Source organism: Nocardia grenadensis NBRC 108939 (genome assembly GCF_001613445.1).
GTDB lineage: Bacteria > Actinomycetota > Actinomycetes > Mycobacteriales > Mycobacteriaceae > Nocardia > Nocardia grenadensis.
Genome location: NZ_BDCJ01000003.1, coordinates 576,716 through 619,644, shown reverse-complemented (window position 1 = coordinate 619,644; position 42,929 = coordinate 576,716). Strand labels below are relative to the sequence as shown.

General features: G+C 67.1%; 36 protein-coding genes and 1 pseudogene (1 of these 37 cut by a window edge). 23 read left to right on the top strand and 14 right to left on the bottom strand.

The features are described 5' to 3' along the window. A partial coding sequence (locus NGR01S_RS04980; protein WP_157107119.1) for an SDR family NAD(P)-dependent oxidoreductase occupies positions 1 to 523 on the bottom strand: 523 nt, incomplete at its 3' end. Between the two features lie 333 nt (positions 524 to 856). Between NGR01S_RS04980 and NGR01S_RS04975 the strand changes: the two genes are divergently transcribed. The 3 genes from NGR01S_RS04975 (at position 857) to NGR01S_RS04965 (ending at position 3,859) form a co-directional block, all read left to right on the top strand. Then, positions 857 to 2,026: an NAD(P)/FAD-dependent oxidoreductase gene (locus NGR01S_RS04975; RefSeq protein WP_084480373.1), complete on the top strand. Its 1,170-nt coding sequence runs from the start codon at positions 857 to 859 to the stop codon at positions 2,024 to 2,026. A 41-nt stretch (positions 2,027 to 2,067) separates the two neighbouring features. Beyond that, the gene (locus tag NGR01S_RS04970) at positions 2,068 to 2,979 is read left to right on the top strand and encodes an RNA polymerase sigma-70 factor (protein WP_063034915.1); all 912 of its coding nucleotides are present in this window, start codon (positions 2,068 to 2,070) and stop codon (positions 2,977 to 2,979) included. Positions 2,980 to 3,064: 85 nt separating this feature from the next. Then, positions 3,065 to 3,859: an SDR family NAD(P)-dependent oxidoreductase gene (locus NGR01S_RS04965; protein WP_063035007.1), complete on the top strand. Its 795-nt coding sequence runs from the start codon at positions 3,065 to 3,067 to the stop codon at positions 3,857 to 3,859. 40 nt (positions 3,860 to 3,899) lie between these two features. Here the strand turns inward: NGR01S_RS04965 and NGR01S_RS04960 are convergent, their stop codons facing one another. The 6 genes from NGR01S_RS04960 to NGR01S_RS29980 all read right to left on the bottom strand — a co-directional run bounded on the left by NGR01S_RS04960 (position 3,900) and on the right by NGR01S_RS29980 (position 11,425). Continuing rightward, complete coding sequence (locus NGR01S_RS04960; protein WP_063034914.1) at positions 3,900 to 6,005, bottom strand: neutral/alkaline non-lysosomal ceramidase N-terminal domain-containing protein; 2,106 nt, start codon at positions 6,003 to 6,005, stop codon at positions 3,900 to 3,902. Positions 6,006 to 6,182: 177 nt separating this feature from the next. After that, positions 6,183 to 7,472 carry a DNA polymerase IV gene (gene dinB, locus NGR01S_RS04955; protein WP_084480372.1) on the bottom strand — a complete coding sequence of 430 codons (1,290 nt, stop codon included), beginning with the start codon at positions 7,470 to 7,472 and terminating at the stop codon, positions 6,183 to 6,185. Positions 7,473 to 7,571: 99 nt separating this feature from the next. Continuing rightward, positions 7,572 to 8,135: a TetR/AcrR family transcriptional regulator gene (locus NGR01S_RS31450; protein ID WP_063034913.1), complete on the bottom strand. Its 564-nt coding sequence runs from the start codon at positions 8,133 to 8,135 to the stop codon at positions 7,572 to 7,574. Continuing rightward, positions 8,132 to 10,120 (bottom strand): MFS transporter, encoded by a 1,989-nt coding sequence (locus NGR01S_RS04945; protein WP_169811865.1) that lies wholly within the window; start codon positions 10,118 to 10,120, stop codon positions 8,132 to 8,134. Before NGR01S_RS04945 ends, NGR01S_RS31450 begins: the two co-directional genes overlap by 4 nt. 194 nt (positions 10,121 to 10,314) lie before the next feature. Beyond that, the gene (locus tag NGR01S_RS04940) at positions 10,315 to 10,863 is read right to left on the bottom strand and encodes an Rv1733c family protein (protein ID WP_063034911.1); all 549 of its coding nucleotides are present in this window, start codon (positions 10,861 to 10,863) and stop codon (positions 10,315 to 10,317) included. A gap of 79 nt (positions 10,864 to 10,942) precedes the next feature. Next, the gene (locus NGR01S_RS29980; protein WP_084480369.1) at positions 10,943 to 11,425 is read right to left on the bottom strand and encodes a winged helix-turn-helix transcriptional regulator; all 483 of its coding nucleotides are present in this window, start codon (positions 11,423 to 11,425) and stop codon (positions 10,943 to 10,945) included. An 83-nt stretch (positions 11,426 to 11,508) separates the two neighbouring features. On the opposite strand from NGR01S_RS29980, the gene NGR01S_RS04930 reads away from it, so the two are divergent. From NGR01S_RS04930 to NGR01S_RS04875, 12 genes are all read left to right on the top strand, one after another. Beyond that, complete coding sequence (locus NGR01S_RS04930) at positions 11,509 to 12,291, top strand: sigma 54 modulation/S30EA ribosomal C-terminal domain-containing protein (RefSeq protein WP_245664431.1); 783 nt, start codon at positions 11,509 to 11,511, stop codon at positions 12,289 to 12,291. Positions 12,292 to 12,706: 415 nt separating this feature from the next. After that, positions 12,707 to 13,171 carry a MarR family winged helix-turn-helix transcriptional regulator gene (locus NGR01S_RS04925; protein ID WP_169811864.1) on the top strand — a complete coding sequence of 155 codons (465 nt, stop codon included), beginning with the start codon at positions 12,707 to 12,709 and terminating at the stop codon, positions 13,169 to 13,171. 148 nt (positions 13,172 to 13,319) lie between these two features. After that, positions 13,320 to 14,165: an ABC transporter permease gene (locus tag NGR01S_RS04920; RefSeq protein ID WP_218020717.1), complete on the top strand. Its 846-nt coding sequence runs from the start codon at positions 13,320 to 13,322 to the stop codon at positions 14,163 to 14,165. Next, complete coding sequence (locus NGR01S_RS04915; RefSeq protein WP_063034908.1) at positions 14,162 to 14,890, top strand: ABC transporter ATP-binding protein; 729 nt, start codon at positions 14,162 to 14,164, stop codon at positions 14,888 to 14,890. Before NGR01S_RS04920 ends, NGR01S_RS04915 begins: the two co-directional genes overlap by 4 nt. 28 nt (positions 14,891 to 14,918) lie before the next feature. Beyond that, a complete protein-coding gene (locus NGR01S_RS04910; protein ID WP_063034907.1) occupies positions 14,919 to 15,989 on the top strand; it encodes an ABC transporter substrate-binding protein in 1,071 nt (356 codons plus the stop codon). Beyond that, complete coding sequence (locus NGR01S_RS31900) at positions 15,986 to 17,563, top strand: MFS transporter (protein ID WP_218020716.1); 1,578 nt, start codon at positions 15,986 to 15,988, stop codon at positions 17,561 to 17,563. Before NGR01S_RS04910 ends, NGR01S_RS31900 begins: the two co-directional genes overlap by 4 nt. 1,000 nt (positions 17,564 to 18,563) lie before the next feature. Next, a complete protein-coding gene (locus NGR01S_RS04900) occupies positions 18,564 to 19,616 on the top strand; it encodes an alpha/beta hydrolase (RefSeq protein WP_174551657.1) in 1,053 nt (350 codons plus the stop codon). A gap of 1,013 nt (positions 19,617 to 20,629) precedes the next feature. Continuing rightward, the gene (locus NGR01S_RS04895) at positions 20,630 to 21,865 is read left to right on the top strand and encodes an ABC transporter substrate-binding protein (protein WP_063034905.1); all 1,236 of its coding nucleotides are present in this window, start codon (positions 20,630 to 20,632) and stop codon (positions 21,863 to 21,865) included. Continuing rightward, the gene (locus NGR01S_RS04890; RefSeq protein WP_063034904.1) at positions 21,862 to 22,662 is read left to right on the top strand and encodes an ABC transporter ATP-binding protein; all 801 of its coding nucleotides are present in this window, start codon (positions 21,862 to 21,864) and stop codon (positions 22,660 to 22,662) included. The genes NGR01S_RS04895 and NGR01S_RS04890 overlap by 4 nt, the downstream gene beginning before the upstream one ends. After that, complete coding sequence (locus tag NGR01S_RS04885) at positions 22,659 to 23,366, top strand: ABC transporter ATP-binding protein (RefSeq protein ID WP_063034903.1); 708 nt, start codon at positions 22,659 to 22,661, stop codon at positions 23,364 to 23,366. The genes NGR01S_RS04890 and NGR01S_RS04885 overlap by 4 nt, the downstream gene beginning before the upstream one ends. A 17-nt stretch (positions 23,367 to 23,383) precedes the next feature. Beyond that, positions 23,384 to 24,268: a branched-chain amino acid ABC transporter permease gene (locus tag NGR01S_RS04880; RefSeq protein ID WP_063035003.1), complete on the top strand. Its 885-nt coding sequence runs from the start codon at positions 23,384 to 23,386 to the stop codon at positions 24,266 to 24,268. Further along, positions 24,265 to 25,371, top strand: coding sequence for a branched-chain amino acid ABC transporter permease (locus NGR01S_RS04875; protein ID WP_084480366.1), 1,107 nt, complete (start codon positions 24,265 to 24,267; stop codon positions 25,369 to 25,371). Before NGR01S_RS04880 ends, NGR01S_RS04875 begins: the two co-directional genes overlap by 4 nt. Positions 25,372 to 25,510: 139 nt before the next feature. On the opposite strand, the gene NGR01S_RS04870 is transcribed toward NGR01S_RS04875, so the two are convergent. After that, a complete protein-coding gene (locus NGR01S_RS04870; RefSeq protein ID WP_084480365.1) occupies positions 25,511 to 26,893 on the bottom strand; it encodes a lipase family protein in 1,383 nt (460 codons plus the stop codon). Positions 26,894 to 27,605: 712 nt separating this feature from the next. On the opposite strand from NGR01S_RS04870, the gene uppS reads away from it, so the two are divergent. The 4 genes from uppS to NGR01S_RS04855 all read left to right on the top strand — a co-directional run bounded on the left by uppS (position 27,606) and on the right by NGR01S_RS04855 (position 30,691). Continuing rightward, positions 27,606 to 28,550, top strand: coding sequence for a polyprenyl diphosphate synthase (uppS, locus tag NGR01S_RS29970; RefSeq protein WP_307718759.1), 945 nt, complete (start codon positions 27,606 to 27,608; stop codon positions 28,548 to 28,550). 428 nt (positions 28,551 to 28,978) lie between these two features. Next, positions 28,979 to 29,722 carry a hypothetical protein gene (locus NGR01S_RS04860; protein WP_157107118.1) on the top strand — a complete coding sequence of 248 codons (744 nt, stop codon included), beginning with the start codon at positions 28,979 to 28,981 and terminating at the stop codon, positions 29,720 to 29,722. Positions 29,723 to 29,752: 30 nt separating this feature from the next. Further along, positions 29,753 to 29,923 (top strand): IS3 family transposase, encoded by a 171-nt coding sequence (locus NGR01S_RS30790; RefSeq protein WP_157107117.1) that lies wholly within the window; start codon positions 29,753 to 29,755, stop codon positions 29,921 to 29,923. A 21-nt stretch (positions 29,924 to 29,944) separates the two neighbouring features. Then, the gene (locus NGR01S_RS04855; protein ID WP_307718761.1) at positions 29,945 to 30,691 is read left to right on the top strand and encodes a terpene synthase family protein; all 747 of its coding nucleotides are present in this window, start codon (positions 29,945 to 29,947) and stop codon (positions 30,689 to 30,691) included. A gap of 196 nt (positions 30,692 to 30,887) precedes the next feature. On the opposite strand, the gene NGR01S_RS04850 is transcribed toward NGR01S_RS04855, so the two are convergent. The 5 genes from NGR01S_RS04850 to NGR01S_RS04830 form a co-directional block, all read right to left on the bottom strand. Beyond that, the gene (locus NGR01S_RS04850) at positions 30,888 to 31,988 is read right to left on the bottom strand and encodes a terpene synthase family protein (protein ID WP_063034899.1); all 1,101 of its coding nucleotides are present in this window, start codon (positions 31,986 to 31,988) and stop codon (positions 30,888 to 30,890) included. Positions 31,989 to 32,061: 73 nt separating this feature from the next. Continuing rightward, the gene (locus NGR01S_RS04845; protein ID WP_063034898.1) at positions 32,062 to 32,823 is read right to left on the bottom strand and encodes a squalene/phytoene synthase family protein; all 762 of its coding nucleotides are present in this window, start codon (positions 32,821 to 32,823) and stop codon (positions 32,062 to 32,064) included. A 354-nt stretch (positions 32,824 to 33,177) separates the two neighbouring features. Beyond that, entirely contained in the window at positions 33,178 to 34,158 is a 981-nt protein-coding gene (gene mvk / locus NGR01S_RS04840) for a mevalonate kinase (protein WP_063034897.1), read from the bottom strand. A gap of 164 nt (positions 34,159 to 34,322) precedes the next feature. Next, the gene (locus NGR01S_RS04835) at positions 34,323 to 35,522 is read right to left on the bottom strand and encodes a helix-turn-helix domain-containing protein (RefSeq protein ID WP_157107115.1); all 1,200 of its coding nucleotides are present in this window, start codon (positions 35,520 to 35,522) and stop codon (positions 34,323 to 34,325) included. Between the two features lie 491 nt (positions 35,523 to 36,013). Then, positions 36,014 to 37,189, bottom strand: coding sequence for a hypothetical protein (locus tag NGR01S_RS04830; protein WP_169811863.1), 1,176 nt, complete (start codon positions 37,187 to 37,189; stop codon positions 36,014 to 36,016). Between the two features lie 540 nt (positions 37,190 to 37,729). Between NGR01S_RS04830 and ribA the strand changes: the two are divergent. Continuing rightward, positions 37,730 to 38,401 (top strand): annotated as a pseudogene (gene ribA, locus NGR01S_RS29965) (GTP cyclohydrolase II RibA). On the opposite strand, the gene NGR01S_RS04815 reads toward ribA, so the two are convergent. Then, entirely contained in the window at positions 38,341 to 39,360 is a 1,020-nt protein-coding gene (locus tag NGR01S_RS04815; protein WP_245664430.1) for a polyprenyl synthetase family protein, read from the bottom strand. The pseudogene ribA and the gene NGR01S_RS04815 sit on opposite strands and share 61 nt — an antisense overlap. Positions 39,361 to 39,894: 534 nt before the next feature. On the opposite strand from NGR01S_RS04815, the gene mvaD reads away from it, so the two are divergent. The 3 genes in view from mvaD to NGR01S_RS04800 are tightly spaced (at most 39 nt apart) and all read left to right on the top strand, a layout consistent with a single transcriptional unit that may run on beyond the window. Beyond that, the gene (mvaD, locus tag NGR01S_RS04810) at positions 39,895 to 40,938 is read left to right on the top strand and encodes a diphosphomevalonate decarboxylase (protein WP_063035001.1); all 1,044 of its coding nucleotides are present in this window, start codon (positions 39,895 to 39,897) and stop codon (positions 40,936 to 40,938) included. Between the two features lie 39 nt (positions 40,939 to 40,977). After that, positions 40,978 to 42,138: a type 2 isopentenyl-diphosphate Delta-isomerase gene (gene fni / locus NGR01S_RS04805; RefSeq protein ID WP_084480362.1), complete on the top strand. Its 1,161-nt coding sequence runs from the start codon at positions 40,978 to 40,980 to the stop codon at positions 42,136 to 42,138. An 8-nt stretch (positions 42,139 to 42,146) separates the two neighbouring features. Further along, a protein-coding gene (locus tag NGR01S_RS04800) for a hydroxymethylglutaryl-coenzyme A reductase family protein (RefSeq protein ID WP_063034891.1) crosses the window boundary here: on the top strand, positions 42,147 to 42,929 show its 5' portion. 258 nt of this gene lie beyond the right edge of the window; the window shows 783 of its 1,041 coding nt (coding positions 1-783); it begins with the start codon at positions 42,147 to 42,149; its stop codon lies off the right edge, out of view.

The following is a 42,929-nucleotide window of genomic DNA, read 5'->3' as shown; positions in this document are numbered from 1 at the left end:
CCTTGGAGGTGTTGTAGACCGCCATCGAGGGCGCGGTCGCGAAACCCGCGGCCGAGGCCACATTGATGATGCCGCCGCGGCTGGTGGACCGCAGCCGGGGTGCGAAGATCTCGCATCCGTGCACCACGCCCCACAGGTTGATACCGAGCGCCCACTCCCAGTCGGCGAACCCGATCTCGCCGACCGGTTTCCCGCCGATTCCGACGCCGGCGTTATTGACCACCAGCGAGACCCCGCCGTCGAATACGGAGTCGGCGAAACGGGCGAGGATCTCCATGTCCTCACGGTGGGCGACATCGCAGCGGAAGGCGTGGGCGGCGCCGGGGTGATCGCGTTCGATGAGGGCCACCGTTTCCGCGGCACGGCTCTCGTCGATATCGGCGCAGACGATCTGCCCGCCCCGGGCGGCCAGTTCGCGGGCCAGGGCGCGGCCGATTCCGCTCCCGGCCCCGGTGACCACCGCGCGGGCGCCGTGGGTGCGGCCCGAGGTGCCGAACGGCAGGAGATCACGCAAGGCTGTCATCTCGGCTCACTTTCCGTGGGGTGCCGGCCTCGAGTGCCGCGCAGAGGAAATCGGCGGCCCGGCCCAGGGGCGGCGTCGGCCTCGGGGGTCAGGCGCGGTAGTGCCTGTGCGGCCGGCCGTGAACGCGGGGAGGGCGTCCGCGGGACGTCCGAGCGCGAGGTCCTCATCGACCTAGTCATGTGTTCAGAATCATTCAGTAATGTGCCATTTGTCAATGGCGGATTATTGGCGGATCGATCGGTGGTGTGACCGGTGACATATCCACGACTGTCACGTTTCGGACCGCTGCCCTGTCCCATGACAGACACCGAGACGAGACCCAGGGAGAACGCCATGAACGCCACCCACCACCAGGACATCGTGATCATCGGCGCCGGCTACACCGGCATGTTGGCCGCACTGCGTACCGCCCGGCGTACCCGTCGGATGCCGGTCCGCATCACCGTGGTGAACCCGTCGGCCCGGTTCACCGAACGTCTGCGCCTGCATCAGATCGCCACCGGGCAGCAGTTGGCCGAGTACTCCATCCCCGATCTGCTCGCCGGTTCGGATATCGAGTTCCGCCGGGCCGCCGCGACAGCACTCGACCCCACGAAGCGCATGGTGGCGCTCGACGACGACACCGCCCTGGGCTACGACATCCTGATCTACGCGCTCGGCAGCGTCAGTGACACCGCGGGTGTGCCCGGGGCTCGGGAACACGCCTTCACCCTGGACAACCGGGCGCTCGCGCAACGGTTCTCCGAACAACTACCCGGAATCGCCGCGACAGGTGGCTCCGTCACAGTATGCGGTGGCGGCCTCACCGGAATCGAGGCCGCCACGGAGATCGCCGAGAGTTATCCGGGCCTCTCCGTCACCTTGCTGAGCCGGAACGAGCCAGGCGCCATGATGGGTGAAAAGGCCCGCGCCTACCTGAGCCGGGCACTGGATCGGCTCGGTATCGACCGGCGGGTGGGCAGCGACGTCGCCGAGGTACTGCCGGGCGCGGTGCGGTTGTCGGCCGGCGAACTGCTCGAATCCGATCTCACGCTGTGGACGGCGGGAGTCCGGGTGCCGCCGCTGGCGGCCGACGCGGGAATCCGGACCGACGAGCGTGGCCGGGTCGTCACCGACGCCACCCTACGTTCGGTATCCCATCCCGAAATCTACGCGGTCGGCGACGCGGCGGCGGTCCGGATGGAATGGGGCCCACTGCACGGCACCTGCCAGAGCGGTATGCCGACCGCCGCCTATGTCGGAGACACCATCGCGCGCCGGCTGAAGGGCAAGAAGGTGGCGCCCTTCCGCTTCGGATACGTCCACCAGCCCCTGAGCCTGGGCCGCAACGATGCGGTGATCCAGTTCGTCACCGCAGACGAGACGCCCCGCCGCTGGTATCTGACCGGCCGGGCCGCGGTCGGGTACAAGGAGACCGTCAGCAGCAGCCCGCTGCCGGTGTTCCGGCTGAGCAGGCATCTCCCGGTTCCGGTCCGGCCCTCGTCCGCGGGACACGTCGCCTGAAATCACCCTGGCGCGGTGGCGACCGGACAGAATCGATCACGATGGGACACCACGAGCACAATGCGGGGACAGCGGCCTCGGCGGATCATTTCGGCGAGCATCGGGGCCTGCTCTTCGGCGTCGCCTACCGGATGCTGGGCAGCGTGGCCGATGCCGAAGATGCCCTGCAGGACACCTGGCTCACCTGGAACGCGGCCGATCGCGCCGGGGTCGCGCACCCGAAGGCTTACCTGGTCCGGACGGTGACCAACCTGTCGATCAACCGGCTCACCTCGGCGCGCGCGGTCCGCGAGCGATATATCGGTCCGTGGCTGCCCGAACCCCTGCTCACGGCGCCGGACTCGACCGAGGAGGAAGCCGAGATGGCGGACAGTGTGTCCATGGCCCTGCTCGTGGTCCTGGAAACGCTCACGCCGGTGGAACGTGCGGTGTTCGTCCTGCACGAGGTGTTCGGGTACCCGTACGGCGAGATCGCCGGATATCTGGAGCGACCCGAGGCCACCATCCGCCAGATCGCGCACCGTGCCCGAGGACATGTGCGAGCTCGCCGGCCCCGGTGCGATACCGAGGAGCAGCCCCGCACGGCGATCATCGAGCGATTCCTCGCGGCCTGCCGCGGGGGAGACGTGAACGCGCTCATGGAGGTATTGGCACCGGATGTCACCGCCTGGAACGATGGCGGTGGGAAGATCACCGCCGCGCGACGGCCGGTCCACGGGCCCGATCATGTGGCGCGCTGGATGATCGGTGTATTGGCCAAGCCGATCAGTGCCGGTATCGAACTCGCCACCGTGCCTGTCAATGGAGAGACCGGGATCCTGGGCACGATCGATGGACACCCGATCGGTGTACTCACCTTCGAAATCGCCGGTGGATGCATTCACGGACTGCGTTTCCAGGTCAACCCCGACAAGCTCGGCGGGGTGTGCGGCGGTCCGAATCCGGCGGAGTGAACACCGGCGGCATCGGGGTGTCGACCTGGCAGGTGACCCGCGTGGCGCTCCCGGCCGCCACGCGGTGCTGCGGCACGATGAGGAGATGAATATCGACCTTTCCGGACGGCATGCACTGGTCACGGGTTCCAGCCAGGGCATCGGCCTGGCCATCGCCACCGCGCTGGCGCGGGCCGGCGCGTCGGTGATCGTGAACGGGCGCGGGCCGGATAAGGCCGAAGCGGCCCGCACTCGCATTCTGGAGGAGGTATCCGGGGCGTCGGTGCGTGCCGTCGCCGCCGACCTCTCCTCGGCAGTGGGGGCCGGAATACTGCGGGAAAAGGTCCCCGAGCTGGATATTCTCGTCAACAACCTCGGCATCTTCGAGGCGAAACCGGTGCTCGAGATCGACGATGACGATTGGCGGCGCTACTTCGAGGTGAATGTGCTGTCCGCCGTCCGGCTTCTCCGGATGTATCTGCCCGGCATGATGCAGCAGGGTTTCGGCCGTGTCATGAATATCGCCAGCGATTCGGCGGTGGTGACCCCGCTGGAGATGGTGCACTACGGCACCACCAAAACCGCGCTGCTCGCCGTCACCCGTGGCTACGCGAAAGCCGCGGCGGGCACCGGGGTCACCGTCAATTCCGTGATGGCGGGCCCGACCCATACGCCCGGTGTCGAGAATTTCGTCCGCGACCTGGTCGGCTCCGAACTGCCCTGGGAGGAGGCCCAGCACCGGTTCATGCTGGAACATCGCCCGCATTCGCTGCTGCAGCGTCTGATCGAACCGGCCGAGATCGGCAATATGGTGGTCTACCTCGCCTCGGACCAGGCCTCGGCCACGACCGGAGGCGCGGTCCGGGTGGACGGCGGCTACATCGATTCCATCCTGCCCTGACCAGGTCGCTCGACCGCCGCGATATGCCGGTCGAGCGGTGTCAGGCAATATCGAACTCGGTGCTGGTCCCCACAATCGGCTCCAGGCGGCCGTCGGGCGTGAGCCGATCGGCGAAGTGCACGAAACGATGCCGCCCCGGCACGGTATCGGTGGGGATGTCCCAGGTGAAGGATGCCACCGAGATACCCGGGCCGCGAGTGCTCCAGTGGAAGCGCACGGCCCACTCACCTTCGTTCGCGACCCGCACCCAGGTCCCGTTCACCAGCCGCTGCGCTTCGAGGAAGGTGCCGTTGCGGCGGGGATTGTGTTTCGGGTGGGCGGAGACGAATTCCACCTCGGCCCGGGTACCGCGGGTGTAGTGCGGGGCCGGCGGGGTGAGTACGGCGCCGAAATCGTGTCCCGGCAGGGCGGTATCGGGGCCGGGGGCGGGGACGAAGTCTGGTTGCAGATGCGAGAGGTCGCGCGGGGCCGGGCCCCGGTCGACGGCCGCGCCGGTGGCGAGCGCGGTGGCCAGCCGCGTGAATTCCTGCTGGTAGGCGGGCAACGTGTACCGGCCGAACAGGGTGGACGCGCCCTCGTACTGCTGCGCGTCGTATTCCTCCGGGGTTGTGACGTATTCGTGGTAGGCGTTGGCGTACCCCTGGAGCAGTACCTGATCCAGTTCGACCCCGAGTGCCGCCGCCACCGCCCGGCGCACCCGCAGGCCGGCCACAATGGTGAACTCGCCACCGGCCGCCGCCAGATACAACTCGCCGAGGCGGACGATCTGGATCGGCACCACACTGGGCACCCACGGTGCCGGTGGCAGCAGATCGAACGGCACCGCGATCGCCTTGGGCGCCTGGGCATCGGCCAGCCAGCCGGGTGCGGGCTGATGCGGGTCGCCGAGGAAGTCGAGGAAGGGGTTGCGCACGCCCTCCGGAATCGGGCCGCCCGGCAGGCCCGGACCGTCCTCGACACTCCCGGCGAGCAACGACACACCCGCGGCGGGCGGGGCGGTGCGGCGGGCGGCGCCGTCGGGCGTGAACCGTCCGTCGACCGCGATATCGGACAGGTCGATGTAGCAGAACACCGAGTCCACCGGCCCGTTCATGGGGTTCGCGGCCGCGACCGCCGTGCGGGCGGCATCGTGCTGGCGCTCACCGAGAATGCGGGTGTTGTCGAACTCGTTGCCGGTCGGCCCCGACCCGGGCCGCAGATCCAGATTCGGCGACATATCGCCGGCATTGGTCTGGGCGAAGGCGGCGAGGTAACCCGGTGCGCCGTCCAGATAGCGCACGCCGTGGTCGGTGTGCTCGCAGGCGAATGCCGCGTAACCCTTGTTGTCCGAGCTGATCAGCCGGTTCTTGTTCGTCATCGAGGTGTTGTGGGTGGCGAACCAGGTGATCGCGCCGACCTCTTCACCGGCCTTCCTGATCGATACCGTGGTGACCGCCGGATCGATGGCGTCCGGGAAGTGCGCCCGGTCCGCGGCGGGGTTACGGTCGAAGGCGACCCGGGACCGGTTCACGCTGGCGTTGCGCAGTTCGGCGCGGCCGAGGGCGAGCGTCCCGGGGGAGAGGTCGGCATGCGCGGCCGCGATGGCTTCGACGAGTCCGTTCACCTCGGCGTCGTACACCTGCTGCTTGAACCCGAGAATCGACAGGTTGTAGGCGTAGTCGTGGGCGGCCCCGCCGCAGACCGCGTGCGAATGTGTCGACGTGAGCAGGACATTGCGTTCGGTGTACAGATCGCCGAAACGGCGACCCAGTTCGGTGAGCACGCCGCGGTGCACCGACTGGAAGATCATCGCGTTCTCGGCGACGGCGAAGACGACCCGCTCCGACCCGGAGGCGACGACGAACGCGCGAGCGCGGGGGCGCAGGTGGATGCCCGCGGTGGTCTGATCCTGCTGGGAGTAGCCCATCATGCCGCATTCCGCGGCGGGACCGGTGATATCGGAGATACCCAGGCCCACGAGGTAGCCGCCGGGTGCGGCCTGTGCGGTGGCGGCGAACTGCGCACCGAGACCCGGTGCGGTCGCGGTGAGCGCGCCCAGCGCGACCGTTCCGGCCGCCGCTCCCGCCAGCACCGTGCGGCGGGGGAGCGCCGCACGGTCGGATTCCGTGGGACGCGCCGCGGACCGTATTTCGGAGGTTGCCACCATCGAGATGTCCTTCCTGCTCGACTGGCAGCGAACCACACTGTTGAACAAACGTCCAGATGCGGCCCGGCCGGTCGCGGCATCGAATGCGCACGCGTCCGATGCTCTCGGCGAGTAGCGGTCGTATTCGGCCCGAACCGCGGCAGCGCCACATCGGGCCGATCGATGAACTTGCTCGGATCAGTCCGGAAGCAACGGCACCGATAAACCTTCGCCGTGCCGTAGCAGCGCGGCGCGGGTGACCACCCCGGAGCCGAACCGGTCGCGTAGTGCGTCCAGGGTGGTGTCCAGCGCCGGGGCGGGCTCCTGGTCGAACGGCAGGGAGAGCTGTCCGGGGTCGGCGTTCTCCAGATTCGTCAACGCCAGCCCGATCAGGGTGAGGCCGCGTGTGGCGATCATCGGCATCGCCTCGGTCAGCAGGCTCCGGGCAGCACGCAGGATCGTCTCGGTATGGTCGGTGGCCGCGGGCAGGGTGCGCGACCGGGTGGCGCGGGTGAAATCGTCGAAACGCATCCGTAGCACCACCGTGCGGCAGCTCCGCCGGGCGGCGCGTAGTCGACCGCCGAGCCGGTCGGTGAGACCGTGCAGATACGCCTCGATCTCCGCGGGCGGGTGCGGCCGGCGGCCCAGTGCGCGTTGCGCACCGAGGGACCGTCGCCGCCGCCCCGTCTCCACCCGCCGTGGATCGCGCGCCCAGGATAGGGCGTGCAGATGCCGGGCCGCCGCCGTGCCGACGATCGGCCGCAGATCCGCTTCGCCCAGCTCCGCCAGCTGCCCGATCCGGTCGATACCGTGCGCACGCAGGGCGCGTTCGGTCACCGGGCCCACACCCCACAGCCGGTGTACCGGCAGCGGATGCAGGAACCCGAGCTCGTCGGCCGGTTCCACCCGCAGCAACCCGTCCGGTTTCGCGACCGCGCTGGCCACCTTGGCCAGGAATTTCGTCCCCGCGATACCGACCGAGATCGGCAGACCGACCTCCCGTCGCACCCGCGCCCGCAGCCCGGCGGCAATGGCCTGCGGTTCACCCGCGATGCGGCGCAGTCCCGCGACATCGAGGAACGCCTCGTCGATCGATATCCCCTCCACGATCGGGGTGGTATCGGCGAAGATCTCGAACACCGACCGGCTGGCTTCGGCATAGACCGACATCCGCGGCGGGACCACCATCGCGTCCGGGCACAGGCTCAACGCCTTGCCGATGTTCATCGGTGTGCGGACGCCCGCGGCCTTGGCCTCATAGCTGGCGGCCAGGACGACTCCACCGCCCACCAGTACCGGTCTGCCGCGCAGCAGGGGTTGATCCCGCTGCTCCACCGAGGCATAGAAGGAATCCAGATCTGCGTGCAGGATCGACGCGTGATCCCGGGCGGCGATCCGGGGACGCCGGGGCGATCGTTCGAGCGGGACGATCTCCGCAGGGGCCGCGGGTGGTCCCGGAGCGGGAGATGCCCGACCGTATTCGAACATATGTTCACACTAGCAGCGGATGGTCCTCCGACCGGGGGAAGGGGCAACTGGTCGCCATGAGGTCATATGCCGGTGGAACGGCTGCACCTTCCCCGGTCGCTACGGTGAGTTCGGGCGATCGGGCTCGGTCGAGCTCTCTCCGTCCAATAGCCGCTGGACGATATCGCCGTAACGTAGCAGCACCTGGTCGGACCGTGCGGCCGAGTGGGGGGCTTCGAAGATTCGCAGCGTGGCGGCGAGGCCCATCAGCGCACTCACTGCCAGCTCGGACCGCAACTCGGCCTCCGCACCGCCGCCGAGCCGTTCGGTCAGCGCGTCGAAGTAGCCGCCGGTGAACTTTTCCTGGATCGTGTGGGGATCCGGGGCGGTGAGTCGCAGCATGATCGCGCGACCCAAAGGTTCCACCGCGTTTGCCCGCATGCGTTGGATGATGTTTCCGACCAGGGTCCGGCCGAGTTCCTCATGGGGTATCCCGGTGAGATCGAGTGGCTGGAATTCGGCCACCTCGTGGAAGAGTTTCTCCTTGCTGCCCACCACTTTCATGACCATGGCCGGCGACAGCTCCGCGGCCAACGCGATATCGCGGATGGTCACTTGTCGGTATCCGCGCTCCGCGAACAGTTTCGACGCCGCCGCCAGCGCGGCGTCCCTGGCTCGGGTCACCGCGCGGATACCGTGTCGGCGTGCGATGTGGCGGGTGGCCGCGCGGTGGGTTCGAGCAGCTCGAGGTCGAGGTGACGAGCCGAGCCCCAGATCGTGATCGCGCGGGCGGTGGACGAGGAACTCGTGAACGCGGTGATGATGTATCTCCCGTTCTGCGGAAGTGGCAGTTGGTAATCTCCGGTCGCACCGGTCTTGGTGGTCCCGACAGCTTCGCCTGTGTGCCGGGTGAGTACCACATTGACACCGTCCACCGGCCCGCTCGCATCGACCACTGTGCCCGCCATCATCAGCCGTTCCTTCAGCACTATCGCCTCGATTCTGCCGCCGGCGTCGATGTCCACCAAACGGGAGTCCGGTGCCCATCCGTCGGCCGCGGTGACCAGAAGATAGCGGCCCGGGCCGGGTACGGCGACCGAGAAGTGGCCCGCCGAGTCCACCTGACTCCAATCGACGTGGTCGGCGGACGGTGTGAACACGGTGACGACCGCGTGACCGATCGGGCGCTTCGACCGGCTGATCACTTTCCCGCCGGCCACCGCCTCGTGCGGATGCTCGGATTTGTCGACTTCCTCGCTGTTCTCGTCCGGTGTCTCGCGAAGTCCGGTCATGGCCAACGCGATGACCGCTGTGACGACGCAGGCACCCGCGGAAACCCAGAAGATCACGGTGAAGGCCGCGAAGCTGGGAAATACCTCGTCGGCGACTCGGACCGTACTCATGGTGGCCACCGCGGCCATGACCGCGCTGGACAATGCCGTGCCGATGTACCGCAACAGGGTGTTCAGTCCGTTCGCGGACGCCGATTCCGTCAGTGGAACGGCGCGCATGATCAGCGTGGGAAGGGCGGCGTAGGTCATCGATGTCCCGGCGGCCACCAGTACCGAGCCCACGACTATCTGCCAGAGATTGTCGCTGAGGTACACGCGAGCCACATAGGAACCCGCCATCACGAGTGTTCCGGTGAGCAGGGTCGCCACCGGGCCGTATCGGCGCAGGATCTTCGCGGATACCGGCGCCATCGCGCCGAAGACCAGGGCGATGGGTGCCATCCACAGCCCGGTGTTCAAGATGTCGTATCCGAGCCCGTAACCGGAACCGACCGGCAATTGGAGCAATTGGGTGGTGACGAGCATATTCGCGAACATGGCGAAGCCCAGCAGTAGCGAGGCCACGTTGGCCAGCAGGACAGCCGGACGGGCTGCGATTCGCACATTGACCAGTGGATTGCGGACCCGGAGTTCGAGCGGTACCCAGGCGATGAGGAGGGCCGCGCCCGCGCCGACCATGGTCAGGGTGATACCCGAGGTCCAGCCCCAATGCGCGCCTTTGGACAACGCCAGCATTACCGCTGTCAGGGCGACCGAACCGATGATCGCGCCCCGATAGTCGAACGATCCACCGGTCTTGACCGGCGACTCGCGGATCACCCGCCAGACGGCGGCGAGAACGACCACTCCCACTACGCCGGTAACCCAGAAGATGGCATGCCAGTCCAAATGCGCTGCAATCAGACCGGACAGGGGGAGCCCCGCGCCGGAACCGATCGCCAGGCTGGCACTCATCAGCGCGACACCGAGCGGCATGCGATCGCGCGGTAGCTCGTCCCGGAGAATCGCAATACCCACGGGTATGAGGGACAGTCCGACACCCTGTAACGCGCGAGCGATGATTATCGGGATGAGGGCGGTACTGACGGCGCCGAGTACCGAGCCGAGGACCATGATGGCGAGTGCCACCATCATCATCCGCTTTTTCCCGAACATATCGGCGAGCCTGGTGACGGTGGGAATCGAGACCGCACCGAAGAGCAAGGTCGCGGTCACCAGCCACGACGCGTTGTCGGCGGTTGTGTTCAGCAGGCCGGGAAGATCGGGGAGGAGTGGGAGGACGAGCGTTTGCTGGAGGGAGACAACGGTGCCGGTGAGTGCCAGGGTCGCCATCACGGTCCAGCTCCGTGCGCCTTCGACTCGGACTGGCGCGCTCACACAGAAACCCCTTCCTCGGCGTGAACAAGTGTTCACCCCGATGAGTGAACCAGTGTTCACCATCCCGAGTCGAGCACCGGGCGACGAATGTGATCAAGGTCGCGAGGGGTCGGAGGCGCCCGTCGGCGTTTACCGAGACGCTGGGCGAACAGTTGCCGCGGTCGCCGGGCGAGGTGGAGCACGCACCCGGGAGCTCAGAACCCGGCGTGGAGTCGAGCCCACTCGATATCCCACTGCTTCATTCGGCGTAGCCGGAGGCGGCAGGCGGTGAGCGCGGTCGGCACGGCGCAGAGCAAGCCCGGCGCGCTCCAGGCGAACAGTCCGACGAGGACCGAGTCGAACAGGACCGACGAATCGTTCGGAGGTGCGGTGGTGTACGTGCCGTCCCGCTCCACCCAGATATCGATGACCTCACCTCGGCGATAGCCGGGCGGGGCGTTCACCTTGCCGGTGTGCTGGGCGCCGGCGGCGAACCAGGTGGCCTGGATCGTGGGGTACAGATCGTATTCGTTGGGGGCGGGCGCGGATTCCCGGAGCGTCGCGGGCACGCGGTGCCGTTCGGCGGCCGCCTCGGCGGCGGCTGCGCTGAGCGCCCGGTGGGTGTCGATGCCGATCGCTGCCGCAATCGGGATCGCCGCGGCGGTGACGAGTAGTACGCCGCATACGAGCCAGGCCAGGAGGCGGTCCCCGCGGCGGAGCAGCGGGCTGTCGCGCCACGGACGCAGGTTCCACAGCCGTGTCACGGCGGTGGGGTATCTGCTCGGTGGGGGGATCATTTGTTCTGTCCGGGAGGGGAATCGGGTCGGTATCGTCTTCTTTCGATCATGTCAGGCCGTGCTTGGGAAATCGGTGCCGGGCATCTGTGATACGCCTCATGTATCGCCGATCGCCACGAATGTGTTGCCCGCGCACGAGTGACAGAGCCGGAGTCGTACCGGGCGTGCCGATCGTTCGCGCCGTCGATACGTGCGTGATCGATCCGACCCGGGTGGCCCGACGGCGGCAGCGCCGTGGCCGGGTGATGTGCCGTCGAGCCGGCTGCGCGTGGCCGGGGTCATGGGAACGGTCCGCCTCGTAGCGGGATTTCAGACCGTGGTGCTCGAGTTCCCGCAGGGTCTGGCCGAGCATTGCGTGGCTGATGCCGGCGACCGCGCGGTGCAGCTCCCGGAAGCGGTGGTGGCCCGCATCGATTTCCTCCAGGACACGCAGCCCCCAATGCGCCGGGCCGGGTGTTCCGGTGCCGTGCGAGTCGTCGGACCGCGTCGGCCGGTCCTGCTTCGCCGCGCCTCGAAGTGCTCTCGTCACCGATGGCAGGGCCTTTCGGCCCTACGCCTGTGCGCCGCGAACACATTTGATGGTCGCCGGGGCGGACGGACGTATGGAGTGCTGTGGACAGTGAGAGGGTGCGGGCCGCGCGGACGTGGTCGGCGATGCCGTTTCCCGACGTGGTGGTGTATACCGGCGGCCGGGTGCCGGCGATCGAGCGGGAACGATTCGCCGGCGCGGTCGGCCGGCTGCTGGAACGGCTGGGTGTGCCGGGCGGTGCCCGGCTCCGGATCACCGCTCCGAAGCGTGGTCCGCTGGTGATCCAGGTGAATCTGCGGATCGCCGGCGGCGCGGCCCGGGTCCAGACGCTCACGCGCCGGGACGGCGACGCACTGTCGACCGTCAGGCGGCTGGAACGGCAGATCACGGCGTTACGAGGAGTGTGGCGGCCGCGGCCGTGGCCGGATCCGGCCCGGCAGCCCCTCGATATCCCGGGCCCGGGCGAGTTGGTCCGCCGGAAGCCGGTTCCGGTGGTCAGGTGCCACCCGTCGACGGCAGCGGCGGTGATGGACGCGATGGATTACGACACCCACCTGTTCGTCGATGCCGATACCGGCGAGGACGCCATCGTCTACCGCGCGGGGCCGAGTGGCCTGCGATTGGCCCGCTGCCACAGCGTCCACCCGCCACCGGCGCCGAGCGGGGCGTGGGCGTGCACGCTCAATCCACGACCGGCACCGCCGCTGACCGAAGCCGGTGCCGTGGCCAGGCTGTGTAAGTACGGATTGCCGTTCCTGTTCTACACCGACCCCGGTACGGGGCGCGGCAGGTTGCTGTACCGGCGTTACGACACCGATCTGGCACTCGTCCTCCCCGACGACGGCACCGAGATCATCACCTCGTAGTCCTGTCGATTCCCCCCGCCGGCCCTATTCGGACCGGTCACCCTCGGCGATCCTGCCGGGCGACCGGTGTTCGGTCGCCCGGCCTCGTCCACCGGGGACGCACCGTGGTGATCCGGTCGGAGCGCCGGGGGTTCCGACATTCGGATCCTTGCGATTCGATTGTCCGGCCGGCGGGCGACCGGTTGCGATAATACGGCCACTACCTGGGGCGACGGTGGTGTCACCGAAGCGCCGGCCCGAAGTTTCCGCGGCGCCGGCCGCGCGTTCACCCGCCAGTAGATGCTTGACAGTTGTTAACCTTTTGCCGTCGGTACGGATCGAATGACCGGCCACCTGCGAGCGAAGGGAACCTGCACGATGACGACAATGTGTCAGGTCACCCCATCCGGGACGCCACCGCATGAAGGATCCGCCGATGCCCCTGCCCGATTCGTCGACCACCACCGAGGAGTTCGTGGTGGCCGTGGAACGGGTGCAAGTGGCACTCATCCAGGCGGCCCGGCAATTCCGGACGATGGATCGCGCGGGCATCAACCAGTCCGCGCGCAGCGCCCTCGCGGCGATCGTGAAATTCGGGCCGCTGTCGATGTCCGAACTCGCGGCCCACGAGGGCGTGGACCCGGCCGGCGTATCGCGCACCGTCCGGAAGCTGGAGGAGTCCGGAGATGTCCGACGCCGGACCTCCGAGGAGGACGGGCGGGTCAATCTGATCGAGGTGACCGAATCCGGTCGCGAGCTGTTCCTGCGCAGCCGCCGGCAGCTCACCGAGATCATTCTGGACCGGATCTCGACGCTCCCACCCGAGCAACTGGCCGCGATCGTCGCACTCGGCGACGGGCTGGAACTGCTGGTGGCGGCCACGGGCCCGCGCCCGTCCTGACGACCTCGTGCGGGTGCCGAACCCTTACGGCGCCCGGTCCTCTCACCGCTTCGGCCCCCTGACCCGCGGGGTCCTACGCCGGCCCCGTTCCCACACCCCTGCTCCGCCGGTCGCGCCTGCGCGTCGCCGGCCGATCGAACGGATTCTCATGACCGTGCTGAGTGCCGAGCCCACCGCCGAACGGGTGGGCCGCACACCGCCGATCCGCCGTCCGGCCACCGGTTCGCGGGTCACCGCCCTCCTCGGCGTGGCCGCGCCACCGCTGGCCCTTATCATCCTGCTGGCGGTCGGCTGGAACGTGATGGCCGCCCGCATGGACAGCCCGCTGGTGCCGTCGCTCGGCGCGATCGCGGACGAACTGGTGACCCTGTCCAGCGGCGGTGCGCTGTGGGCGAACCTCCAGGTGACGCTGACGCGGGTGCTCATGGGCTTCGCCGTGGCGTTCGTCGTGGCCGTGGTTCTCGGGATCGCCATGGGCCGCAACAAATACGTCCGGCGGTTCCTCGAGCCTGCCGTACTCCTGGGATTGGTGACGCCGGGCCTGGTGAAGGCGCTGCTGTGCGTTATCTGGTTCGGCATCAGCATGATCAACCCGATCCTGGCAGTGGCCCTCGCCGCCGCGCCCGCACTCATCGTCAACATCACCCAGGGGGTCCGCGAGGTCGATCCGCAGCTGCACGAGATGGCCCATGTGTACCACTTCAGCGCGTGGACCCGGCTGCGGCGGATCTGGATGCCCGCCCTGGCGCCCTCGCTGTTCACCGGTGCCCGGCTGGGAATCGCGATGTCGTGGAAGGTGATCGTCCTGGTCGAGATCTTCGGGCTGGCCAGCGGGGTCGGATATCAGCTCAACCTGGAGTTCTCCAATCACAACGTGGCAGGCGTACTCGCCTGGACCATCGCCTTCGCCCTGGTCATGACCGCGATCGAGTACGGCGTCCTGCAAACACTGGAGCGGCGGGTCTCCCGCTGGCGTAAGGAGTCCTCGGTATGAGCGTCGGTATCGAACTGCGCGATATCGCCAAATCGTTCGTGAGCAAGAAGGACGGCACCGTCCAAACGGTTTTCGAGAACTTCTCGCTCGACGTGGCACCGGGTGAACTCGTCGCCCTCGTGGGCGCCTCGGGCACCGGTAAAACCACCCTGCTGCATCTGGTGGCGGGACTGGAGACCGCGGATGCCGGGGTGATCCGGGTCGGTGCGAACACCGCGCCGAAACGGACCGGAATGGTGTTCCAGCAGCCGCGGCTGCTGGACTGGATCAGCGTCGCCGAGAACATCGAGATCGCCGCGAAATCGGCCGGACAGAGCGTATCGGCCGTCCCCGAACTCATCGAGGCGGTCGGTCTGAGCGACTACGCCGATGCCTACCCGTCGGTCCTGTCCGGTGGCCAGCGCCAGCGGGCCGCGGTCGCCCGGGCGTTCGCGGTGGATCCCGACATCGTCCTATTCGACGAACCGTTCAGCGCGCTCGATGAACTCACCGGCCGCAAACTACGGCTGCTGCTGCAAACCCTGCTCATCGAACGCTCGGTCACCGGTCTCCTGGTCACCCACAACGCGCTCGAAGCGGCCTTCCTGGCCGACCGGGTCGTCGTGCTCGCCGACCGGCCGGCCCGCATCGTGCAGGACCTCCGGGTCGACCTGTCGCGTCCGCGTTCCACCGAGGACGCCACGCTCTTCGACCTGCACCGCGACATCATCGCCCATATCGCCTGAGACGACCCCATCCAGAAACGGAGACCCCGTGTCCACCACACGCGGCACTATCTTCACTCGCGAAGCCACCCTGGGACCCGCCGTGACACGCCGGCAGGCCCTCCGGGCGGGAGCCGCGCTCGTCGGCGGACTCGGTCTCGGCGCGCTGCTGGTCTCCTGTGGGGACGCCGGCACCGCCGCGGTCGACGCGAACGGTAATCCGTTGCGGCCGATCAAGATCGGCGCGGTGCAGCCCGGGACGGCGGGTTCGGTGATCGATCCGATCACCGGGCAGTTCGGCCTCGACACCAAGCACGGCCTCGATCTGAAGCGCGACGGTGGCGGCGGTGTCGGCACGGGACAGGAGAATCTGCTGACCGGTCTGCTCGACACCTTCGCCTTCGGACCGCTCGGGGCCACCGACGCCAATACCTCCGGCCACGACGTGGTTATTGTCGGACCCCAGCTGTGGAATCACGGCCGCTGGCTCGTCCCGGCGGACAGCGATATCGCCTCGGTCGAGGACCTGCGCGGTAAACGTATCGGCGTCCAGCCGGCGGGGTCCGATACCTACAAGGCGGCCGCACTGGCATCGGCCGTCAACGGGATCGACTTCGAACGGGAATTCCAGATCTTCCCCGGCCAGCCCATCGCCAATCTGGCCCTCTACGAGCGCGGCGACCTGGACGCGATCATCGCCATCGAACCCAATGCCACCCGTCTGGTCGCCCAGGGCAGCCGGCAGGTCGCGACGGTTTCGGAGCTGTGGCAGAAGGGGACCGGGGACGCGAACCCGCTGTTTCTCAACGGTGCGGCGTTCAATCGGCCGTGGCTGGAGCGGAACCGGGATACCGCCGAGCGGTTCGTCGCCCTGCGTACCGAGGCGAACACACTGATCACCGGCGACCCCGCCCTGCTCGGCCGGTATCACGAAGCCTTCGGGATACCGGCCGACGAGGAGGCCGCCATCGCACTGTTGCCCGAGCGGCTCCGCGATATCTACCCCTCAGTCTGGGACCAGAGCGTGTTCACGAATATGGACCGTCAGATCCAGGTGGCCCTGGATATCGGCCTGCTGTCGCGGCGCGCGGAGCGGCCGGTCTACGAAAGCCTGAGTTGAGCGAGCCGGTGGCCGCGCCGGCCGTACGGCATCCCCGGACCGCCCTGCTGGCCTGCTGTGCGAGCCTGTTCCTGTCCTCGCTCGACACTTCGGCGCTTGTGGTCGCTCTTCCCTCGCTGCAAGCGGATCTCGACCTGGACGTCGGGGGACTGCAGTGGGTCGTGGTGGCCAATGCCCTGGCTCGCGGCAGTACGTTGTTCCTCGCCGGCTCGCTGGCCGACCGCTACGGCCCGCGGCGGATCTTCCGGATCGGCGTCGTCCTGTTCGGTGTGGCCTCGCTGCTGTGCTTCGTCTCCTCCGGTTTCGCCGAACTGATCGTCTGGCGTGTCGTGCAGGGGATCGGCGGTTCGCTCATGACCCCCGCGTCGATCTCGCTGCTCACCGGAGTCTTCCAGGATCCGGTCGCGCGCAGCCGGGCGCTGGGTTCCTGGAGCGCGACCGCCGGAGTGTCCACGGCCCTGGGACCGGTCATCGGCGGAGTGCTCGTCGCGACCGTCGGGTGGCGCAGCGTATTCCTGATCTGCCTACCGTTCGCGGCACTTGTTGTGATCAGCCTGCGCTGGGTACCCGAGTCCCCGGTCCCGCGGTTGCGGCGGCGCATCGACCCGGCCGGTCATCTGTCCATCGCCGCGACGCTGTTCTTCGTGACCTTCGCACTGTCCGGTGGTGCCCGCGACGGCTGGCTGTCGGCGACAACGCTGCTCGCGCTGGTCGCGGCCGTGCTGTCGATGGCGATCGTCGCCCGAGTCGAGCGGCGGGCGGCGGACCCGGTCCTCGACCTGACCGTCTTCCGCCGGCCGCAATTGCGCGGTGCGGTATTGACGGCCGGGTTCTCCTATTTCTGCCTCACCGGGATGAACTTCGTCAATACGCTCTACCTCCAGCAGGTGCGCGGGTATACGCCGTGGGAAGCGGGGCTGATGGCGCTACCGCTCACGGCCGGGACCCTCGTCGCCGCACAGGTGTCCGGGCGGCTGCTGGGCCGATACGGTCCGCGAAGGCCCGTTCTCCTCGCCTATCTCTTCCTGATCACCGCCATGGTGTTCCTGGCGTTCGCGGCCTCGACCACCTCGTCGATCGGCTGGATTCTGATGGCCTTCGCGCTCCTCGGCATCGGCATGGGTATGGCGAATCCGCCCGCGACGTCGTCGGCCGTGGCCGCTCTCCCACGTGAACGCGCCGGGTCGGCCAGCGCGATCACCAGTACCTCGCGGCAGGTCGGTATGAATCTGGGTACGGCCACCCTGGGTGCGGTAACCGTTTCCGTCGCAGGACGTTTCGCGCGGTCCGAACCCGTCGCCGCGCACGATTTCACCTCCGGAATGCGCATCGCCTACGCGGCCACCGCAGTCGTGGCCGTCCTCGCGCTCGTCGCCGCGCACCGCTGTTTCCCGGCGCCCCCGAACTCGACCACATCCGCGGTCGACACCACCCCACGAAAGGAACGATCCGATGACCACCAAAGAATCGAAAGCCACCCCGGCGAAGATCACGAGCGTCCGGACCGGAGCGATTTTCACCCTGCCCTATCTGGTCGGCCTCGAGAAGGGCTACTTTCTCGACGAGGGCGTTGATCTGGAACTCGTCGCGCCCGGGGCCTACAACGTCAGTGTCAAGCCGATCGAAGATCATCACCTGGTGAGTTCGTTCGGTGGCATCTCCCGCGGCTTCGAAGACGGTGATGTCTCGCTGTACCGTGCCTGCGAATGGGGGCAGGTCCGGCGGGCACAGGATTCGGGTCGCGGCGGGCAGATCGTGACCCAGCGGGCGGCCATCGCCAGCCAGGCGATCTTCGTCCGCCCCGACTCCGAGGTATTCCACCCGCAGAGTCTGCGCAATAAGCAGGTCGCGGTGAACTTTCACCACGGCTCCCACTACCTCGCGATCCAGACGCTCGAGGGGTTCATCGAGCCCGACGAATTGAAGGTCGTGCACGTCGGTGGTCCGGCCGACCGGTTCCGGGCATTGCGTGACGGCACCGTGGAAGCCGTAGCGCTGATGGAGCCGTATATCAGCCTGGCACTGAAGCAGGGCTACCGGCTCATCGCCGAAGCGTTCTACACCGGCGCCGAGATCGCCGACGAGAAGGTCGATCCCGAGGTCTACGCGGCGATCGACCGCGGCGTCCGCCGGGCCGTCGCCGATATCAATGCCGATGTCACGCCCTACCTGCACTACTTCACCGCGGAGATCCCGGAAGATCTGGGCACGCTGGAGGAGTCGGATATCAGCACGTGGCGGCTGCGCTTCGCGGACCCGCAGCCGTACGCGCCCGAACAGTTCGACCAGACCTACCGCTGGCTCCTGAAGTGGGGTCTGATCGAATCCGGCTCCGAATTCAAGAAACTGGTCGACAACCGAGCACTGTCCTTGTGAATCGGTGGTGTCCGGGGTGGTGTATCGCGTGATGCGCCGCCCCGGGCAGCGGACCGTATGCCCCCGAGCGGAGGATCCCCCCACTCGTCTTCGGCCGGGAATGGCTGTCCCGCAGCGGTATCGGGTAGATTCCCATTCCCGACCGACGCATCGTCTGTCGTGAGTCGAGACCTGAGGTTCGATGTGAAACGCCGACGTATGAGGCCCGCACTGCTGGTCGCTGTTGCCGCTGCGATGTTGGCCGCGTCCGGCACGGTGTTCGGCGCCGGGGTCGCCTCCGCCGACAGCGGCGATCCGATCGCCGACTCCAGAAAACTTCTCGCCGATCCGGTCTCGCCGAACGGCTCGCGAATTGTCGCGAGCCGGGTCGATGGCCGCAGCCTGACCATGCTGGTGCACTCCGCGGCGATGGACGAGAACATCACCGTCCGGGTCCAGCGCCCCCGCGACGCCGCACAACCCCGGCCGGTGCTCTACCTCGTCAACGGGGCCGGCGGGGGTACCGACGCGGCGACCTGGTGGGCCAATACCGATATCGGCGATTTCCTGGCCACCAAGGACGTGAATGTCGTGATGCCGGTCGGTGGCGCGTTCGCCTACTACACCGACTGGAAACGTGATGATCCGGTGCTCGGCCGCAACAAATGGCGCACCTTCTTCCTCGAGGAGTTGCCGCCGCTGGTAGACGGAGCACTGGGCACCAACGGGATCAATGCCATCGCGGCGAACTCCATGACCGCGACCGCGATTCTGCAGATGGCCGAGGCCGCCCCCGGCTTCTATCGGAGCGTCGCCGGATACAGCGGATGCGCCCAGATCGCGGATCCGGTCGGGCGACAGTTCACCAAGCTGGTCGTCGAACTCTACGGTGGCGGCGATGTCCGCAATATGTACGGCGAGGACGACGATCCGGCCTGGGTCGCCAATGATCCGGTGGTGAACGCCGAGGCACTGCGCGGTACGAGGTTGTTCGTCTCGACCGGCAACGGACTTCCCGGGCAGTGGGATACCGTCGACGGCGACTACGCGCTGCCGGGACCCCAGGGCCTGGCCAATCAGCTCCTGGTCGGCGGCGTCATCGAGGCCGCCACCGGTTGGTGCACCCGCAACCTCCAGGACCGGCTCGCCCAGTTGCGGATCCCGGCCACCTTCGACTACGTGCCGTCGGGCACACACTCCTGGGGTTACTGGCGTGACGCGTTCTATCGCTCCTGGCCGCTCCTCGCCGAAGGACTCGGAATACCCGAGTAGGACATATGTGGGTTTCGCCACGAAGTGGCGGTGGACCGCGACCGCACCCGGACTCCGGTATACCGCGCGCAGCCGCCGCGCTCGCCGGGCGGCGAGTGACCTCACCCGACTCCGGAACGGCAGTGGCACCGGTCGTGCCGTCCTCCGCTCGGTATCTTCGACCTGGTCGCCCGGCCGACGAGAGTCGGCCGCTTCGATCTCGGCGACATTACCGCCGGCTCTCCTTCGGCGCCTGCTCGTTGTCGCCGGGTCATCCGGACCGGCCGACGCCCTGAGACCGTAGCGGCCCGCGCTCGGAAAGACTCGACGTCTCCTATCTCGAACGCGTACGGGAGGAAATCTCGAGGCTGCCGGGTCTGCCGTCGAGGTGAGTGCCCAGGGCCGCACATGCTTCCGGCCCGGTCGGGAAGTTCGCGGAAACTGGTGTGCCCGGCCCGCTGGGGCGATTCGTCCGCGCCGCGAAACCGCAGATGAACGACCGTATCGCCCCGGTCCGGCCGACCATGCGCATATTGCTGTCCATTTTGTCCTGTTGACAGTTCTCGTGTTACCGGTCACACTTCCTCAAGTTGACATGACTGTCACGTCAGATAGGGAAGTGCCGAGGAGGCAGCATGACCGCATCCGTAACCGACATAGGCGAGCCGGGTCGGCGAGCGGGCGATCGGGTCGGCCGAGGGAGCGCGGCAGCGAGCACGCCGGAAGGAACGGCGACCGCCGCCTCGCGAATCCGGACCGGACAGGTCATCGAGCCGGGCACACCACTGGACGGTCACGACCCACAGCGCGGCGGAGTCCGGATCGCTTCGTCCGCGATCCGATGAGCACCGCGGCCGCGTGCGGCCGGACGGCCGGCGACATCGCCGAGTGCGGTGCGCCCGGGAACTCGCGCCGGATCGCACTTCGCTGAAGCACTCCCGCCGCACAGCCCGCACCGATCTTTTCGACCACGCCGCCCGCGAGGCGGCGATCTTCCCCTGTCCTCCGCATCTCCTCACACCCAGGGAGCGACCATGAAACGTACTCTCGCCGTAGGCCTGACCGCCCTGTGCGCCACCGCCGCCCTCACCGCCTGCTCCGGTCGCGACACCGCGACCGCGTCGGGTGACTGCGATCCCGGCATCACCGATACCGAGATAAGGTTCGGCACCAGCCTCATGCAGTCCGTCGCCGGCGCGCAGGCCACCGCGGCGACCGCGCTGTTCGAGGAGATCAATGCCGCGGGCGGCGTCGCGATGGGCGACGGTAAGTCCCGCAAGATCGTGTACACCGCGATGGACGACGGCTACGATCCCGCCCGCACGGTCGGCAATGTGCGGTCGCTGGTGGAGCAGGACCAGGTGTTCGCCATCCAGAATCTGATCGGCACCGCATCGACCCTGGCCGTCGTCGACTACCTTACCCAGAAGAACGTGCCGCTGGTGTTCCCGATGACCGGCACCGACGAGCTCCTCGCGACACACGACAAACGTCCCGTCGTCGCCGGCGCGGTGAATCCGCAGACCGGATGGGAGGTCTCGGAACGAGCCGCGCAGATCCTGCGCGACCATCCGCAGGCGAAGATCGCGGTGCTCTACCCCAACGACAGCCTCGGGGTCGGGAGCCGCGACGCGCTGAAGTCCGCACTCGAGGGCAGTGGCACCCGGATCGTCGCCGAGCAGTCGTACGAGCAGACGACACCGTCGGTGGACTCGCAGATCGTCAACCTCGCCAATTCCGGCGCCGACGTATTCGTCAACTTCGCGACCGCGAGCTTCGTGACCCAGTCGCTGAAGAAGGCGAACGAACTGAGCTGGAAGCCCGACACCTACATCTACTCGGGCGCCACCGACACCAACTTCGTGCTCGCGCCGGCCGGACCCGGTGCCGCGGAGGGCATTCACTCCTTCTACTGGATCTACGACGTCAGCAGCACCGAGCACGACACCCATCCGGGTGTGCGGAACTGGCGGGCCTTCGCCGAGCGCAATGCGGGGAAAGTGAAAACGACCGACACCATCGCGGCCACCGGCTACAACACCGCGCAGCTGCTCGTGACCGCCCTCGAACAGATGAAGGGCTGCACGCGCGCCGACCTCCTCGACGCCGTCGGGAACATGCGGGGCGTGACCACCGACCTGTCCATCGAGGGTGTCACCTTCGACACCACACCGGACTACCCGTACGTGATCACCTCCATGGCGCCGATGACGTTCCGCGACGGCAGCTGGCACTACGACGCCGTGGTCACGCGCGGTACCGAGGGATGACAACCGTGCCGGATGTAGCTGCCGCCGGGGCGGTACCCGCACTGCGCGTCGAGGAGGTGCGCCTGCGCTTCGGGGGCGTCGTCGCACTCGACGGGCCCTCGTTCACGATCGAACCCGGCCGCATCGTCGGGCTCATCGGCCCCAACGGCGCGGGTAAGACGACGCTGTTCAACTGCATCAGCCGCCTCTACCAACCGGATTCGGGACGTATCACCTTCGGCGACACCGATCTGCTGGCCCTGCCCGCGGCCGGGATCGCGGAGGCCGGGATCGCGCGCACCTTCCAGAACATCGGGCTGTTCCCCACGATGTCGGTGGTGGAGAACGTGCTCACCGGCGCGTACTCCCGCACCCGGGCCGGATTCGTCCGCACCGCCCTCGGACTGCCGCCGACCCGGCGAGAGGAGCGTCGTGAACGCGAACAGGCGTGGTCGCTGCTCGATTCGATGCAGCTCGCGCACGTCGGACCGGAGCCGGCGGGGAACCTGCCCTACGGCACCCTCAAGCGGATCGAACTCGCCCGGGCACTGATGCAGCGACCGCGGCTGCTCATGCTCGACGAACCGGCGAACGGGCTCATCCACGAGGAAGTGCTCGAGCTCGCCGCCACCGTTCGCGCCCTGTGCGATGAACGGGGATTCTCGGTGCTGCTCGTCGAGCATCACATGGCCATGGTGATGTCGATCTCCGACCGAGTGGTGGTGCTCAACTTCGGCCAGAAGGTCACCGAGGGCGAACCCGCCGAGGTGGCAGCGCATCCCGAGGTCGTCGAAGCGTACCTGGGAGGTGCGGCGTGAACCTGCTCGACGTCGAGGGGCTGCACGCCCGCTACGGCAGCGCGGAAGTGCTGCACGGCATCGACTTCGCGGTACCCGCCGGTGAGGTGACGGTGGTGCTCGGCGCGAACGGTGCCGGGAAGACCACCATCCTGCGATCGATCTGCGCGATGGTGCACACCACCGGGCGGATCGTGTTCGACGGGCGCGATATCTCCGGACTGCGCACCGATCGGATCGCCCGCCTCGGCGTCGCGCACGTACCGCAGGGACGCGGGACATTCGGCGACCTGACGGTCGAGGAGAACCTGCGGATCGGTGGATACACCACGTCCACCGCGGCGACCGACCGGGCGATCGAGCGGTGGTACGACTTCTTCCCGCGGCTGCGGGAGCGGCGGCGGCAGCCCGCGGCCGGGCTCAGCGGTGGCGAACAGCAGATGCTCGCCATCGCCCGGGCCCTGGTGGCCGGACCGCGACTGCTGTTGCTCGACGAGCCCTCGCTCGGACTGGCGCCCCGCATCACCCAGGAGGTGTTCCGGGCGCTCGCCCGGATCAACGCGGCCACCGGCACCACGATTCTCGTTGTCGAGCAGAACGCCCACCTCGCGCTCGACATCGGCACATCGGCGGTACTCGTCGACGCCGGTCGCGTCGTCGCCCAGCGTCCCGCGGACAGCCTCGCGCGCGACGAATCGGTGCGGCGCGCCTACCTAGGCTATTGAGCACAGGAGATCTGTTCATGCAAGTCTTTGCGCAACAAGTGGTGGACGGGCTGACGTGGGGCGCGCTGTACGCCGCGTTCGCGCTCAGTATCGTCCTGGTCTACCGGGCGTCCGGGATCGTCAATTTCGCCCAGGGCGAGATGGCGATGTTCTCGGCGTTCTTCGCGTGGCAGTTCCACCAGTGGGGTGCCCCGCTGTACCTCGCGATCCTGGGTGCGATGGGGGTGGCGTTCCTTGCCGGCGCCGCCGCCGAACGGGTGCTTATCCGGCCGCTCGCCGGATCGCGCGACCATATGCCGCTCGTCATCATCACGCTCGGTCTGATGCTCGTGCTCAACAGTGCCGCCGGCTGGATCTGGGGCGTGCAGAGCCGGGAGTTCCCGGCGATGGTGTCGGGGCCGGTGCTCACGCTGGGCCCGGTCGTGATGTCCCGGCAGTCCGTGGTGATCGTGGGCGCGGTCGTGGTGGTCGCCGCACTGCTGTTCGTGCTGTTCCAGCGGACGCGGGTCGGGCTGGCGATGCGGGCGGCGGCCGGTAACCCGGACTCCGCGCAACTGATCGGCGTGCCGGTCGGCCGGATGCTGATGATCGGCTGGGGGTTGGCCGCCGCCATCGGCGCGCTCGCCGCGTCCCTGGCCGCGCCGCAGCTGTTCCTGCAACCGAATATGCTCGTGGCGTCGCTGATCTACTCGTTCGCGGCCGCGGTCCTGGGCGGGCTCGACAGTCCGGTCGGCGCGATCGTCGGCGGCCTGTGTGTGGGGGTGGCCGAGAACCTCGCCGGTACGTATATCTCCTGGATCGGCCACGATTTCAAGCAGGCGGTCGCCCTCGTCCTCATCCTCGGTGTGCTCTTGCTGAAGCCGGAAGGGTTGTTCGGCGCCCGGAAGGTGGCACGGGTATGAGGGTCTTCGAACTACTCCGCCGTCCCCGCGCCGAACTCGACGCGCCGGTGTGGCTATCGCGTGCCACGATGATCCTGGTCGTGGTCGTCGCCGCGATGGCGCCGCTGGTGTCGGCGCCGTATGTGAACTTCGACCGCTCCATGGTGCTGGTGTACATCGTCGTCGGGCTGGGACTGAACCTGTTGACCGGTAATACCGGCCAGATCTCGCTGGGCCACGGCTTCTTCTTCGCGCTCGGCGCGTACCTGAGCGCGGTGCTGGTGGAGAACCACGGGGTGCCGTATCTGCTGCTGATCCCGATCGCGTTCGCGGCCGGCTACTTCGTGGGCTATCTGTTCGGGTTGCCGGCGCTGCGGTTGCACGGACTCCAGCTGGCGCTCGCCACCCTGGGTCTCGCGCTGGTGACACCCGCGGTCATCAAACGGTTCGAACACATCACCGACGGGCAGGCTGGTATCAATATCTTCGGTGCCGAGGCCCCCGAGTTCACCGGACTGGCCCGGGACCAGTGGGTCTACTATCTGTGCCTGGTCGTGGCACTGGTGGCGTATCTGGTGGTGCGCCGCCTCGCGACCGGCCGGATCGGCCGTTCGTTGATCGCGATCCGGGATTACGAAGCCGTCGCGACCACCCTGGGTGTACCCGCGACCCGGACCAAGACAACGATTTTCGCGTTCAGTGCCGCGCTCGCCGGGGTGGGCGGTGTGCTGTACAGCTTCGTGGTCCAGTACGTGGGCCCGGAGGCCTTCGGGCTGCCGCTCGCGATCGCCTTCATCACGATGATCGTCGTCGGCGGACTCGGCACGGTGCCCGGGGTGGTGTTCGGTGCCTTCTTCGTCGTGTACGTCCCGCAGTGGACCGCCGATATCAACCAGTCGGCCGCCGGAATCACCTACGGGGTGGCGTTGATCCTGTTCATCTTCGTGCTGCCCTACGGGGTGATCAGTCTCATCCGGCGAGGACTCGGACCGGTGGTCGCGCGTATCCCCGGCCGACGGCACGGCGGCCCCGCCGCCGCGGGTGTGCCGTCGGCCGCCCACCTCGAACAGGGGAGTACGGCCACCTCGGGAAGTACCCGCGGGTCGGGATCCGGTGTGCGGTAGCGGTTTCGCCACCGGCACCGCGCCCACCGGGGCTCCGCAGCCGGTGATGCGGAGCCCCGGTGCTCGGTCGTGCCCTCGGCTACCCGACTCGGGTTGTCTCGGCAGCCCGCACGCGGGCGATGATGGTCAGCACTCCGGACTAGGAGCACTCGTTCGGGGCCGGCTCGCCGCGTAGACGCGCATCGAGCCAGTCGAAAGCGCCGGGGAATCCTGTGGTCAGGCCGGTGACATGTTCACCCGGCTCGCTCCGGAAGACCGCGGGGACGCCGCGGTCGCACTGCGTGCGATACAGCTGCTGCGCCCCCTCGAGCGGAATCCAGAGATCGTGGGCGGCATGGTAGATGTACAGCGGCACCGCCGACGTCCGGTCGCTGAGATCCGTACGCGCGAAGATATCGTCGGCGACGGCGCTGTCGAGCGGGTGGGGAATATTCGCGGCGATTTCGAGCGGTATCCCGACCACACCCAGCGGCCCGAGCGCCTCACCGCACACATTGTTGATCGGCGAGGTGGCCACCCACTGGGCCAAATGGTTCATATTGGCGAGGATCTCGGGGTGCTCGCGGGCGTAGGCGAGCACGACCGCGAGCAGCACGCCGGAGGCGAACTTACCGTCGAAACTGTTCGCGACGACCCGGTTGTCGGTGACGAGCCCGCCCATCGACGCGCCCACCACCGCCTCGGCCAATTCCGGCGCGTAGTCGTCGAGCAGCATGGCCGCCGAGTAGGAGGCGATCGCGCCCCCGGAGTATCCGGTCAGCGCGAAACGGCTGCCACCGAACTCCGATTCGGGCAGCGAGCGCACGGCGCGAATGCTGTCGAGGATGACATGTGCGGCGACATTCGGTTCCGCATAGGCCATGAACGGGCCTTCGTGATCGGGAATCAGTACCGCGTACCCACGGTTCACTGCCGACTCGGTCGTGGGGGTCAACGCGTCGATGGCACTGCTGCTGGCGCCGTCTTCGCCGTGTGCCATCGTATAACCGGGCGTACACCGCAGGCCGAGCGAGTTGATCGGCTTGTTGTCCACCAGGACCGGCCGGCTGCCGGGACCTGTCCACGCCGCCGCCGGAACTACCAGGGTCGCCGTGCCGAAGGAGGGCGCCCCCGCCGCGGACGCCGACCGGAATTTCAGCAATACGGCACGGCCCACCGGCGCCTCGATCCGCGGCGCGGCGATCGCGGTGATGTCACGCTGTTCGATCACCGCACCCGCGGCCATCGTGTCCAATCCGGACGGCCAGGTGTCGAAGATCGGGTCACCCGTCGGCGGAGACTGCACCGCGTGCCACAGTGCCGCCAGTTCCGGCGGCATATCCCCGATCGGCGATGCGGGGACGTCGGGCAGTGGGGGCGGGGGAAGGGCATCGTCGATACCGCGCTGTAGGCCGGAGGGGGCCGGTGGGCCCGGCACCTCCTCGGCGACGGCCGCCGGCTGACCCGCGAGGATCAGGCAGCCTGCCGTGGTCACACCTGTCAGCGCCCGCACGAGACCTATCCGCGCACGGACCCAATTCATAGAGCTACCTCTCGAGATCGGTGATATGTCCTCGGGTCATCGCCGTCGAAGACACGCAGAAACCCGTCGCGTGCCCGCCGTTCGTCTCGGCGAAAAGCGTCTGTGTGCACGCTGGTCGGGTGACTCGAGAGTATACGGTCCGGTCGGAGGCCCGGTCATCGAGCGTCGGATCCGGACTTTTCAGCACGGTCGCGCGATTCCGTGTGAATCCGCCACAAACGCCTCGCCGGGCGCCAGGGACTCGTTCGTTCCACCCGCGTGGTGTGCGAGCGGCCGCGTTATGGCTATACGGCGGTGCTTCGCGCCGCGCTGACCGGGCACCGTCGATGTGCTCGTCATCTCGCCGGGCCGGGCGCGGCTTGCTATTCGGGCTCGGTGGGAGCGGCGGTGACAATATCGCGGCTGCGCGTGCGTGCCGCGAGGGAACGCAACGCGGCCAGTACCGTATCGATCGCGGCCGCGCGCGTATCCGGAAGCAGGGACCCGCATACAACGGTGCCGCGCCCGCAGCACGCACCGCAGCACACTCCTTGCAATTAGGGAGGTCCGATGTACGCCCCATTACAGAAGCCTGGTTTAGAACGACCTTTCGGCTGGACGCTTGCGGAGCGCACTGCGGGTGTGTGGTCGATGCGTTTGCCGACCTCGACACCCGCAGAAGGCTTCTGGTGTCCAACCGGACGATTACCGTAGGCGTTCCGAGCCGACGGATATGCCCGCGCCACATAGTGTGTATGCGTGGTGGCCGGTTCTGGGAGAGAACCAGAACTTCAACACTGGAAAGGACAAGCGTAGAGATCCATTGATGGATCGGCCCGCGCTTGATCACTCGCCGTCATGGAAGGGTTCTGGTATGGCATGCCCTGGAAAGTCGGAGGTGCCGAGTGGAAGCGATTCGCAGTGCGATACCCGAACTCTGCTGAATTCTTCAGTATGGTCGCGCTCTTTCGACGAACTGCCCTGGCCGAGCCGGGACCAGGCGCCGCGGCATGTGGCGGTGGTCCTCAACGGTAACCGCCGGTGGGCACGAGCCCGAGGTCTCGATCCCGTCGAGGGGCATCGCGCGGGTGCGGCACACGTACAGCGCTTCCTGAGCTGGTGCCGACGAGCACAGATCGATATCGTCACGTTGTGGCTCATGTCGCGGAGCAACTTGGCCCGGCCGGCGCAGCAGCTTCAGCCTCTGTATCCCGTCATCGTGAAGCTGGTCAACGATATCGCCGCGGCCCAGCAGTATCGGCTACGGCATATAGGCGACTTGTCGCTGCTGCCGACTTCGTTAGCGGCTGCGCTGACGGAAGTCGAGAGTACGTCGCGTGACGTCGACGGAATGGCGGTGAACCTTGCTGTCGGGTACGCGGGGCGGCGCGATCTCCTCACCGCTATCAACAGACTTCTCGATCGCATGTCGGAACGTGACACGATGGTGCGGATCAGTGAGCAGGACGTGTCGCAGCCATTCGCCACTGCCGGTCAACCCGACCCCGACCTGGTGATCCGTACCTCCGGCGAGATTCGACTGTCCGGGTTCTTGCTATGGCAGGCAGCCGAAGCAGAGTACATGTTCAGCGACAAAATGTGGCCGGATTTCAGCGTCCACGATTTCGTCGATGTTCTGTGTGACTACAGCGGTCGCGACTGCGGGCTGGGGCGCTGACGTGGCCGATATCGACTTGGCGGAATTCGAACACAGATCGATAGAACCCTGGACGAACTCATCGATCGAAAGCTGATGGATGCTCGGAGTCCACGCCGCGAGCGATCTTGCTGGTGGCCAGCCAGTCTCGAAGTGTCGCCGGATCCATACAGCCGCATGTGAAGGTATTCGTTGACATTCGGCATATGGCGGCGATGTCTGGTGCAGGACGCCGACCAGCCAGGTACGTTGTGTGGCAGAGAATCTCTGGAATTGGGCTGGGGTGCTCGAATGGCGCAAGCGATTCGCGATATCGAACAGGGTGGTGCCGTAGCGCTCCAGAAGCGGCTTACCGACTGGGATCGGAGTGGGACTTTCCAGAATTCGTTGGATGTACGCCGCCACAGTTATGAAGCCGCTGGGATCATCGCAGATGGTCCATTGTCACAGTGGGCGTCAGCAAAAGCTGGTCCCCCAGTACGTCCACAAAGCTGCCGAAAACTTCCGGTTCCAGCGCGGTGAGGTGTCGATCGAATATTCCATTCCGACGCGTTCGTGGCGATCATCTCAACTCTCTCATGGGAGTCTCCGTACAGTGCGTCCCGACCCAGCCGTTCGATGGCACGATTGGTTACCCGGTCGGCGGCTTCGTTGATTTCAGCTTCTATCGGGCAGCGGATAGGCGGTTGGTCGTACCGTCCAAGCAGCAGAACGCAGAGTCGATGCGGGCGCTCGCGGCGCCGGGCCGTTACGGGATCTCGGTCGGCCGCAAATGGGTGGAGTGGGTGATGCGTGGCGCCGGGCTGCAGGACGCGTTTCTGCGGAGACGGTGGCGGTCCGGATCCACGCGGGCCGATCCACCGGCGGCGCCCGCACCGGATCTGGTCAAACGGGTCTTCACTGCGGGTCGGCCGAACCGATTGGGGGTGGACGATGCGACTCGGATCCCCTGTGAGCAAGCGCGTTCTGGGCGGCTGCGGCGCGGGACGCCGTTCTCCGACGGGATCGTGGGCTGGAAGACCCGGATCTTTGCTATCGGTCGCGACACAGAGGTAGTTCTGCTGGAGTCGGCGATCTGGAGCTGTGACCTCCGTGACGGTGAGCTGATTCATCGCAGCGACAGGGGGCTCGTCCTATGCAGCGAGACGTGTATTAATCAGTTGGCCGACAACGGGATCGCGCAGTCGATGTGACGGGTCGGCGGCAGCCAGGGCAATGCGTTGATGGACAACTTCTTCTCCACCTGGAAAACCGAGCTGATCGATCGCCGGATCTGGCGAACTCGTGACGAGGCCGAGAACGCCCTGTTCGCCTATATCGATGTCTCGCGCAGTGGCCAGCGCTTTCAGAAGAAGCTGGGTTGGCGGTCACCAGACGACTTCGAAGCGAGCTAAACCACCGGTTCCGGCCGGAAACTGCTTGCCCTCCAGCGATGTGGAGAAACCTCACTGTGGCGGCACCCGGAGGATCCACTACCCGGATATGCTTCGCCGGCAGCTGCGGCCTTCAAGGATGTTTGGGATCGCGAACGTGCCGATATGCTCCCGCACTGGCAACACCGAGCCGCGCTCAACTGGTCGAAACTCTTCGAATCCGTAGTTGCCGAAACGAAGAATCGGGTCGGGAGCCGGATACCGGACAAGGTGGAGTACGACCGGATACGGGACAATTCCGGGCTAATGTATGTCCTGCTGGATTCCTCCGAGTTGATCTGCGATTGCCAGGTGTCGCTCGCTGTACAGGAGAGCCCCGAACTTCAGCGTATGCGTTTGGCAACGGTCAGGGGGTGTAACTACATTCAAGACTTGTTCTCGGTGAATAAAGAGGAGATTCAGGATGATCCGAACAACATAGTGTTCGTTCTCGGTAATCAGAACACATTGACCCGAAGCGAATCCTATCGTGCCGCTGTGGCGCTCGTTCGCGAGATCACCGACGACTTCCTGCGTGCCGAGGCACGAATCCCTCGGATGCTCGACCGGCTGGGCGCGTCGGTCGAGGACAGAAAGGCGACATACTTGCTGGTGGACAATATGAGAGCCAACTTCGCGGCAGCGTACGAATGGACGCGTAATTCGAACCGGTACACATCCTCGGCCCGCACCCGGGAAGAACAGCCGGGCTTCCTCGGCGACGTGGGCACGCGGCGATTGATCTCATAGAACTCCACCTCGATCGCCGGCCCCGAGGCGACGGTCATTCGGTGCTCCGTCGCCGGCGGCTCGCCGCGTGCTCCGTCCGATCGAGCTCGCGCTCACCGCGCTTCCGCTCGTCTACCTGCTGTGGGGCATCCTGGTAGCGATCTGCGCCACCGATCTCATCTCCCCGGCACGAAGCGGTTCTTGCGCCTCGTCCGGCCTAACGATCATGGTCGGTATCGAGCTGATCCCACCACCATCGCACACTCGGGAGCGGCACCGGGTCGGAGCTGTCGTCGGACGGGGTAGTGGTGATGCGCGGTGTGGTGGTGTTTCCGGCTGCGCGGAAGCGGGCAGCCTCTCTGCCGAATTCGATATTGCCGGAGACGATATACTCGAGGTTTGTCAAGTATCTCCGCAAGCCGCTGCCGGCGCCGGGCCACATCTGAGCACGTAATCGGTTATAAAGGTGCATTATTCGGTCACGGAGCGCGATTACCTGGACGACGGCGTCGGTGAACGACATTTCCTGGTGCTCGTTGCGGACGAGGTGAAAGAGGTCGATATGCGAGTCGCCCTGGGCCACGGTCTTGGCATGGGAGTATCGTTCGTTATCGATGACGAGGATCGTCATGGCGGCCTCGGTGGCGGCGCGCACGGCGGGCGAGTCCAGAACGTAGTCGGATAGGTCCCTACTGCTGCGGTTGGCGAGCATGGCCGCTGCACCTGCGGCCAGTCCGGTGGCCATCGACCAGTATCTGAGCGTCAGATAGTCGTTCAGGGTGAGCGGTAGGTCGTTGTGCTGAATGTCTTGTTCCCAGAGAATACCGAGTAACCACTGCCGGATCGACTCTGAAAACCATCGCATCTGAGTTGAGTCGGCCCAAATCCGCATGCGGTGAACGATATCGGCGAGGGCTTCGGCAATACCTTCGCCGGTCAGCAGGGCACTGGAAGGTTCCTCCGCGACGCGGACCAGTCGAGCCAGCATGTCGGTCGGATTGCGGCCGATTCTTCCGGTCGGCACGGCCGTGTCGGTGAGGTCGTCGACCATTATGGCCCAAGCGGAGCAATAAGCCATGGTCTGCATGCGTTCTCGCGGTGCATCGGGATAGAAGAGGGACGCCAGCAAACTTCCCGCGCGGGCGTACATGTCGCTGTGTTGCGGATTGTTGCCGCCCAATTCGACGCGACGTGCCCACTCGATCATATCGAGCTGCACTACATCTGTGGCCGGGTGCCGCTTCGTCTCGAAGGGACAGTAGAACCCCGGAAAGTCCGGGCCGGTGACGTCGATCGGTGTTTGATTGCTCTGCTGCACGACCTGGTCCTTTGTAATCGGCCTCGCGCGTGGGGAGGCGTGAATGAAACCGTTCGGTGACCGCCGCAGCGGCTCAGGCTTGCTGAATAGCTCGAGCGTGGTCGAGCTGGGCGCGGGCCACCTCCATGGCGCGACTGCACCAGGTGTGGGCCGGTCCCGGGGTGGGTAAAGCGGCGACCATGCGGTCGGCGAGGGCGAGTTCGGTGCCGGCGTAGGACATCAGATCGGTGACCGTCCAACCGTCGGGGAGGAAGTCGATGCCGCGTTCCCGGTCGACAGCCAGGCCGGCGAGGATATTCGCGGCCTGGACGCCGCGGGCGTAGCTCATCATCTGGCTGCGGTCGACCTGGGTGCCGTCGTGCCATGCCCACATATCGCACAGCAGCGTGGCCACCACTCCGGCGACCGAGAAGGTGTAGTGGTCGAGGTCGTCCACATCGTGCAGACGCCACTCCTTGGTGGACCACACCGCCATCCGGTTGGCCATCGCTATGGCGGCGTCCACGATCCGTGGCGCGATGAAAGCGGGCGCGAGCTCGCACCAGTCCGCGAGCCGCAAGGACACCTCGGGCAGGACATCGTGGTGGTCCGCGAAGGCGATGCGGAGACGACCGTCGATATTGCGGGTCTGCAACGCGCAGGCCACATCGGTCAGCAACATCTCCTTCACGGATGCGTCCAGCTCCGGATGGTCCTCGATCTCGTCGATGCCCCGGAAGAGCAGGTAGAACGAGACCTTCGCCTCCTGTAGGCCGGGCGGCATTTGCGAGAGTGGCCGGTGGTATGTGGTCGACCAGCGCCGGACCTCGTCCAGTGCACTGTTCAGATCTGTCATGACAGATACCTCCCGGGGCGAATTGTGGAGAGTGGAAACCATCTCGGCATATTCCGAGGCGGGGTGCCGCAAGTGCGGCCATCGGGTGGTCGCCGTGGCTCCGGCGGGATGTGTCAGCGGGGCTCGGCCTTCGCGCTGCGGTTCCGGTCGTCGAAGCGGAGCGTGGTCTCAGTTTGGGCCGGTCGGCACACCGGCGGAAGGTGCCTGCGCGCATGTGCCGAATGCGCGGGCCGCATAGCGGTGGCGCGGCAGGGGAACACCGGTCGCGAACAGCCATCGTCGGGCCCGGTGATCGGCACGGAGCTGTTCATCGCCGCGGGTATCGGTCGGGTGGATCTGTTGCGCCGGCTCTTATCAGCCTTTGGGTATGTCGGCGTGCCAGGTCCGCTGTGCGCCGGCCGCCAGCATCGCCGCACCGATGGCTGCCGCCGAGTCGGCATCGGTCAGGGCGATCACGCAGCCACCGAGTCCCCCGCCGGTGAGTTTGGCGCCGTACGCGCCAGCGCGTCGCGCGGACGTGGTCAAGCGGTCGATTCCCGGGGTGCTGACGCTCAGTTCGCGGAGGAGCGAATGGAAATCGTTCATGCTCTGCCCCAGTGCGCGCATGCGGCCGGCTGCCAGCTCTTGTACCGCCGACTCGGTGAGTTCGTTCGCTCGCGCGAGTAGACGCCGCGCCAGTGTCCGGTCGCGGTGCAGCGTGGTCCGTGCGGTGGCCACCGCACGGTCGGTCCGGCCCGGGGTGCCGGTATCGGCGATGACGAGAACCGCGTCGGCCGGTGTGGTGATCGGCCGGATGTCGCCTGCCGCGAAGCGGAGGGGCCGGCGGGCTGTCACAGTGACGGCATCGACGCCACTGGCCCGGCCGTGCGAGACATGCTCACCGATTTGCACGAGCTCGTAGAGAGAGCGTGCGTCGGGGGTGACGCCGTGCAGGTCGGCGACCGCGCGGACGGTCGCGGCGGCGGTCGCCGCACTGGACCCGAGTCCGCGGGCGGGCGGGATACGACTGCGCACCCGTACCTCGACGCTTTCGCCGGGACGACCCCAACGGCGCAGCGAAGCCGCCACCACGGCGGAACCGGGGTCGTCCGTTGTCTCGGTGTCGGCGGAGGCGGTGAATCGACTGTCGAATATGTCGTCGCTGCCGCCGTCGTCGGGTGGTGGGCGCTGCCGGGTGTCCGTCGGTGTGACGACCACCTCGACGGTGAGATCGCGCAATGGCACCGCGACCGCGGGTAGTCCATAGACCACGGTGTGTTCACCGATCAAGATCGCTTTCGCGTGCGCACGGCCCGATCCGGATACGCCCCGATGCGTACTTCTCATGGTGGGCATGACGTGTACCTCCGGGGTAGCCGATGCGCGGGCCGGTGCCGACGGGCCGGTGTCGATCTCGATTGCGATTGTCTTCGGATCTCACCGTCGCGCACTTCCACTGCCCGCTGAAGCTCGTGTGCGGCATACCGGAAATGCGTGCCCGGCATACCATGCGCGCACTGCTACGACATGGCGGTGCGCAGTGCCGAGCGCAATGCTGTGCCGTGTTCGGTAGCGCCGGCGGCGGTGAGCTCCTGCGCGGCGCGACGAATCTGGTTGCCGATTCGTTCCGATCCGGTTTCGGTCGCGATCACCAGCGCCTGCCGGGCGGTGGCGAGCGCCTCGTCGTGCTGTGTGGTCCGGGCCTGCGCGCAGGCGAGCAGCGCCAGTCCGCGGCCGAAATCGCGTCGGTTCGTCGATTGCCAATGTGTCAGCGCGGTTTCGAGTGATTCGATCGCCCTGTCGGTAAGGTCGAGCTCTATCCAGCAGTCCGCGGCCTCCACGGCGAGGAACTCGGCGGTGCAGTATCCGGCCAGATCGGTGTCCTCGTCACCGGCATCCTCGGCGTATTCCGCTGCCAGGTCGATGCTCCGGGCACACTCCTCCGGTCGGCCCAGGCGGGCGTGGCCGCGGGCGTGCTGGCGTAGCGCGAGGGCGCGTAGTCGAGGCATCGACGAATCCGAGTGGCGTCGCGCCTGTTCCGCCAGCTCGAGTACCGACCGTGCGGCGCCGAGATCTTCCGCGAGGTTGCTCTGCCGCATTCGCACGTAGGACTTCAACCGAGCGTCGTCGAGTTCGTGTGCGAGGGTGAACGCGATATTCGACCAGTCGGTGGCCTGCCGGAAGTTTCCCGCGTCCTGGTGCAGCCAGCCGAGGAACTCGGCGTACCTGGCGTGTACGTGCCGGAACTTCCGGCGCGCCGGGCCGTCGCCGGATCGGTGGAGTTCCTCGATCACCCGGACCTGCGCTTCGACCACCGGCAGCAGCGTGCGCGGGCCGAAGCCCACGTCGGCCCGGACGTACTGCTCGAGATTGATCAGTAGCGAATCGGCCAGGCCGGGATCGGGCCCCAGGGCCGTGATATCGACGGACCTTCCACTGGGCAGTCGCACCCGTCCGGGAGTCGGCCGATCCTCCGGATCCTTCTCGGTGTCGAACCAGAGCAGTGCGGACGGTACGGCGAGCACTCGCGCGTAGTGGGTCAGTTTGTCCAGATCATGTATTCGACTGCGGCCGTTCTCGAGACGACTGAGCTGACCCTGCGTGATCCCGAGCCACTGCGCCATTTCGGCTTGCGGTATCGGCCGGGCGCCGTGCGCCGGGTGGTGTCGATAGCTGCGGACCACGGCGGCCATATCCCGGCTCGCCAATGCGGCACGCATCGTCCGCGTCCGCCACTCGGCGGGCGGCAGCAATGGCGGCCGTCCGCGCTGCCGTCCGCACGGTGTGCAGATCTCGTCGTCGTGGTACGCGGCGATCCGGGCACCGCATCTGATGCAGAGGCGAACTGTGCGGCCGGATGGGTCCCGATCGGACTCTCCGGCGGATTCGCTGCCCTGACGACGGGTCTCGTTCTTGCCGGTTGCAGGAGACACTTTCATAGACGAACACTCACAGACTTCGATGGATTGTCCGGTGTAACCCGAATGGCCGGGACCGAGCCGCGGCCGGGAATGTGGCACCAGCGTACTAGTCGAGCATGGCAGAGCCGATCGCCTGGTGAATCAAAACCGTTGGGAGCCAACATTTCCATCGATATTTGGAACACCGACGGACCCATTTCGTCCTTGGGTATCCGGTTCGGCCGTCGGCCCCCGCGGGCGTCGATGCGTGATCAGGCGTGGCGGAACACCGGGATACGCGGTGCCGTGGATCAGGCGATTCCGGCCACGTTCACCAGGTGCGTGATCTTATCCCGCACGAGCTGGTTCTGGTGTCGGAGCAGCGTCCGCAGGATGGCATGGACATCGCCGTCGAATCGAAGATCTTCCGGGCTCGATTCGGCCGCCCGCCCGAGCGCCAGGGTGGCCGCGGCGATATCTCCCTGCAGGGTGTACGCGGTGGCCAGAATGATGAAATAGCGGGTTCGCCGCCCGATCGGCAGCATGTCGAGTCGATGGACGGTGGCGGCGGAGTCCATCACCTGCTGGATATCGCGACGGGACAGGGCGATCTCCATCCGGGTCAGCTCGACTTCACAGGTGCCGAATCCGATGCCCAGTATCCGTCGGTCGTCGCCCACCCGCCGGGCGCGCACCTGGGCAGCCGCGAGCAGTCGCGCGGCTTCGGCAAGATCGGTTCGTGCGGCGGCCTCGGCCGCCAGGAGCTCGAGCGCGCCACGCACGACATCGGTATCGAGCGTGCCGTCGTCCGGTAGGTCGCGCCGCGCGGTCGCCAGTGCGAAGGTGTGTGCATGGCGGTCCTCTCCCATCTGTAGTAGCGCGCTGGCCCAGTGCCAGCCGCCTGCGGCGAGAAGATGCGGATGTCCGATCGTGCGGGCGAGTAGGCGTGCCCGGTCGGCGGCAATCGCCGCGAGGTGGTGCGCCCCCAGCTGGGTGAGTACCTCGCGGGTCAGGTGATAGGCGCGGGGCAGGGACAACTCCGCGGACCCGGTTCCCAGGCGCTGGTTCCAGCAGCGCCCGGCCGCGAGAAGATGCGGTAGCCGCAGGGCCAGTTGCGAGTAACGACGGGGCGAATCCGCCCATATCGCCGCGCAGTCGGCGACCTCGTCCGCCAGCCAGTGATGGTTCCTCCGGTCCGCGCTCGGTCCGGCCGCGCTGTCGGCGGCGGTGACCGGGTGCGCGAGCACTATCGGTTCGAGTGCCTCGATGAGCTGTCCGGCCGGATCGGTGTGGTGTCCCGTCTCGCGCACGGGTAGCTCGATCAGGTCTCGGAAATCGGGTATTTGAAGGACTTCGGCCAAGCGGAGGATCATCTCGACACTGTCGAGCCGTAATCGTCCGGTTTCGATCAGTCGGAGCCACTCCTCGCTGCGGCCGACCATTTCGGCGAGCAGGCGGCGGGGCATCCGGTGTAGCCGCCTGCGCATCTCGATCCGCTCGCCGACCGTGAGCGGGCGATGCCGGGGCGTGTGAGGGGCTGCGGTTTCCGGTCGCACGGCATTCTCCATCGCTCGGCGAGCGGACGCGAACGAAGTGGTGCTGAGTCGCCTCGGCTCGGTCGTCGCAAATCTTCGGAAAGATCATTATGAACGGCATCGATACTCTTCCGTGAGCGATGTGCTCGATCTTGCTCGAGGGAGAAAGCTATTCTCTGGCATGCATTTACGAATTCAAGCACGTTTGTTCGTGCACGCCGCCGAGGCGTCCTCCCTGCAGTCGCCGCGGCAAGGTGTGCCAGGAAGTTCACCTATTGTGACCCGGCGCCGGCGCGGCGAGGGGGCGCCCGGTTCCGGAACGAGGGCAGTTCAACGGGGGTGGTGGTACGAAAAGCGAAATCCTGTTCGTGCTTCGGCGAGTGTGTCCCGAAAATCGGAATCCTCTGATATTTGCTGATGGAAACTGTATTTGTCCGGGATTGTCAGGCCGGACTTCTGCCCGGGGTATTCGGCTGAGGATGGTGATTGCTGATGTCCGCAGTTTTCTCGAAAGGGAAGGGTTTGCCGGCGGCCGCGGTGCGGGCGCGGGTGCCCGTCCATCTGGAGCGCGGCGTTCCGGTCTGTGCGGACCTGGTCTCGTTCGACGGACTCATCGACGGACGCGAGCACCTGGCTGTCGTCTTCCCTGGACCGACCGCGCCGAGATCCGTGCCGCCGCTGGTCAGGGTGCACAGCGAATGTTTGACCGGCGACTCGCTCGGCTGCTGCCGGTGCTGATGCGGGCCGCAGCTGGACGAGGCGATCGGCCTGCTCTCCGAACGCGGCGGCGTGCAGCTGTATCTGCGCCAGGAAGGCCGGGGGATAGGCCTCTATCTCAAACTGGACGCTTATCTGCTGCAGGACGCGAACGTGGACACCTACCGGGCGAATCGGCTACTCGGCCGTGGTGCCGACGAGCGCGACTATCGCGTAGCGGCGCAAATGCTCTTCGCCCTGGGAATCTCCGCTGTGGAACTGCTGACGAACAATGTCGACAAGGTGGAGCAGCTCGGTGCTCAGGGCATCGAAATCGTCGATGTGGTGCGGTCCGTGGCCGCGCTGTCGTGCGGCAGCGACGATCGTGCCGCAGCGGGGCGAGGCACTCAGCGGTCGCGTCGGACAACGAGGTCGGTCAGCGCTATGAGGTCGTCGGCGATCACCTGATCCGGCAGGGCCGCGATGGCGGCCTCCGCCTGCCGTGCGGCGAATCGGCGCGTCTGCTGTTCGATCCCGGCGTCGGACATGAGCGCCGCGATCCGCGCCGCGTCCGCCGAAGTGATCGTGGTGTCGGAGTGGTAGAGCCGGGTCAGCTCCCGGGCTGCGGCGGTGGAGGTACCGGACTCGAGCGCGGCGGCGACCGGATACGACCATTTCCGGGCGATCAGGTCGTTGCCGGCCGTTTTACCGGTGACCGCGGGGTCGCCCCAGATGCCGAGCAGATCATCGACGACCTGGAAGGCCAGGCCGAGAGTGCTGCCGAAGGCGTCGAAGGCGGCCATCGTCGCGGGGTCCGCCTCCGCGACCGACGCGCCCAGCGTGCAGGCGGCGCCCATCAGGGCTCCGGTTTTTCCGGTCGCCATCGCCAGGTATTCCGATACTTTCACCGTGGTGCGGCCGTCGAACGCGCAGTCGACGCACTGTCCCCGACACAGTTCGGCCACCACCGACTCCAGGCGCGTAACCGCGGCGGCGGCCTGATCTCCCGGTAGTTCACGGGCCAGCACCTGGATGCCGCCGGCGTGTAATGCGTCGCCCAGACAGATCGCCGCCGGAACCCCCCACTGGGCCCATACGGTGGGTCGCCCCCGCCGGATGCGATCTGTGTCCAGCACGTCGTCGTGCACCAGGCTGAAGTTGTGCATCAGCTCGATGGCCACCGCCATCGGTGCGGCGGCATCCGGGGCGGCACCACAGGCCTCGGCCGCGGCTGTCGTGAGGCCGGCCCGCAACCCTTTACCCCAGCCGGTATCCGTCGCGTTTCCCTCGGCATCACACCAGCCGAAATGGTAGTTCGCCATCCGGTCCAGCGGAGCGGGAAGCATATCCAGCGCGGTCCGCAGACCCGGCTCGGTGAGCCGGCGGGCTCGGGTGAGGACCGCGGTGGCGCGTGCGGCACTTGTCATGGACTGGGTCATCGGCGGCCGTACCTTTCTCGATGCGCCCGGAAAGGGTTCGGCTGGGCGCGCGCTGTCGCCGGGAGCGATATCGGAGGATCTCCGTATCCGCTCCGGGCGCGGAACCGGTATCGCTATCGAGGGTTACCGCTCGGGTCCAAGTACGGAACGGCGACGCGCGCATGCTCCCCATGCGCCGGGCACATGATCGTCCCGCGCCGCGGACCCCTACGAACCGTTGGGTCCTGCCGGCGGGGGGTGCCGCATTCCCGATGTGCATTCCCATCATGCGTCAGGTGGTCTTCCGAGCCGGCCCATTGCGAGTGAGCCTGGAGAGGACCGATCCACACCTACGAGTGACGTTGCGGCAGTGGTATTCCCGAGTCCGACGGCACCCGCATGCAGAGGAATCCGAGCAATGCGCTTCATCGAAACCGCCTCCGATCGGGTGACCCCGCCGGGCGAAATCGGCGCCACCGACCGTGGCGTTGAGCGGAACCGGGATGGGTGGGGACCGGACCGCACTGCCGAGGAGTGCCCGAGATGAGCAGAGACGAACAAGCGCCGGTGCGCGGCGAAGACCGCGGCTGCCCTGGCACGGGTGCCCTCGCGGTGGCATACCCGAACATGGCGCTGGTCAAGTACTGGGGTAAACGCGACGAAGAGCTGGTCCTGCCGGTGACCGGCAGCCTGTCGATGACGCTCGACATTTTTCCCACCACTACGCGGGTGACGCTCCGGCCGCGCGCCGCGACGGATTCCGTGCGGCTCAACGGCCGGCGCGCCGAGGCGGGGGCCCGGGTACGAGTCGAACGGTTTCTCGACCTCGTCCGGGACCTGGCCGGACGCTCCGAACGCGCCCGGGTGATCACCGAGAACACCGTCCCCACCGGCGCCGGCCTGGCGTCCTCGGCCAGTGGTTTCGCCGCACTCGCGGCGGCCGCGTCGGCCGCGTACGGATTGCGGCTCGATCGGCGGACGCTGTCCCGGTTGGCGCGCCGCGGCTCCGGGTCGGCCTGCCGGTCGATCTTCGGCGGATTCGTCCTCTGGCACGCGGGAACCGGATTCGGGGCGGTGGGTGACGAGAGTTGCTACGCCGAACCGTTGCGCTCCGCCATCGATCCCGCCATGGTCGTCGCCATCGTCGACGCGGGACCGAAAGCCCTGCCCAGTCGTACAGCGATGCGTCAGACCATCGCGACCTCACCGCTGTACCGGTCCTGGGCCCGGGCCAACAGCGCCGCACTCGAGCAGATACAGGCCGCACTGTGTGCGGGCGACCTGACCGAGATAGGCGCGATCGCCGAACAGAACGCCCTCGGGTTACACGCCACCATGCTGGCCGCGCGACCGTCCATCCGCTACGTGGCACCCCGATCGCTGAGCATTCTGGATCGCGTCGACCGGATACGGGCGGAGGGCATTCCCGCGTACGCCACGATCGACGCCGGCCCGAATGTCGCGGTGCTCTGCTCCCGGCAGGACTCCGACCGAGTGGTGGCGGCCTTGCGCGATGTGGACGGTGTGGCGGCATTACACGTCGCACACCGGGGTCCGGGCGTCACTGTCTCCGGTCCGGACCGATGACTGCGGTCCGTCCCGGATCCGCGCCACCGAAAGGACATCATGAACGAACCACCGTCGATCGGCGACCGCAAAGACGAGCACGTACGGTATGCGACCGAACAGCATCGTCGAGGGTTCGCCGGCAATGACTTCGACCGCGTCAACTTCCTCCATCACGCCTTGGCCGGCATCGACCGCGCCGATGTGGACCTGACCTGTGAAGTCGCCGGAATGCGCTGGCCCGCACCGTTGTACATCAACGGAATGACGGGTGGGAGCAGCCGGACCGGATCGATCAACCGCCGGTTGGCCGTCGCGGCCGCCGAAACCGGGCTACCCATCGGATCGGGTTCGATGAGTGCTTATCTTCGCGACGAGTCGGTCGCCGATACGTACCTCGCGCTACGGCAGGAGAATCCGCGCGGCATCGTTATGGCGAACGTCAACGCGGCGACGCCCGTCGACGAAGTACGCCGTGCCGTGGACCTGCTCGAAGCCGACGCCGTACAGATACATCTCAACTCCGTGCAGGAGATCGTGATGCCCGAGGGGGACCGGGACTTCTCGGGATGGCCGCGGCAGATCGAGGCCGTCGCCACACGTATCGACGTGCCGGTGATCGTGAAGGAGGTGGGGTTCGGCCTCAGCGCGAAAACCATAGCGCTACTCAGAGATCTGGGGGTCGCGGTGGCCGATGTCGGTGGCCGCGGCGGAACCGACTTCGCCCGGATCGAGAACAAACGCCGTGCCGGCGAGGACTTCGACTTCCTCGCGGGCTGGGGCCAGTCGACGCCGTGCTGTCTCCTCGATGCCGCCCCACTGCACGGGATCGATATCATCGCTTCGGGCGGTATCCGGTCCGCTCTGGATACCGCCAGGGCCCTGGCGTTGGGGGCGCGCGCGACCGGTGTGGCCGGCGCCTTCCTGACGATCCTGCTGGACCGCGGGCCGGATGCGTTGATCACAGCCATCCGTGGCTGGCTGGGCCAGCTCACCTCGATCATGACCGTACTCGGGGCGCGTACGCCGCAGGACCTCACCCGCGCAGATCTCGCCATCACGGGAGACGTGGCGCAATTCTGCCGCGCGATGGGAATCCGCCCGACGGCATACAGCCGCCGCAGCGTGGCACCGTGCACGGAACAGCACGCCGGCCCTCGTTCCGCCGCGCCGCCCGAGTACGTGGCCACTGCACTCGACACCCCGACCGGAAGACGGTGAGTTCCGCTATGGACATCGACGAACACGCGACCATCCCACTCGCCTGGGTGGGACCCGTCCGGATCACCGGCAATGCCGCGACGGATGAACTCGACGTACCCCTGGCCACGTTCGAAACACCGCTGTGGCCGTCGGTGCGCCGCGGCGCGCGGCTGTCGCGCTCCGTCGAACAGGGCATCCGGGTCACCGTTATCGACGATCGGATGAGCCGATCGGTGCTACTCGAAGCCGATCACGCCGGCGCCGCGTACCGGGTGACACAGCAGCTGCACGGCCGCTTCGAGGAACTACGCAACGCGGTCACGATGACCAGCCGTTACGCGGATCTGATCGATATGCACCACCAGGTCGCCGGGAACCTGCTGTTCCTCCGTTTCGAATTCACCACCGGCGACGCCGCCGGGCACAATATGACGACGCAGGCCGGGGACCGGCTCCTCACCTGGATCCTCGCCGAGTACCCCGAGCTCCACTACGGCTCGGTATCAGGGAACTTCTGTACCGACAAGAAGACCAGCGCCGTGAACGGGATCCTCGGCCGGGGTAAGAACGCGGTCGCCGAGATCATCGTGCCGCGGCGCGAGGTGGACCGGCGATTACACACCACCGCCGAGCGAATCGCCACCCTCAACACCCGGAAGAATCTGCTCGGCACCGTACTGGCCGGCGGCGTCCGCACCGCCAACGCCCACTACGCGAATATGCTGCTCGCCTTCTACCTCGCCACCGGTCAGGACGCGGCGAATATCGTCGAAGGGTCGCAGGGGATCACCTACGCCGAGGACCGCGAC

Excerpts from the sequence above, each read along its gene's own strand:
- NGR01S_RS04975 (WP_084480373.1), top strand. The coding sequence starts at position 857 with ATGAACGCCACCCACCACCAGGACATCGTGATCATCGGCGCCGGCTAC.
- NGR01S_RS04970 (WP_063034915.1), top strand. The coding sequence starts at position 2,068 with ATGGGACACCACGAGCACAATGCGGGGACAGCGGCCTCGGCGGATCAT.
- NGR01S_RS04965 (WP_063035007.1), top strand. The coding sequence starts at position 3,065 with ATGAATATCGACCTTTCCGGACGGCATGCACTGGTCACGGGTTCCAGC.
- NGR01S_RS04960 (WP_063034914.1), bottom strand. The coding sequence starts at position 6,005 with ATGGTGGCAACCTCCGAAATACGGTCCGCGGCGCGTCCCACGGAATCC.
- dinB (WP_084480372.1), bottom strand. The coding sequence starts at position 7,472 with ATGTTCGAATACGGTCGGGCATCTCCCGCTCCGGGACCACCCGCGGCC.
- NGR01S_RS04925 (WP_169811864.1), top strand. The coding sequence starts at position 12,707 with ATGCCCCTGCCCGATTCGTCGACCACCACCGAGGAGTTCGTGGTGGCC.
- NGR01S_RS04920 (WP_218020717.1), top strand. The coding sequence starts at position 13,320 with ATGACCGTGCTGAGTGCCGAGCCCACCGCCGAACGGGTGGGCCGCACA.
- NGR01S_RS04915 (WP_063034908.1), top strand. The coding sequence starts at position 14,162 with ATGAGCGTCGGTATCGAACTGCGCGATATCGCCAAATCGTTCGTGAGC.
- NGR01S_RS04900 (WP_174551657.1), top strand. The coding sequence starts at position 18,564 with ATGAGGCCCGCACTGCTGGTCGCTGTTGCCGCTGCGATGTTGGCCGCG.
- NGR01S_RS04895 (WP_063034905.1), top strand. The coding sequence starts at position 20,630 with ATGAAACGTACTCTCGCCGTAGGCCTGACCGCCCTGTGCGCCACCGCC.
- NGR01S_RS04890 (WP_063034904.1), top strand. The coding sequence starts at position 21,862 with ATGACAACCGTGCCGGATGTAGCTGCCGCCGGGGCGGTACCCGCACTG.
- NGR01S_RS04880 (WP_063035003.1), top strand. The coding sequence starts at position 23,384 with ATGCAAGTCTTTGCGCAACAAGTGGTGGACGGGCTGACGTGGGGCGCG.
- NGR01S_RS04875 (WP_084480366.1), top strand. The coding sequence starts at position 24,265 with ATGAGGGTCTTCGAACTACTCCGCCGTCCCCGCGCCGAACTCGACGCG.
- NGR01S_RS04870 (WP_084480365.1), bottom strand. The coding sequence starts at position 26,893 with ATGAATTGGGTCCGTGCGCGGATAGGTCTCGTGCGGGCGCTGACAGGT.
- uppS (WP_307718759.1), top strand. The coding sequence starts at position 27,606 with ATGCCCGCGCCACATAGTGTGTATGCGTGGTGGCCGGTTCTGGGAGAG.
- NGR01S_RS30790 (WP_157107117.1), top strand. The coding sequence starts at position 29,753 with ATGGACAACTTCTTCTCCACCTGGAAAACCGAGCTGATCGATCGCCGG.
- NGR01S_RS04845 (WP_063034898.1), bottom strand. The coding sequence starts at position 32,823 with ATGACAGATCTGAACAGTGCACTGGACGAGGTCCGGCGCTGGTCGACC.
- mvk (WP_063034897.1), bottom strand. The coding sequence starts at position 34,158 with ATGCCCACCATGAGAAGTACGCATCGGGGCGTATCCGGATCGGGCCGT.
- NGR01S_RS04835 (WP_157107115.1), bottom strand. The coding sequence starts at position 35,522 with ATGCGTGCCGCATTGGCGAGCCGGGATATGGCCGCCGTGGTCCGCAGC.
- NGR01S_RS04830 (WP_169811863.1), bottom strand. The coding sequence starts at position 37,189 with ATGCGCAGGCGGCTACACCGGATGCCCCGCCGCCTGCTCGCCGAAATG.
- NGR01S_RS04815 (WP_245664430.1), bottom strand. The coding sequence starts at position 39,360 with ATGACAAGTGCCGCACGCGCCACCGCGGTCCTCACCCGAGCCCGCCGG.
- mvaD (WP_063035001.1), top strand. The coding sequence starts at position 39,895 with ATGAGCAGAGACGAACAAGCGCCGGTGCGCGGCGAAGACCGCGGCTGC.
- fni (WP_084480362.1), top strand. The coding sequence starts at position 40,978 with ATGAACGAACCACCGTCGATCGGCGACCGCAAAGACGAGCACGTACGG.